The sequence below is a fragment of the Variovorax sp. M-6 genome, assembly GCF_052114385.1.
Lineage (GTDB): Bacteria > Pseudomonadota > Gammaproteobacteria > Burkholderiales > Burkholderiaceae_C > Variovorax.
Genome location: NZ_JBFREQ010000005.1, coordinates 167837 through 224897, shown reverse-complemented (window position 1 = coordinate 224897; position 57061 = coordinate 167837). Strand labels below are relative to the sequence as shown.

Sequence of the window (57061 nt, the reverse complement as noted above, 5' to 3'; positions counted from 1 at the left end):
GTTCGCCACGTTGTTCTTCGCACTCCTGGAGCCGGACAGCGGGCGCATGCACTACCTCAATGCCGGCCATGAAGCGCCGTTTGTGCAGCAGGCCGAAGGCGGCGCCCTGACGCGGCTCGACATCACCGGGCCGGCGGTGGGGCTGCTGGCCGGCAAACGCTGTGGGGTGCAGGCCCTGACGATGCAGCCCGGCTCCAGGCTGCTCCTGTACACCGACGGGGTGACCGAGGCGCGGGGCGTGTCGGGGCCTTTTGGCGAAGAGGCGCTAGGACACGCGCTTGCCCGTCAAGCCGAATCTGCGCAGGCCATGGTCGACAGCGTGCGCACCCAGCTGGCTGCACATGTGGGCGCGTACGAACCGCATGACGACGTGACGTTGTTCGGTCTGATGCGTGAATCCGAAGGGTCGTGAACAGGTGGTCACCTCCGATGCTTCGGTGGAGTCGATCACAGGCATAGCCACATCGGCTTGACCCACGACCACCGGGATCTCGGTGCAGGCGAGCACAACCACGTCAAGGCCACGCGCCACCAGGCATTGAACCGCCGTGAGAAAGAGGGTGCGGCGATCCGCCGGCCTTGACGGCTGCGACGGCAGGCATCACGCGTGTTTCAAGCTCCTCGTCCGTCGGACAGACCCACTCCATGCCAAGACGTCTGGAATAGACGCCGAGCAGTCCGATCCACCGCACTCGCGGGGGTCAAGGTGTCAAAGCGCTGTCATGTGGTCGACGCAAGATCTGAGGCATGTGTGGTGATTGTGGTTTTTTATGCAGATGTGATCCCACTGCCACCCCTGCCTTCGCCCTCTCCAAGACCCACCGACCAAAGAAAGAGCTCCCATGCATGCGCGCTTCGCTTCTTCCCTCACGACACCCCTGACGGGCTGGCGACCGGTTCTTTTCTCGATGCTGGCCGCGCTGGCGCTGAGCGCCTGCGGTGGCGGCGGCGGCAACCCGTCCTTCCCCGTCACCACCCCCGCCGCATCGGCCACGCCCACAACGCCGAGCACCCCGGAAACGCCGGCCGTCGCCGTCAAGCCCGAACTGCGCTGCGCGCCCTGATCTCCACGGAACAAACAAGCCATGACTTCACGACGCAACTTCCTGCGCGGTGCCGCCACCACCGGCATCGCCGCCGCCACGCTCGCCTCCTTCCCGCCGGCGATCCGCCGCGCGCTCGCGATTCCCGCCAACAACGCCACCGGCACGATCATGGACGTCGAGCACGTGGTGATCCTGACTCAGGAAAACCGCTCCTTCGACCACTACTTCGGCACCCTCCCGGGCGTGCGCGGCTTCGGTGACCGCTTCGGGATCCCGCTGCCCGGCGGCCGTACGGTGTGGGAACAGGAATACCTGGCCGGCCAGATCGTGACGCCCTACTACCTCGACAGCAGCAAGGGCAATGCGCTGCGCGTGAAGGGCACGCCGCACGATTGGAACGACGGCCAGAACGCCTGGGACGGCGGCCGCATGAACAAGTGGCCCACTTACAAGAAGACCTCGAAAGAGCCCTTCACGCAATCGATGGGCTACTACCAGGAGGCCGAGCTGAAGTTCCAGTTCGCGCTCGCCAACGCCTTCACGCTGTGCGATGCCTACCACTGCGCGATGCACACGGGCACCAACTCCAACCGCAGCTTCCTGTGGACCGGCACCAACGGCCCGACCGGCGCCAACGTGGCCATGGTCACGAACGAATGGGACGACATCGGCCCCTCGACCAGCGGCTACGACTGGACCACCTACCCCGAACGGCTCGAGAAGGCCGGCGTGAGCTGGATCGTCTACCAGAACATGCCGTCGAACTACACCGACAACCCGCTGGCCGGCTTCAAGCAGTACCGGCGCGCCAACGAGGCCTCGGGCAAGCCCGTGAGCCATGACGGCAACGTGGTGTCGCCGGCCTACGATCCAGCGACCGACAACGCCGGCAATCCGCTCTACAAGGGCATTGCCAACACGATGCCGGACGGCGGCTTCCTCGGCACCTTCAAGCAGGACATCCTGAACGGCAAGCTGCCGCAGGTCAGCTGGATCGCCGCGCCCTCGACCTACTCGGAGCATCCGAGCCCGTCGAGTCCGGTGCAGGGCGGCTGGTACATCCAGGAAGTGCTGGACGCCCTCACGGCCGTGCCCGAGGTCTGGAGCAAGACCGTGCTGATCGTCAACTTCGACGAGAACGACGGCTTCTTCGATCACATTCCCTCGCCGGCGGCGCCCTCGAAAGATGCCGGCGGCGTGGCTGCGGGCAAGACCACGCTGAGCGATGCCGACATGGGCTTCGAGTACTTCACCCATCCTGCGCCTCCCGGCACGGTCGACCAGGACACGCCGGACGGCCGCGTGTACGGCCCCGGCATCCGGGTGCCAATGTATGTCATCTCGCCCTGGAGCCGCGGCGGCTGGGTCAACTCGCAGGCCTTCGACCACAGCTCGGTCATCCGCTTCCTCGAGGCCCGCTTCGGGGTCAAGGAAAGCAACATCAGCCCGTTCCGGCGCGCGGTGTGCGGTGACCTGACGAGCGTCTTCAATTTCGCGACGCCGAACTCCGAGGTTCTGCCCACGCTGGCCGGCCGCACGACCAAGGGCGCCGCGGACACGCTGCGTGCGGCACAGGACGCCCTCACGCAGGTGGCGCTGCCCGGCACCGCGGTGCTGCCCAAGCAGGTCACCGGCACCAGGCCCTCGCGCGCACTGCCCTACGAACTGCACACCAGCGCACGCTGCGACGCCACGAGCGGCCAGGTGCAACTGCTGTTCTCCAACACCGGCAAGCAGGCGGCCGTGTTCCATGTCTACGACAAGCTGCACCTGGACCGGCTGCCGCGCCGCTACATGGTCGAAGCCGGCAAGAAGCTGGACGACAGCTGGGCCGCCATGACCGACAACGCCGGCCTCTACGACCTGTGGGTGCTCGGGCCCAACGGCTTCCATCGCCACTTCAAGGGCGACCTCAATGCGCTGCGGGCCAACGGTGCCGCCAGCCCCGAAGTGCGGGTGTGCTACGACATCGCGAACGGCAACGTCTACCTGAAGATGGCGAACCCGGGCAAGAACACCGCCAGGTTCACCGTCCGCGCCAAGGCCTACCGCACCGACGGCCCGTGGACCGCCAGCGTCGCAGACGGCGCCATCGTCGATGACCTGCACTGGGAGCTGGCCGGCAGCGGCCAGTGGTACGACTTCGCGGTCACTTGCGACAGCGACCCGCGCTACTACCGCCGCTTCGCGGGCCGTGTCGAGACCGGCAAGCACACGGTGAGCGACCCGGCGATGGGCCTGGCGGATCTCTGAGACAGCGCCACGGCGCCCGCCTGGGCGCCGTGTTCCAATCGCCTTCGTCCTCGAAGCCCTCCCTTTCATCCATGCTTCAAGAAGAACGATTCCTGCGCATCCGCAGCCTGCTGGCGACCTTCTCGCGCGTGAGCGTGGACCGCATCGTGCAGGACCTCGAGGTCTCGCGCGAAACCGTGCGCCGCGATCTGCTCGAACTCGAGGGCTCCGGCGAGCTGCGCCGTGTGCACGGCGGCGCCATCGCCTCCGGACCCGAGCCCGAGCCGCCGCTGTCGGTGCGGCTGGTCGCGCGGCAGCGCGAAAAGCGCGCCATCGCCAAGGCCACCGTGAGCCTGCTGAAGCCGGGCCAGACCCTGTTCCTCGACGCCGGCAGCACCACTGCGATCCTGGCTGAGGAGATCGCCACGCTCAGCGGCATGACGGTGATCACCAATTCACTCAACATCGCGCTCAAGCTGGCCGGCGCCGACGAGGGCCGCGATTCGCGCAACACGGTGCACCTGCTGGGCGGCCAGATCGACGTCAAGACCCAGGCCACGCACGGCGACGGCACGCTCGAGGACATCCGGCGCTTCTGCGCCGACGTCGCGCTGCTGTCGCCCGTGGGCCTGCACCCGAAGCATGGCGCAATGAGCTTCGAGCACCATGAAGCTGCGGTCGCGCGCGCCATGGCGGCGCAGGCGCAGCAGGTGGTGATACTGGCCGACCACAGCAAGATCGGACAGGCCAGCCGCGTCGCCTACCGGCGCAGCACGGAGATCGACGTCGTGGTCACTGACGCCAAGGCGCGCGAATCCGGCGCGCTGGCCGCCCTGCGCAAGGCAGGCCTCCACGTGATCGTCGCCTGAGGGCAGGCTCTTACGCCTTGACCGGATAGCGGCTGGCAATGGCAATACGGTTCCATGTGTTCATGACAATGGCAAGCCATTCGACGGCAGACAATTCTTCCTTGGAAAGGCTGGCCGCAGCCCGCTCATAGATGACGTCTGGCACTTGTCCGTCAGCAATCAACGTAATGGCTTCTACCAGCTCCAGCGCGGCACGCTCTTTCTCGCTGAAGTAGGCGGTCTCCCTCCAAGCGGGAAGAACACTGATGCGATCACTGGATTCCCCACTGGAAATGGCATCGCGTGTATGCAGCCTTACGCAATATGCACACTGATTGATCTGCGAAACATGCAGGCGCAAGAGCTGCGAGAAGCCGTCTGCAATGCCTGCGCTGGCCGTTGCGTCTGTAGCAATCCGGTCAAGTTCAATGACCGATTTATATAGGTTGGGAGAAGATTTTCCAAGATTGATTCGTTCGTTCAAAATATTCTCCAGGTGTTCGATGCATGGACAACAGGATCCGTCGCCACGAGGCCTGCTCAATTTCAACTTGAGCCCGATTCATATTTTCAGCGCTACTGCTACTACGCTGCTTCAGCGCAGTATCACCGTCGCGGCCCAAGCCGCTGCGTACAGGCCGACACCGAAGGACGCATGCGCCATGAGGCTGCGCAGTCGTGCCACGTTCGGTTTGGGTGTCTTCGCGGCAGCGACTCCAGCCCCCATTCCGGGTTGCAGCACCAGAAACGGTGCCGCAACCGTGAGGATGCCGAAGCTGATGGCCGGCAGAAACGATGGCTGGCGCGCCCAATCGAGGCCTGCCGTTGCGAGCAGCAGCCCCGCAAAGATGACGCCAACAGCGTAGTGGACTACCCAGCCTATTGTGCGTTCTGCATGGATGGGCGACGCTTGCGCAATGCTGGCGTGCACCCAGCGCCCGCGCGGCAGATGGCCGACCCATCGACCTACCATGGCAAGGTTGAGTGCAGGCTGGCCGAAGCCGCGCTTCATCAACAGCGCCCAAAGATCCATGAAGGCCGTTGCGCCTGCACCGATCAGGAGCGCGCGCGCGATGTACTCAGTTTCACTGGTCAAGTTTCGTACTCCGTAGGTAGCGGCTGATTGGGCAGCCTCTCTGGCCCGTGTTTGAATTGCGCCGAACGACCAGCACGCTTGCCGGCCGCGTTGCGGCGACGCAGATGGCAGAAGCCGTACCGCGCAGCAGCCGGCCTGAACCCTCTTCATTTTGTTTGTCATTCAATTGATTGATTGAATGATGAGGAAATGATAGTCTGTCCGCCATGGAATCGTCAAGTACGCCCCCGCCTCGCGAGCACTTCACGGCACTGGCGGACATTGCCCGGACGCTGGGCCATGCACATCGCCTCGCTCTTCTTGAGTACATCGCCAACGACGAGCGCTCTGTCGAACAGCTGGCCGAGCTTTCCGGCTTGTCCGTCGCCAACGCGTCCCAGCACCTGCAGCACCTGAAGCGTGCAGGTATCGTGCTGACACGGCGAGACGGCAAGCGTGTGCTGTATCGCGTGAGTTCCGGTCCGATCGCCAGCGTACTCGCGTCTCTGCGGGACTATCTCGCCTTCCAGCATGCGCAGATCCGCGAAGTGGTCTCGGACAGCTTCGCGCAACGTGAGCGGCTGGAAGGGATCTCCATCGAGGAGTTGCTGGCCCAGATACAGAACGAGAGTGTCGTACTGCTCGATGTGCGCCCGGAGGACGAATTCGCGTCGGGGCATTTGCCGGGCGCAATCAACATTCCGGCAGACGAACTGCAGCATCGCTTGGCCGAACTGCCTCCGGATCGGGCAATCGTTGCCTACTGCCGTGGGCCGTACTGTGTGTTGTCCACGGAAGCCGTTGCGGCGTTGCATGCGAAGGGCCTGCCGGCACGCAGACTCAACGCTGGATTTCCGGAATGGAAAGCGGCCGGATTGCGCGTGGAGTGAAGCATCGCCTCCTTGCGCATGTAGTGCAGGCAGCGCTCGAGGTCGCCGGATCGGATGGCTTCGAGCTGCAGCCGATGTAGCTTGATGCCCAGGCGGTCGATGGCCAGTTCGGGATAGAACAGGTTCATCGTTGGCCCCGAGAGCAGCCACATGCTCTCGATGATGCGCAGGGTGATCGGCAGGTCGGCCTGGCGAAAGATGATGAACGAGAACTCCATGTTCAGTTCCAGCGCGTGGCGAAACGGCTGCGCGTCCAAGGCCGTCGCGGGGCCGATCAACACCGTTCCAAAGAAGATGTACAACGATCTGATGCTGGAGATCACGCCGACCATCACAGCGGTGGCCACCGTGCTGATCGAAAGCACCTCGATAGCCGTCTTCTCGTCCACGTAGAACACGGCCGAATGCGCGGGAGGATTTTGGGACAGGCCGATCACATCCACCGCCGCGCATCCGCAATTGGCATTGGGACCGGACCCAGGCGCCTGAGCGAAAATCATGGAACTGTTCCCATGAGGGCCCGCCCAGCGTAGCGGTTCATGTCGCTCCGGTCGTCCAGCCCAAGGGTTCGCTCCAACGGCCGGTCCTATCGGCTGTCGCCTGCACCCGGTCCCCCCTCTCGGTGAATCTCACGCCGAGGATCTATTTCCCATGAAGTTTTCAAGAGTCAAAGATGGAAAGACATATTGYGCTTGATCAGCTCGATTTTCGATTGCTCAAGGTTTTCGTCACCATCCTTCGTGAGAAGCATGTCGGGCGCGCCGCAGATACTCTGGGAATGTCACAACCAACAGTCTCGACACTGTTGGCTCGCCTGCGGAAGATCGCAGGAGACCCACTGTTCGTTCGTGGTGCGCAGGGTATGCAACCCAGTGCGCTGGCGCGCAGATGGGCTGGGCCTGTCACATCGGCACTGGAAGCGCTGGAACTCGCCGTGAACACCCCTTCCGGATTCAATGCCGCCACCTCCAGGCGCACATTCGTCGTCTACATGACGGACGTCGGCCAAATGCTCATGCTCAATCGCTTGATGTCGAGAGTCGAGGTTGCGGCTCCCGGCGTGCGTATTCAGGTCGTTGGCTCATGGCAAGGGACCCTGGCGGATCGCTTGCAAGACGGAGCCATCGATATTGCCTTCGGTTGGATCCCTCAACTCAAGGCGCGCAAGACAAGCTCGATGCTGTTCAACGACAGATACGTGGGCATCCACGAGACTTCGGCCACGCTGCCTGAGGCACCTGCTTCACGTCGCTACGCGGTAGCGGATATTCCTGACTCGGCGCATCAGATCTTGATAGAGCGCTTTCGGATGCACGAGATAAAGCCGGTGGTCACCACACCGAATTTCCTGATGCTGCCGGAGGTTCTGGCAGGAACCTCCCTCGTCGCGGTGCTTCCAGAGCGGATAGCGCTGCCTCTTGTTCGTCAGCGCAAGACGTTGCAAGTGGTCGAACTGCCTTTCAAGCTTCCAACGATAGCGATCAGGATTCACTGGTGCGCAGGGACCTGGAAGGACGAAGGGATTGATTGGCTTCGCGACCAAATGATCGCGTCCGCCGCGGATGCCGCGCCACTTGAGGATCTCTGACTGAGAGCGCCCCGTGGTCCCGGAATTCATTGCGTTCACTCAAACCGAATCCCTTGGGATGCGTGCACTCGGCACGCATGTCGCCTGCAGCAGGGCTAGCGCGGCCAGAAGAGCGCCGACGGCACAAACGCCAAGCCAGCCGGCCTTGGAAAAAATCCACGAAGACCCAACTGAACCCGCGGCAGCACCGATGAAGTTGGCAGTCATCATCCCAGCGGTGAGTCGGCTGCGTGCCTCTGGGTTCAAGCGGTAGATCGCGCTCATGTTGGTGACATGAACGCCTTGTATGGCCAGGTCCAGAAGAACAACACCAAGCACCAGGGCCGGCAGGTGGAGTTGACCCATTGCGATGGGCAGCCATGATAGAAGTAGAAGCCCCAAACCAAGCCTCGTGGATTGATTGCCTAGGCCTCGATCCGCCAGATGTCCGAATCGGCTGGCAGCAAGGGCACCCACAGCGCCCGCCAGACCGAACAGCCCGATCATCGTGTTCGAATAGGAGTAAGGCGGAGCAGCCAGGAGAAAGGTCAGTGGGGTCCAGAACACTCCGAATGATGCAAACAAGAGGGCACCGAGAACGGAGCGGGCGCGAAAAAATGGCTCGTCGAAGTACAGCCTGAGCACGGAGGCGAGGACGCTTGGATAGCGAAGGCCGCCCGCGCTCTCATGGCGCGGAAGGACGAACCAGAGCGCGGCCGAGATCACCAGCATCAATGCGGCAGCGACCCAGTAAACGGTGCGCCAGTTCTCCAAGTCGGCCAAGGCACCCGCTACTGCTCTAGCCAGCAGGATGCCCAGGAGGAGTCCACTCATCAGTGTTCCCACGACTTTCCCTCGTTCATGCGGACTGGCCAGAGTGGAAGCAAAGGGGATCAGAATTTGAGCCACCACGGCGGCACATCCGGCAATGGATGTTCCGAGCACCACGACGGCGATACTGGTTGCCGATGCGGTCATTGCCAGGCCACTGGCAGAGATGATGGTCATCAGAACAATCAGGCGACGTCGCTCGAGCATGTCTCCGAGGGGAACGACGAATATGAGTCCACCGACATAGCTCAACTGGGCGACGGTAACGATGCTGCCCGCTGCCGTGATCGACAATCCGAATTGGGCTCCGATACTGTTCAATAGCGGTTGAGCATAGTAGTTGCTGGCCACGGCGAGGCCGATGGCAATGGACATGAGCAATACGACGGGCGAGGTCAATCGCGGCGATGCGGCGACAGGATGAAGCGCTGGGGTCGCGGGAGGGCGATGGAAAGGGGAACTCATGGACCTTCGTGATTTGTAGGCGGCTCCACAAATCTAGTCGGATGCGGTGAGGGCGACAATTTCGCCTCTCGAATCTCTGGTATCTGAGAACTCAAATGATCAGGTGCCCGGCGCTGCGGCGCGAGGACGTGACCGCACCGCGCCCGGCGCCACGCCGAATCGGCGCCGGAAACTGCGCGAGAAGTGACTCAGGTCGCTGAAGCCGCAGTCGAAGGCGATGTCGGTGATCGTCCGGTCGCGATGGTGCTGGCTCTGCAGTTGCCGGTAGCAATGGTCGAGGCGGCGGGCGAGGATATGGCCGGTGACGGTCAATTCCTGCTGCTGGAACAAGCGATGGAGCGTGCGCAGCGACATGCCCAGCAGGCCGGCGACCTTCGCCGAGGACAGGCCGGGATCGTGCAGATGCTCGTCGATCGCGCGCACGGCGCGGCGAAAGGCATGTTCGGCTCGCGGTCCGAGGGGGCCCGCGGCCGTGGGCCTGCCGCTGGCAGCAAGTCCGCCCGCCAACAGGTCGATCAGTGCCGAATGCAGACCCAGCACCTCGCTTGACAGACTGGATGCACCGTCTTCCTCCTCGGCGATCAGCCTGGACAGCGAGGCCATCGCCTTAGCGAAGCGGCTCTGCGAGGGGCAGTGCCACAGCACCGCCGCATCGGGCCCTTCGGGATGGAGCGCGAGCAGCGAGCGCGGGACGATCACCGACAGATGCGAGAAGTGGCCGGAGAAGCCGTAATCCGAGCAGCGATGGGGATCGGCGATGGTGACGTCGCCCGGCCGCAGCAACAGCGATGCGCCGTCCTGGCGCATGCGGGCCTCGCCTTCTTGCGCGATGACGACGAACACCGACTGCCCGTCGCCCCATTGCCCGATGCTTCCGTCGGTCCGTACCCGCGCCACATTGCCAGCGATCGTGCTGACCAGCGATCCGGCAGTCTGGCGGTACAGACCGGAAAAATCACCGGGTCGCGCCATCTCGACGATCGACGGTCCGTAGACGCTGCGGATGACGGCTTCCCATTGCGACAAACCCGCTTCGCCCGCAAGCGCGATGCCCGACATGCCTACCGGCCGATCCAAATCGTGCACTGTCTTCGACTCCATTGCGCTCGTGGCCGTGACGCTCCCGGACAAACGAATGGCGCTATTCGCCAAGCCGGCCGGGCACCGCTTGCGCATGATCATGCCACGCGAGTTTCGAAAAACAATCCGATCCCCACCCTAAGGAGCCAAAGGCAATGAGCAGTGTGACCGTTGTGGAACCCAAGCCACCCGTCGTTCGCCATCAGAAGGTCGACGTCTTCTTCAACCCAGCGACCCTTCCATGGACTCCGTGGGTCATGCCCAACACCTGGTTCAAGCTGCTGAACGTCGACCTGAAGACCGGCGGCTTCACCATGCTCCTGAAGGTGGGGCCGAACACCCAGGCGCCGATCCATCACCACATCGGCGCGATCGAGGGGATCATGCTGGAGGGTGAGTTCGGCTATGACGAGGATCGCGGCACGACCGGCTGCTATGTGTGGGAGGAAACGGGTGCGATCCACACGCCGACCACCACCACCGGCTTCGTCCTCTACGCGACCGTCCATGGCCCGCTCGCTGGCTATGAAGAGGACGGCCGGCTGGCCGGGTTGATCGACGCGGAATTGATGCTGGGCCTCGCCCGTGCGAGCAACGCGGCCGACCATATCCGCGTCCCGGCGCTGTATGAGTTCCGGCAAGCCTGATCACGGCACATTGCGCACCCTCGCGAGCGAGCGAGTCCCGCTCCATCACCGGACAGGCAATCGCTTGCGACGGGGGCTACACGCTGGTCGCCCGATGCGGCCGAACACCAAGGAGAACTGAACATGTTGTGGGAATGGGGTCCGCCGCTCGACGGCATCATCCAGATGGCATTCGTGGTGGAGGACATCCACGCGGCGATGCCTCGTTACGCCAATGCGTTGCGCGTGGGGCCATGGTTCTTGGCCGAGCATTTCGCTTTCGACAAACTCACCTACCGCGGTGCGCCGTCGGCGCCGGACATTCACCTGTGCCTGGGGTTTTCGGGTTCGATGATGATCGAGCTGATCCAGCAGAACTGCACCTCGCCCAGTCCGTATCTCGATGAGGCAGGCAAGCCCCGCTGCGGCTTCCATCACTGGGGCGTGGCGGCGACGCCGGGCGCCTATCAGGGCCGGCTCGACGAGCTCGTCGAACAGGGCTTTCCAATGGTCCTCGACGCTGTGGTCGGCGCCGGAAGTCGGGCCGCCTATGTCGAGTCGGGTTCGGGATTGGGTGGATTGATCGAACTGATGGAGATCACCCCGGCGGTCGAGGGTCTCTTTGCCCATATGCGCAACAGCGCGACGGCAGGCTATCCGGCGGGTACCGTCCTGCCCTTTCCAGGGGCACCCGGCGCCTGAATTGTCGGTCCGCGCACTTGCAACTGCCACCGTCGACAGTCGCACATGGATCATGCTGCCGGCACAGGGAGGCTGCGCAGGGATGTGACACGCGAACCGAGGATCACGCAAGCCTGAATCGCGAACCCTGCAAGTGCCACGAGGAGACAAGCGGATTCACCGTACGTAGCTCCCACCAACCCTCCGAGGGCAGCACCGATGGGCCGCGCACCGGCGTTGGCCGTCAGAAAGACGGCCGAGACGCGGCCGAGCATGGGGCCCGCGGTCACGCTCTGGCGCAGCGTGGTGGAGGTGATCGTCCAGACCATGGGCCCGGCGCCGAACAGAACGAAAGACAGCGCTGCGAGCGCTGCATGAGGGAACATCAACGTAGCGGCCATTGCCAATGCCGCGAGCACCGACACGACGGGCCCGACCTGGATGGCTCTGCCGAACGGCAGTGCTGCGGCCACACGTGAGGTCAGCATGGCTCCTGCCACCATGCCTGCACCGAACATCGCGAGCGTCAGGCCGATCGTCTGTGCGCTCATGCCAAGAACGCGAACTGCGTAGGGCACATAGGCCGCCTGAAGCACGAACCACGAGACGTTGAAGATCACGCCGGTGATCAGCATCGGACGCAACATGGGCTCATGCCACACAAAGCTCGCACCTTCCCGCACCTCTGCGAGAGGATGCCGTTTGGGCGGTGTTGGGCGCAGTGGTTCGGACAACCGCAGCAACAGAAAGATGGCGGAGGTCGACAACACCGCGGCCAGAGTGAACGCTGCGGCCGCCCCCGCCCAGGAAACGAGCGATCCCGCGACTGCGGGTCCTGCCGTGAATGCTGCGCTCCGGGCGAGTTCGAGCCTGGAGTTGGCCGTTGCAAACGCTTCGCGCGGCACGAGTGCAGGTACCAACGCCGGGGCCGTGACGCTGAAGCCGACCGTGCCGACCGCGCCGAGGAACCCCAGCAATGCAAGCCACTCGATGGTCAAGGCGGATGAGAGGAACGCGGCCAGCATGGCGAACAGGGAGAAGGCTCTCAACCCCTCGGCCCACAACATCAGCCGGCGCCGGGGCATGCGGTCCGCCAGGATCCCCAGGGGCATGGATGCCAGCAGGAACGGCAACGTCTGCGCGGCCGCCAGCAGGCCGACTTCGCCGGGTCCGGCACCCAGCGCGAGAACGGCCACCAGAGGCGCCGCGGCAAGGCTCAGTTGCTCGGCAGACTGCGCAGCCAGGTTCGACCATGCCAAGTTCAAGAATGATCGTGGAAGGAGGGCGCGCATGAATGACCGAGGTTGACGAACGCCGCGAAGTCTATGCAGTTGCCGCCGGATCCAAACTCCGTTTCTTCCGATTGAATCCGCAGGGCGCAGTCGATCGAGGTGCTTGGTGGCTCTCACTCCTGTTGAACTGCGGGGCTGCTCGACGGCGCTGGCCGATGCGCCGGCCGAGACCGCCTGAGCGTCCTCAGCGCGGCGCGGCTGGCTGCCCCCGCTTGTCGCACAGGTAGCTGATCACCATGTCGGCCGCATGGTGCAGGCGCGCCTGGACGCGCTCCGGGGCGCCCAGGTCGACGTCGAGCACATAGGACAGCGTGTAGCGGTTGGTGATGAAGTACGAGCCCAGCCCCGAAATCGACACGTAGAGATCGACCCAGTCCGCATCGCTTCGGAACACGCCTTGTTCCTTGCCTTTTTCGAGCACGTTGGCAAGGGCCGTGCGCAACGGATTGAACATCGCCGCGATCTGCTTGGACTTGCGGATGTGCGCGGCCTTGTGCAGGTTTTCGGTCGACAGCAGCTGCAGGAAATCGGGCTGATCGATGAAGTGCTGGATGGTCTTCATCACCAGCTCGCGCATGTCCTCGACAGGGTTGTCGCCGGTCAACGCGAGCTCGTTCTGCCGCTCGCGCATGGCGCCGTAGGCATGCTCCATCACTTCGATGAACAGGGCTTCCTTGCTCGCGAAGTAGTGATAGACGAGGTTCTTGCTGATCTTGCAGCGCGCGACGATGGCATCGACGCGCGCGCCGTCGTAGCCGTGCGCGGCGAACTCCTTGCTGGCGATCTTGACGATGCGTTCGCGCGTGGCCTGCGCATTGCGCGGCCGGCGCTTTGCCGTAGTGGCCTTGGTTTCTGTCATGGATTCACCGGGCTCCTTCGGGCTGGGCCCAACCCGGCCGCTCGAGTTTAGCGGCCGCATCCGGCACCTCTTGCCGAAACTGGTGAAAGTTCGCGTTGACAGGCGGCCATCACGTCTCCTATATTTCGCTTCATATTGGACTAGCTAGTTAGTTAGTTTATCGGTCAGTCGGATTATCAACCAGCCGCGAGGCATGCGAAACGGAGTAGCGGATGAACTTGACCAAGCACGCCTCGAAGGGCGTCCGCGTCGGGTGCGACATTGGAGGCACCTTCACGGACATCGTCCTGGCCCTGCCCGACGGCAGGCTGTTCGTGAACAAGACCTCGACCACGCCTGAAAACCTCGGCCTGGCGATCGTCAACGGCCTGGGCGCGCTGATCGCGCAGGCCGGCGTGGCGCCCGGCGACATCACCGAGATCGTGCACGGCACCACCACGGCCTCGAACACGATCCTGCAGAAGGTCGGCGCGCCGACCGGCGTGCTGACCACCGAGGGCTTCCGCGACGTGCTCGAGATCGGCCGCATCCGCACGCCGACGATGTTCGATCTCGGCTGGTCCAAGCCCGAGCCGCTCGCCACCCGGCGCTGGCGCCGCGGCATTCGTGAGCGCATCGATGCGCAGGGGCGCATCGTCACTACGCTGGACACGGCCCAGTTGCTCGGCGAGACGCAGCAGCTGGTCGAGGAGGGCGTCACGTCGCTCGCGATCTGCTTCCTCAACAGCTACATCAACCCGGCGCACGAGCTGGCGGCCAAGGCGCTGCTGCAGCAGCACTTTCCGCAGCTGCTGCTGAGCGTCTCGTGCGAAGTGCTGCCGGAGATCAAGGAGTACGAGCGCACCAGCACGACGGTGGTCAATGCCTACATCCTGCCGGCCATGCGGACCTATCTGGCCCGGCTGCGCGACGACCTCACGCGCATGGGCATCACCGCCTCGCTGCAGGTGATGGCGTCCAACGGCGGCATGATGGGCATCGCCTCGGCCAGCGACAAGCCGGTCTTCGCGGTCGCCTCGGGACCGGCGGGCGGCGTGGCCGGTGCGGTCGAGATCGGCGCGCTCGGCGGCGACGCCGACCTGATCGTGTTCGACATGGGCGGCACCACCGCCAAGGCATCGATCATCGCCAACGGCCAGCCCTCGCTGACCAACGAGTACGAGTTCCGCGACGGCATCAGCGCGCCGAGCCGCTTCGTCAAGGGCGGCGGCTATGTGCTCAAGGTGCCGGCGATCGACATCGCCGAAGTCGGCGCCGGCGGCGGCTCGATCGCCTGGATCGATGCCGGCGGCCTGCTGTGCGTCGGCCCGGAATCGGCCGGTGCGCACCCGGGCCCGGCCTGCTACGGCAACGGCAATCCGCATCCGACGGTGACCGACGCCAACATGGTGCTCGGCTACCTGAATCCCAAGGCGCTGGCGGGCGGCAGCCTGAAGGTGTCGCCCGAGCTGTCGAAGGCGGCGATCGAGCGCGACGTCGGCGGGCCGCTCGGCCTCGACCTGCTGGCCGCGGCGCACGGCGTGCGCCAGGTCGCCAACGTCAACATGGCGCGCGCGATTCGCGCCGTCACGGTGGAACGCGGCCGCGATCCGCGCGAGATGTCGATGATCGCCTTCGGTGGCGGCGGCCCGCTGCATGCGGTTGCCGTGGCCCGGCTGCTCGGCATCAAGCGGGTGATCGCGCCGATCATGGCCGGCGTGTTCTGCTCGGCCGGCATGCTGTCGGCCGATGCCGAGCACAACTTCGTCAAGGCCGTGCTGCGGCCGCTCGCGGACTGCGAGCCGGCCGCCATGGGCGCGATCGCGAATGCGCTGGCCGACAAGGGCTACACGGTGCTGGCATCGGAAGGCTATCCGCCGGAAGACGCGAGCGCCGTCCTGGCCGCCGACCTGCGCTACCTGGGCCAGAGCTCCGAACTCACGGTGCCGCTGGCGTCGGCGCGCTTCGACGCCGAGGTGATGGCGCAACTCACGCGCGACTTCCAGGCGATGTACCAGCAGACCTTCGGCTACAGCAGCGACGAGCCGCTGGAACTGGTCAACCTGCGGGTCTCGGCGCGTGGCCGCAGCAAGCACCGGCTCGACTTCGCCAGCTGCCAGGTCGATGCCACCGCGCTGCAGGGCGAGACCGGCACCCGGCTGGTGAGTTTCGCGGCCGGCGAAGCGCCGGTCATGACGCGCATCGTGCCGCGTGCGCGGATCGGCCAGGCGGCCGAGCAGGGGCCGCTCGTGATCGAGTCCTACGACACCACCATCGTGGTTCCACCGCACTGCAGCGTGCGTTCGGATGCGATCGGAAACATCATCATCGACCTCCAGGAGCAAGCGCAATGAGCATCCAGATCGACCCGATCACTTTCGCCGTGATCAAGAACGCGATGGATTCGATCGTCGACGAGGTCGCCTATACCGTGCTGCGCACCGCGCGCTCGGAGATCGTCAAGGACGTGATGGACTACTCGGCCGCGATCTGCGACCGCGAAGGGCGGATGATCGCGCAGGCCAAGACCATCGCGCTGCATCTGGGCGCGATCCCCGAGGCGATGGAGGCCGTCAAGGCGCGCTACGGCAACGATCTGGCGCCCGGCGACGCGATCATCGTCAACGACCCGTACCAGGGCGGCATGCACCTGCCCGACATCTTCATGTTCGTGCCGTTCTTCTACCGGGGCGAGCTCGAGGGCTTCTGCGTGGTGATCTGCCATCACACCGACGTCGGCGGCCGCGTGCCGGGCTCGAACGCCAGCGACTCGACCGAGATCTACCAGGAAGGGCTGCGCATCCCGGTGGTCAAGTTCTACGACGGCGGCAAGGTCAACGACATCATGGAGCGCGTGATCGCGCAGAACGTGCGGGTGCCGGACCGGGTGCTCGGCGACCTGCGCGCGCAGTACGCCGCCTGCCAGGTCGGCGTGCGCGAGCTCACCAGCCTGCTCGACCGCTACGGCCGCGAGGGCGCGCGCACCTACTTCGCCGAATTGCTCGACTACGCCGAACGCCTGACGCGCGCCGAGATCCGGACCTGGCCCAAGGGCACCTTCACCTTCGAGGACTTCATCGACGATGACGGCCTGTCGCCGGAGCCGATCCCGATCCGGGTCGCGCTGACGGTGCACGAGGACCACGTCAGCGTCGACTACACCGGCTCGTCGCGGCAGGTTCGCGCGGCCATCAACTCGACGCGCTCGTACACCAACTCGTGCACCTACCTGAGCGTGCGCTGCGCGCTCAAGGGCGACGTGCCGAACAACGCCGGCGTGTTCCGCTGCGTCGAGATCCACGTGCCCGAAGGGACGGTGCTGAACCCGGTCGAGCCGGCGGCCGTCGCGGCCCGCGCGCTGACCGGCTACCGCGTGTTCGACACCATGCTCGGCGCACTGGCCCAGGTGGTTCCCGACCGCATCCCGGCGGCGGGCGAGGGCGGCAACACGGTGGTCTGCCTGTCGGGCAAGCGCGACGACGGCCAGCCCTACATCATCGTCGACATGATCTGCGGCGCCTGGGGCGCGCGGCCGCACGCCGACGGCGTCGAGGCCATCACCAACGCCTCGCAGAACCTGTCCAACACGCCGATCGAAACGCTGGAAGCGCAGCATCCGGTGCGGGTCGAGTCGTACGAGCTGCAGCCCGACTCCTGCGGTGCCGGGCGCTACCGCGGCGGCCTCGGCATCCAGCGCAGCTACCGCGTGCTGGCCGACGACGTGCTGCTGCAATTGCGCGCCGACCGCATGAAGTTCCAGCCCTACGGCCTCGACGGCGGCGGCGCGGCTGCCGCGGCGTCGAACATCCTCACGCGCGGCGACGTCGACGAGGCGCTGCCGAGCAAGGTCGGCATGCAAATTGCACGAAACGACAAGGTGACGCACATCCAGCCGGGCGGCGGCGGCTTCGGCAATCCCTTGCTGCGTCCGCTGGCCGAGATCGAGAGGGACGTCTGGAATCACAAGCTGAGCGCGGCGTTCGTGCGGCAGCACTACCTGGCGATCGTCGACCCGCACACCGGCAAGGCCGACCCCGCCGCGACGCAGGCGCTGCGCGCCGAGCGCGCGCCCGGCACCCCTTCCTGAACGGTTCCCACCCCACAACCTGCAACCGGAGAATGCAATGAAGCGACGGACACTGAGCACCGGGCTGGCGGCAATGATCGCCCTGCCTGTCCTTTCCCTGGGCGGCGCGCCAGCGCGTGCGCAAGGCGCGGAGAAACTGCGCGTGAGGCTGGACTTCTCGCCCTGGGGCATGCATGGCGCGATGCACCTGGCGCTGCAGAAAGGCCTGTTCAAGGCGCAGGGCCTGGACGTCGAGGTGCAGGACGGCACCGGCACCATCTCGACCCTGCAGTTGCTGTCGGCAGGCCAGGCCGACATCGGCCAGGTCGCGCTCGGCACGATGGCGGTCGCGAAGGAGAACGGGCTCGACCTGATCTCGGTGGCGGGCTTTGCGCGCACCGGCGACCTCGCAGTGCTGATGGACCAGTCGCTGGGCATCAAGACGCCCAAGGACCTTGCGGGCAAGAAGATCGTCTGCTTCACGACCAGCCCGTGGGCGCCATTCATCGAGCCCTTCCTCAAGGCCAACGGCATGACGAAGAGCAGCATCGAGCTGGTGATGGTCGCGCCCAGCGCCATGATCTCGACCTACGCGTCGGGCAACAGCGATGGTTTCATGTCGCAGGCGCCGTTCGGCCAGCCAATGGTGCTGAAGACGCGCAAGGCATCGGCGCTGCTGCTCGGCGACAGCGGCATCAGCTTCCCGAGCTACGGACTGGCGCTGACGCCCAAGACCCTCGAGAGCAAGCGCGAGGCGATCGCAAAGTTCGTCCAGGTGCAGGTCAAGGCCTGGCAGTACATCCACGACGGCCACGTCGACGAGGCGGTGGCCGCGATCATCGCCCAGCGGCCGAATGCCAAGCTCGACGCCGACGTGCTGCGCGGGCAGATCGCCGCCTATCGTCCGTTCTTCGAGAGTCCGACCACCAAGAACCTGTCCTTCGGCTTGCAGACCGACGCCGATTGGGCCGCGGCGATCAAGTCGATGGAGCAGACCGGCCAGATCAAGCCCGGCCACAAACCCTCGGACTACTACACCAATGCGCTCCTGGCCGTCTGAACCCGCTCCCGCGAGGAACACCTCCGTGTCCAGCTTCCTTGAGATCGAGCGGCTGAACAAGATCTACCGCTCGGAGCGCAAGCCGATCCATGCGCTGCAGGACATCGACCTGCACATCGAGGAAGGGGAGTTCGTCAGCATCGTCGGGCCGAGCGGCTGCGGCAAGAGCACGCTGATGCGCTGCATGGCGGGGCTCGAGCCGATCACCAGCGGCAAGCTCGCGCTGCGGGGCAAGCACATCGACGCGCCGCCTGCCGACATGGGCGTGGTGTTCCAGCGCGACCTGCTGCTCGAGTGGCGCAACATCCTCGACAACGTGCTGGTGGCGGCCGAGTTCCACGATCTCGATCGGCGCCAGCACGAGCCGCGGGCGCGCGAGTTGCTCGGCCAGTTCGGGCTGTCGGCGTTTCTCGACCGCTTTCCGCGCGAGCTGTCGGGCGGCATGCGCCAGCGCGTGTCGATCTGCCGCGCCATGCTGCTCGATCCGCAGCTGCTGCTGATGGACGAGCCCTTCGGCGCGCTCGATCCGTTCACCCGCGACGAGCTCAATGCCGAACTGCAGCGGACCTGGCTGGCCACCCGCAAGACCGTGGTCTTCATCACCCATTCGATCACCGAGGCGGTCTACCTCGGCGGCCGGGTGGTGATGATGGCGCGTGGGCCCGGCCGCATCGCCGACGTGATACCGATCGAGATCGAGCGGCCGCGCGGGCTCGAGATCCGCGAGACGGCGGAGTTCGCCGCCTACGTGGCCCGCATCCGCGACACCTTCCGTGACATCGGCATCTTCAAGGGCTGACACCATGAAATACCTCTGGGCCCGTACCGAGCGAAGCCGGCAGGCGATGCTCACGCTGCTGGTGCTGCTCGTGATCTGGGAGGCCTGCGTGCGAACGCTGGGCATTCGCGACTTCCTGCTGCCGGCGCCGTCCAAGATCATCGCGCAGTTCTTCTCGCAGCCGGGCTATCTGCTGCTCCAAAGCCTCGACACGCTTCGCACCACGCTCTATGGCTTCGCGCTCGCGCTGCTGCTCGGCGTGGCCGCGGCGATCGGCATCGTGTATTCGAAGTTTCTCGACCGCACGCTCTACTCGCTGCTGGTCGCGCTGAACGCGGTGCCCAAGGTCGCGCTGGCACCGCTTTTCGTGATCTGGATGGGCACCGGCGCCATGCCGAAGGTCGCGATCGCGATGCTGATCGCGATCTTCCCGATCCTGATCGACACCGTGCTCGGCCTGCGCTCGACCGATCCCGACATGCTCGACATGGCGCGCGTCAACCATGCCTCGCGCGCCAAGATGCTGTGGAAGATCCGGTTCCCGAATGCACTGCCGAGCATCTTCGCGGGCATGAAGGTCGGCGTGTCCTTCGCGCTGGTCGGCACCATCGTCGGCGAGTTCGTCGCGGGCGAAGCGGGGCTCGGCCACGTGATCCTGGTGGCGCAGGGCAGCTTCGACACGTCGACGGTGTTCGTCGCGCTGATCCTGCTGTGCATCCTGGGGGTGCTGCTGTTCAAGGCCATCGAAGTCGCGGAGGCGCGCTACCTGGTCTGGCATGCCTCGCAGCGCGAGCGTCCGGGGCTGAACGGCGCGTCGGCTTGAAGGGGTTTCCGAGCGGGCGCTTGTGAAGTTCGCCGGCCTGACCAAGGTCCTGCACTTCGGCGCCGACGAATGGTGCGCGGCGGAGTTCGTCGAGGCGGCGATCGCCTAGCGCCGTGCGGAAGCCAGCACCGGCCGTTCCTGCGCCGTCACCGTGCGTGTGACGAGGCGGCCATCGCGCAGCAGCGACACCTCCACGGGCCGCCCGATGCGGTCCGCGCCGAGCAGTCGCAGCAGGTCGTCCGCGCCCGCCACCACCACGTCGTCCAGCGCGATGAGGATGTCGCCCACGCGCAGGCCCGCCCGATCCGCTGGGCCGTCGGCGTGCACTTCGCCGACGCGCACGGCGTTGGCGCCCGAATGAACGGCCAGCGCCACGCGCCGGGGCAGCGGCACCGTCTGCGCCGCGATGCCGAGGTGCGCGCGCCGCACGCGGCCGTGCGCGATGAACTCGCCGATCACGAAGCGTGCCGTATTGCTCGACACCGCGAACGCGAGTCCCTGCGCACCCGCGATCATGGCCGTGTTGATGCCCACCACCTGCCCGGACGCAGCCACGAGCGCGCCGCCCGAGTTGCCCGGATTGAGCGCCGCGTCGGTCTGGATCACGTCGTCGATGAGGTGCCCGCTCTGCGATCGCAGCGAGCGGCCCAGCGCCGACACGATGCCGGCGGTGATGGTCGATTCGAAGCCCAGCGGATTGCCGATGCCCACGACCAGATGGCCGCGCCTGAGCATTTTCGAATCCCCGAGCGTTGCGGTGGCGGAGTTGCGCGGAAGCTCCACGCGCAGCAGCGCGAGATCGGTGGCGGGATCGTCGCCGAGCACTTCGGCTTCCCTGTCGCCGGCTGCCGTGAGCCCGATGCGCACGCGCCGCACGCCGCCCACGACGTGGCTGTTGGTCAGCACCAGCCCGTCGCCGGCGATGACCACGCCCGAGCCCAGGCCGCCGCGGCGGCCGGCCGTGCCGCTTTGCACGCGCACCACGGCCGGGCCGACGTTGTCGGCCACCGTCGCGACCGCGTGCGAGTAGGCGTCGACGAGCGCGTCCTGGTTCAGCTCGGGCGCGCTGCCGTCGATGGAGGGAGAGGGGGTGTGGTCGTCGAACATGGTCTTCTCACAGATGGATGACACCCTGCCGCACCGCCTGCGCCACTGCGTCCGTGCGGCCGGTGGCATCCAGCTTGTCGAGCAGCGAGCCGACATGGAACTTGGCCGTGTGCACCGAAATGCCCAGCCGCCGGGCGATGGCCTTGTTGGATGCGCCTTCGGCCATGAGGGCGAGGACTTCGAATTCGCGCCGGGTCAGCGTCGCGTCGGCGTCTGCCGCGGTCGTTGCGTCGGCCGCCACCACTGTGACGTCGGCCGCTTCGCCGCGCCGCGCAAGACGCAGCCCCGGCACGTCCGCCAGCGACGCGAGCAGGCGCTCCGACAGCGCGGCATCGGCCACATCGATCGCGATCACGATCGGCTCCGTGACGCTCGTCCTGTTCAATCGGCCGGCCTTTCGCCAATGGTGATCTGCGCCTCGACGGGCTCGTCCGCGCGCCGCAGCGACAGCGCCATGACAGTGCCCACGCTGGCGGGCCCCAGCGCGCGCAGCAGCATCTGCACGCTGCGCACCGGCTCGCCGTTCCAGGCCACGATCACGTCGCCCTGGCGCAGGCCCGCCGCCGCGGCCGGTCCGCTGCGGTCGATGCTCATCACCATGGCACCGATGCCCTCGGGCTCGACCTTCACCGGCTGGAGGCCCAGGCCCAGGTAGCCTCGCGGCACCCGGCCGTGGGCGGCCAGCTGCGCGGCCACGCGGTCGATCGTCGCGCCCGGAATGACGAGCACGCGGCGGCGCGGCCCGAAGACGCTCATGCCGATGGCCCGGCCTTGCGCATCCAGCGCCAGTCCGCCCTCGGCGATGCGGCGCATGGTCAGTCCGAGCTCGATCCGTGCGTCGATGTCGCCACCGCGCAGGCTTCGCCATGCGGGCGCCGCCAGCGAAACCACGCCAGCCGCAGCGACCGGCGTGCCGGCGAGCGAACCCACCGCGAGTGCCATGGATGCGACGCGCACCGGCGCCGCGTCGAACGCGATCGGGGAGGGCGCGGCGCCATCGATGCGCAGAAGGGCGATGTCGGTGCCGGCGTCGCGCCCGACGAGCGTTGCCCGTGCGCTCGCGCCGCCGGGCAGGCAGACCGTCACGTCCGCGTCGTCGGGCAGCGCCTCTTCGCAGGTGACGACCAGCCCTTCGCGCCAAGCGAAGCCGCTCGCGCGCGAACGCCCGGTGTGCACCGCCACCACGCTGGCGGACGCGGCAGCCACCGCATCGGCCATTGCCGCGGACAGTTGTTCGAGAGATGAGGACATCGTGTCGGCCATGGGAACTCCTTAGATGGCTTCATTGTGTGAAGGCACAAGGGCTGGCGCTACTGCCCGGATGGGCAGGGCGCTCGACCATGACTCGGTGATCTACCGCTTCCAGGATTGCGGCGGGCTGGAAGAGATCACCCTGCGGGCGCCGGGGGGCCGGAGAGCGCCACGTCGCGGAACCGCATGTTCTCTACTGCGCTCAATCCTTCAACGCCGTCGGGAGCCGTTTCCGGGCACCATGCGTCACCGAGACGGGCTTCAGCATCACGCCGGCCTTGCGGCACCACGCGTTGCGTTGGGTTGTAAATTGCGCGCCCTCGCGCACCAGCCAACGCTCGATGAGCCCGACCCACGGTCTGGCTTGCTGGGCCGACACGAAGTGGTAAGACGCCTTGGACGGGATGGCTTGCTTGAATACCGGCACCAGCCGGCCCGAGACGAGATCGTCCAGTACCAGGGCCAGGCGCCCCAATGCCACGCCCTGTCCGCTCAATGCGGCGCTCAGCGCCAGCTGTGACATGTTGAATCTCTGGCCCGAATAGTCCTCGGGAATGGGCAAACCCATCGCCGAGTGCCAGTTGTTCCATTCCTCGCACTCGGCAGCGCGCGCCCAGGGCGAGGCATCGTGCAGCATGTACGCTGCGCCGAGGTCGGCCGGACTCTTCCATTCCGGATGCTCGGCCAGCACGGCGGCGCTGGTGACGGGGATCAGCCATTCGTCCAGGAATTCCACGACACGCACGTCACCATACTCGCCTGGATCGAAACGAATGGCGGCTTCGATGCCGTCTTGCTCCATGCGCAGGCGGTCGAGCATGTGGAACTCGCCGTAGACCCGCATGGCCAGGTCCGGGTACTCGCGCAGCAAGTGCCCCATGCGCGGACTCAGCCACCGCATGGCGAACGATGGCGAGCAGTTCAGGCTCAGCGCGGTCTCCTTGTCGTGCGTGCGGATCTGGTCCAGCGTGGACTCCAGGATCTGGAACGACTCCTTCACGGCGAGCTTGAGGCGCAGCCCTTCGTCGGACAGCTCCAGCTTGCGGTGACCACGCTTGAACAACAACACCCCCAGCCATTCCTCCAGGTTGCGCACTTGCTGGCTCACTGCCCCCTGCGTCACGTGCAGATCGCTGGCGGCCAAGGTGAAGCTGCTGTGCCGGGCCGCGGCATCGAAGCAGCGCAGCCATGTCAGGAGGGATGACGAGAGCTTTATTCGCATTAGTTCAACTTATATATCGAATTAATATTAATGAGTTGTCAGATTTTGCATGCCGTCGACAAAATCAGCGCATTCGAATCTCGAAATCTTATCCACTATGTCAAAATCCATAGGAATTTCCGGGGCTTCGGACGGGTGCCAGAACGCGCAGTGGGCCGTTCCTCATCTTTGGATCAATCCTGATCTGGCTCCCCCGGATTTCGCCAAATCACAATTTGACATTAGCATTGAAGATGTCAAAGGCGCCGCGGATCGGCTCGCCAGGTTCGCGCCAGCCTTGGTGCGGCTGTTCCCGGAGACGGCCAGCATCGGCGGCATCATCGAGTCGCCGCTGACCCCGCTCGTGACGTCGTTCTACGCGGACGAGGCCGCGCTGGCCGCACGGTGCTGGATCAAGTGCGACCATGCCCTGGCCATCGCCGGCTCCATCAAGGCGCGCGGCGGCATCCACGAGGTGCTGGAATTCGCCGAGACCCTTGCTCTGCGCCATCGGTTGATCGCGCCCGGCGCCGATTACAGCGTGCTCGCCGACACGGCCGCCCGCGCGCTCTATTCGCAGTACGAGATTTCGGTCGGCTCGACCGGCAACCTGGGCATGAGCATCGGTCTGATGGCGTCGAAGCTGGGCTTTCGCGTCACGGTTCACATGTCAGCTGATGCCAAGCAGTGGAAGAAGGACAAGCTGCGTGAGAACGGTGTTCAGGTCGTCGAGCATGCAGGCGACTACGCACGGGCCGTGGAAGTCGGCCGTGAGCAGGCGAACGCAAACCCCCACGGCTACTTCGTCGATGACGAGCAATCGCGCTCGCTGTTCCTGGGTTACAGCGTTGCCGCCCTGCGGCTGGCGACGCAGATGCGCGACGCGGGCGTGATGGTGGACGCCACGCATCCGCTGTTCGTGTACTTGCCCTGCGGCGTCGGCGGCGCGCCCGCGGGCATTACCTTCGGCCTGAAGTGCCTGTTCGGCCACAACGTGCATTGCTTCTTCGTCGAGCCGATGGCCTCGCCCTGCTTCATGGTCCGTATGCAACACACGGACCGCCCGGGCATCTCGGTGTACGACGTGGGCTTGGACAACTGCACCGAGGCCGACGGCCTCGCGGTGCCCGTCGCCTCCGAGTTGGCAATCAAGCAGATGCGAAGCTTGCTGTCGGGCGTTCTGACCACCCGCGACGACACGATGTTCCTGGACCTGCTCCGACTGCACGAGCAGCAGGGCATCAAGGTCGAGCCATCGGCCGCGGCCGCCTTCAGCGGCCCGCGCATGTTGTTCGGCACCGAGGCGGGCCGAGCTTACCTGCACGCGCAGGGCCTGCAGCCCCACCTGGCGCAAGCCAACCACATTGTCTGGAGCACTGGTGGCCTGTTCGTGCCCGCTGCCGAATTCGACAAGTTCCTGGCGCGGGGGCGCAGCCTGACCGCCGTGTCCCCCTAGACCTTCCTCCTGTGCCCTTTCCCTTCAACCGTCGCTCCATGAGACCTTCCATGATCAAGATCCCATCCTCGATGCGCACCTTCGCATTGGCTGCCGCCATCGGCTTTGCCTTCATTGCCGCGACGCCTGTCGCGCAGGCCCAGACGATCAACGCCGTGATGCACTCCGGCCTGCGAGTGCTGGACCCGGTCATGACCACGGCGCACATCACGCGCAACCATGGCTACATGATCTATGACACGCTGCTGGCCACCGATGTCAGCAACCAGATCAAGCCGCAGATGCTCGAGAAGTGGGATGTCTCGGCCGATGGCAAGTCCTACACGTTCACCCTGCGCGCCGGCCTGAAGTGGCACGACGGACAACCCGTGAAGGCTGACGATTGCGTCGCATCGATCAAGCGCTGGGCCGAGCAGGACAAGATGGGGCAGATGATGACCGGCATGATGAGCGAGATGAAGGTCATCAATGACAACAGCTTCGTCATGACTTTCAAGCGGCCGACCGACATGGCCCTGCGTGCAGTGGCCAAGCCCAGCGGGATCGCGCCGTTCATGATGCCCAAGCGCATCGCGCAAACGCCGTCCAACCAGCCGATCAAGGAGTTCATCGGCTCCGGCCCCTTCAAGATGGTGGTGGCGGAATTCAAGCCTGGCCTGCAGGTCGTCTACGAAAAGAACAAGGACTACGTGCCGCGCAGCGAACCGGCCAGCGGCATGGCCGGCGGCAAGGTGGTCAGCGTCGACCGCGTCAAGTGGGTCTCGATGCCGGACTCGATGACCGCCGTGAACGCCCTGATCAACGGCGAGATCGACTATCTCGAGCAGATGCCCTATGACCTGCTGCCCGTGGTCGAGAAAAATCCGAACGTCGCGATCGATGTGTTCGACCCGGCTGGCTATCAGACGGTCATGCGCATGAACTTCCTGAACCCGCCGTTCGACAACAAGCTCGTGCGCCAGGCCGCGATGTACGCCGTCGGCCAGCAGGACGTGCTGCAGGCGCTGGTGGGCGATCCCAAGTACTTCAAGACCTGCGCGGCCCTGTTCGGCTGTGGCCTGACCTTCGACAGCCAGGCCGGCGCCGAAGTCTCGGTCAAGGCGGACATCCAGAAGGCCAAGGCACTCCTGAAGCAGGCCGGCTACACGAATGCGCCCGTCGTCATCCTGCAGCCCACCGACAACGCATCGGTGAAGGCCCAGCCGGTCGTCATCGGCCAGGCGCTGCGCGCTGCCGGATTCAACGTGCAGATGCAGGCCATGGACTGGCAGAGCGTCGTCACCCGCCGTGCCTCCCAGGCGCCCTTGGCCGAAGGCGGCTGGAGCATCTTCGCGACCAACAACGTGATAGCCGAAGCCTCCGATCCGCTGCGCGCCTTCGGTGTCGCCGCCAACGGCAAGCAAGCCTGGTTCGGATGGCCCGATGTGCCGAAGATCGAGGAGCTGCGCGCGCAATTCGCCCTGACCACCAATGTGACGGAGCAGAAGAAGCTGGCCAACGAGATCCAGGCGCTGGTGATCGACGAAGGCGTGCTGCTGCCGATGGGGCAGTACTACATACCTGCGGCCTACCGCAAGGTGCTCAGCAAGCCCACGGAGGCGCCGGTCCCCGTCTTCTGGAACATGAAGAAATCGGGCAAGTGAGCCACTGATGGTCAACTTCATCTTCAGGCGACTGCTGGCCACCATTCCCGTGATGCTGATGGTGGCGGCGATCGTGTTCGCCATCCTTCGGCTGACACCGGGAGACCCCGCGGCCATCATCGCCGGGGATGCGGCCACGCCCGAGCAGTTGTCCGAGATCCGAAGCCTGATGGGTTTGGACCGACCCGTCTACATGCAGTTTTTCCTCTGGGTGACGCAACTGCTCCAAGGCGACCTGGGAGTCTCCCTGCTGTCGGGCACGAAGGTGTCGGCCATGATCTCGGACCGCATGGGCCCGTCGCTGGCACTGTGCCTGAGCACCATCACGTTGTCGGTGCTGGTGGCAGTGCCCCTGGGCATCCTGGCGGCCTGGCGCCAAGGCAGGCTGCTGGACCGCCTGGTCATGGCGGCATCGGTCCTGGGCTTTTCGGTACCGGTGTTCGTGACGGGCTACATCCTGGTCCTGATCTTCTCGATCACGCTCGGGTGGTTCCCGGTGCAGGGCTACCAGCCGCTGGAAGCCGGACTGCTGCCCTTCGCCAGTTCCCTGGCACTGCCGACGATCGGGCTGAGCACGGTCTACATCGCACTGATCGCGCGCATCACCCGCACCAGCATCATCGAAGTGATGGGAGAGGACTACATCCGCACGGCGCGCGCCAAGGGCCTGCGTGAACGCGGCGTGCTGCTGGGCCATGCGCTGCGCAACGCCGCAGTGCCCATCGTGACCATCATCGGCGTGGGCGTCGCGCTGCTGATCAGCGGCGTGGTGGTCACCGAGTCCGTCTTCAACCTGCCGGGCCTGGGCCGCCTGGTGGTCGAGTCCGTGCTGGGACGGGACTACCCGGTGATTCAGGCCCTGATCCTTCTCTTCGCGTTCATCTACGTACTCATCAACCTGGTCGTCGACTCCCTGTACACGGTGTTCGATCCTCGCATTCGCCACTGACAGATCAACGATGTCGACACTCTGCTCCACGACGCCGGCCGAACCGGCAGCACCCCGGTCCGCCCCCTCATCCCCGCTGCGGCGCACGCTCCGAAGTACCCCGGTGCTGATCGCGCTGGCGGTGCTGGCGGTGGTCGTCCTCATGGCGCTGTTCGCGCCTTGGCTCCACACGAGCGATCCTGTCCAGATCGATCCGAGCCAGCGCCTGCGATCGCCGTCCGCGGCGCACTGGCTGGGCACAGACGCCTATGGCCGGGATGTGTACTCGCGCGTGATCTACGGCGCGCGCGTGTCGCTCACCGTGGGCCTCGGCGTGGCGGCGTTCAGCGTGCTCGTTGGCCTGGCCATCGGCGTGCTGGCCGGCTACTTCCGCTGGGTCGACGCCATCGTGATGCGCGTCATGGATGGCTTGATGGCAATCCCCGGCGTGCTGTTGGCCATCGCGCTGGTGGCACTGTCCGGGTCGAGCCTGCTCACGGTGCTGATCGCGATCACGATCCCCGAAGTTCCGCGCGTCGTGCGGCTGGTGCGCAGCGTGATCCTGGGCGTGCGCAACGAGCCCTACGTGGAGGCGGCCATCTCGCTGGGAACGCCGACGCTCACTCTGTTGATACGGCACTTGGTGCCCAATACCGTGGCACCCCTGATCGTGCAAGGCACCTACATCTTTGCCTCGGCCATCATCACCGAAGCGATCCTGAGCTTCCTCGGCGCGGGCGTGCCGCCCGAGGTGTCGTCCTGGGGCAACATCATGGCCGAAGGCCGTTCGTACTTCCAGCTGATCCCCGGCCTCGTGCTGTATCCCGGCATCCTGCTGTCGCTCACGGTACTGAGCGTGAACGTGCTGGGCGATGCCATGCGCGACGCGCTGGATCCGCGCATGGCGCGTCGCCTTTGAATGCGGGCCGTCCCTTACCGAATGAATGAACCCGTCATGACTTCAACCGCATACGCCGATGCAGCCCGTCCTTCCGAACAAGCCGTACTGACAATCTCCGGCCTCACGGTGCGGGTCGACCACGACGGCCCGGGCCGGGCGGTGGTGAAAGACCTGAGCTTCGACGTCTATCGCGGCCAGACCGTCTGTATCGTGGGCGAGTCCGGCTCCGGCAAATCCGTGACTTCGTTCGCCACCATGGGCCTCTTGCCCAAGGGGGTCCTCGTGGCGTCGGCCGGCAGCATCCGGGTCGATGGCGAGGACGTGCTGCAGGTGAGCGAATCGCGCCTGCGCGCGCTTCGCGCCTCCAAGATGGCGATGGTGTTCCAAGAACCCATGACCGCGCTGAACCCGGTGCAACGGGTGGGCGACCAGGTAGAAGAAGTGCTCAAGCTGCACACCAGGCTGGGCCGCGCGGAACGACGGCGTCAGGTGCTGGCGATGCTGGAGTCCGTTCACCTGCCGGACATCGCTCGCATCTATGCGTCCTACCCGCACGAGCTCTCCGGCGGCCAGCGTCAACGCATCGTCATTGCCATGGCGTTGATCCTCAAGCCCAAGCTGTTGATCGCCGACGAGCCGACCACGGCGCTCGACGTGACGACGCAAAAACAGATCCTGAGCCTGATTCGCGAACTGCAGGCCCAACACGGCACTGCCGTGGTCTTCATCACGCACGACTTCGGCGTCGTCGCAGAAATCGCCGACCGCATTGTCGTCATGAACCAGGGCTCGGTCGTGGAGACCGGACTGCGCGACGACATCCTCGCGCGGCCCACGCAAGCGTACACGCGCATGCTGGTCTCGTCGGTGCCCAGCCTGGTGCCCCTGGTGCGTCCGCCCGCGGGCGGCGAGACCGTGCTGCAGGTGCGCAACTTGAACAAGGTCTACGGCAAGAAAGGTTGGCGCGGCAATGGCAAGCTGGTGCCGGCAGCCAGCGACATCGGCTTCAGCATCCGGCGCGGCGAGGTCGTCGGCATCGTGGGGGAATCTGGGTCGGGCAAGTCGACCGTGGCTCGGTGCGTGATGCGCCTGATCGACCCCTCCTCGGGCGTCATCAACCTGCAGGGCGACGACATCGCGACGCTGAACCGCAGCACGCTCATGCCTTTGCGCAAGCGCATCCAGATCGTCTTTCAAGACCCCTACCGAAGCCTCAACCCACGCCGCAAGGTGGGGGATTCCATCATCGAGGGCCTGTTGAACTACGGCACGGCGCGCGACGAGGCCGTAGGCAAAGCGGCCCGCGCGCTGGAACTGGTGGGCCTGCCGGCCGACACACTGGAGCGCTTCCCGCACCAGTTCTCCGGTGGCCAGCGCCAGCGCATCTGCATTGCGCGCGCGCTGGTGATGGAGCCCGACGTGCTGGTCGCCGACGAGGCCGTGTCCGCGCTCGACGTGTCGGTGCAGGCTCAGGTTCTGGCGTTGCTGGATGAAGTGCGCCAGCGCGTGGGGATCGGCGTTCTGTTCATCACGCACGATCTGCGCGTGGCCGCACAGATCTGCGACACCATCGTCGTCATGCAGCATGGCCGAATCGTCGAGTCCGGCAATGCCCTGCAGGTGTTGACTCGGCCGCAGCGGGACTACACGCGCGCCCTGATCGAGGCTGCGCCCGGCCGCGCCTGGGACTTCAAGAATTTTCGCCCGGCGGAGCAGCAACTCGCTGCAGCGTGAATCGACGCCGGGTTTTCTCCAGACCTTTACTGCTCATCTTCAAGAGGACGTTTTTCATGTCGCGCATCGTTTACGGCGGATTCCAGCACGAGACCAATACATTCGCCCCTGACAAGGCGGATTGGCGAGACTTCATGCTGGGCGGCGGCTGGCCCGGACTGGTCAGCGGCGAGGCGGTCTGGCCGACACTGATCGGGGCCAACATCCCGGCGGCCGGCTTCGTGCAGGCCGCGCTGGATGCCGGCGACACCTTGGTGCCCACCACCTGGTGCGCGGCCAGCCCGTCGGCCCATGTCACGGAGGCCGCCTACGAAAAGATCGCCGGGATGATCCTGGGCGGAATTGAAAGTGCGCTGCCGGTCGACGCGGTCTACCTGGACTTGCACGGGGCCATGGTGGCCGAGCACTTCGACGACGGCGAAGGCGAGTTGCTGCGCCGCGTGCGCGCCCTCGTTGGCCCGGACGTGCCCGTCATCGCCAGCCTGGACCTGCATGGCAACGTCACCCGCCAGATGCTGGCGCAGGCCGACGCGCTGGTGGCCTATCGGACCTACCCGCACGTAGACATGGCCGAGACCGGCCAGCGCGCCTATCAGGTCTTGCAGCAGCGACTGCGCCACGGCACCCGCATGCCCATGGCCAGCCGCGCGATGGAATTCCTGGTGCCGATCTGCTGGCAGTGCACCGACATCGAGCCCGCGCGCAGCTTGTACACGCAGCTGCATGCCATCGAAGCCGATGCCGCGCACGTCTCGTTCGCAACGGGCTTCCCGGCCTCGGACTTCGAAGAGTGCGCGCCCGTGGTCTGGGCCTACGCGAGCGACCAGACCGCGGCTGATGCGGCCGTTGATCGCCTCGCCGGCGCCGTGCAGGATGCCGAGCCGGCATTCGCCGGCAAGCTGTACGCCCCGGACGAGGCCGTCCTCTACGCGATGCGCGCCGCCGAAACGACAGATCGCCCCATCATCATCGCGGACGCGCAGGACAACCCGGGCGCCGGCAGCAACTCCGACACCACAGGCCTGCTGCGGGCTCTTGTCCGCAACGGCGCGCAGCGCGCAGCCATCGGACTCATCGTCGACCCGGCCGCCGTAGAGAAGATCGTCGCCGTCGGCGCCGGCCACACGATCCGCCTGGGCATCGGCGGCAACTCGGGCATTCCCGACGATGCGCCGTTCGAGGCGGAGTTCCATATCGAGCGCGTGCATGACGGCAAGTTCGACGCCACCGGCCCGTATTACCACGGCTTTCGTCTCGATGTCGGCCCGGCCGCCTGCCTGCGCGTGGACGGGGTGCGCATCGTGCTGTCGTCTTACAAGGTGCAGATGGCGGACCAGTCGATGTTCCGCTTCATCGGCATCGAGCCCACCGAGCAGAACATCCTCGTGGTGAAAAGCGCGGTGCATTTCCGCGCCGACTTCGCCCCCATCGCTCACGAGATCATCGTCGGCGCGGCGCCGGGCTCCATGCCCATGATCATCGAACAATTGCCGTGGAAACACCTGGCCCCCGGCATGCGTCTGGGTCCCTGCGGCAAGCGGTTCGAGCTGGCCTGACAGGCTGCCGAAGCACCGAACGGGCCTTTTCGGGCTTTCCCTTCTTCCGCCGCGCCATGAGGTTGTCGACGTGCTGCCGCGAGATCACTCGCCCGCGGCCCGGCGTTGGCTGCGCAGCAGCCGGAACGCCACCATCGACCAACCCATCGCCCAGGCCGTGCCGAGCGCCCAGCCGCCGAGCACGTCGCTGGCCCAGTGGACGCCGAGCGCCACCCGGCTGAGGCCGACCAGCAGGGCGGCGACCGCGGCGACGGCCAGGATGTAGAGGCGCTCCGAAAGCCGGGTCCGCGTGCTGGCCGAGATCACGCCGAGCGTCAGGAAGACCGCGGCCGACATGCTCGCGTGGCCGCTGGGAAAACTCAGGCCGTAGGCGGCGAAGTCGGCCAGCGCGGCGTCGGGTCGCAGGCGGCCGAAGGCCGGCTTCAGCAGGCTGACCAGCACGGCGCCGCTGAGCGAGGAAGCCACCACCACGAGCGCGTGGGTGCGCGCCGACACCAGCAGCAGGTAGCCGGCCGTGGCCAGTGTGAAGAAGGTCAGGACGGTGGTGCTGCCGAGCCCGCTCAGGTCGCGCATCACGTGCGCGAACAGGGGGTGGGCGTCCCTGAAGGCCTTGGCCTCGCGCAGCAGGCTCATGTCGACGCCGTGGGTATCGCCCTCGATGACCTCGCTGGCCACCAGCACGAACGCGAGCAGCAGCAGCAGGACCGCGAGCCCGCTGGCCAGGGGCTTCCAGAGCGCCCAGAGGCCGTCGAATCGGCCGGCCGAAAGGCGCTGCAGCCGGGTGCGGAGAGAGGAACTGGACATCGACGTTATCTTGACATGGCGCGACCCGGCATTCGGCCTACGTCGAATGTCGTCGGTGGCGCCCCCTCTTCGGCGTATTGACGCCCCGCGAGGGCGCGCAATACTCCTTGCCAGGCGACCCACGAAGGGAGTTTCCATTGATTGGAGCCCGGTTCCCGACCGTCCTGGCGCTGCTGCTCCTGTGCGGCGGACTGCCCGGCCACGGCCTGGCCGGCGAGCTCAGGGGCAAGGTGGTGTTCGTGGGCGTGGCGCCGGCGCCGGCCAAGGTGCCGGTCACGATCGACCAGTACCTCTGCGGCCACGAGAAACCGGCCGACGACCTGCAGGTGTCCGCCAACAAGGAGATCCGCAACGCGGTGGTCTGGATCGAGACGCCGCCGCCCGGCGCGCCGCTGCCGCCCCGAACCGAGAAGGTGGAACTCGACCAGAAAGGCTGCGCCTTCGTGCCGCGGGTCGTGGTCGTTCCGGCGGGTGGCACGGTGGATTTCCTCAACAGCGACCGGCTGCTGCACAACATCCACGCCACGCCGCAGCGCAACGTCTCGTTCAATCGCACGCAACCGATGGGGCGGACCATTCCCGTCACCTTCGCCGAGCCCGAGATCGTGCGCATCAACTGCGACCTGCATGCCTGGATGACGGCCTGGGTGGTGGTGGCGGCGCATTCCTTCTACGCGGTCACGGGCGCCGACGGCCGCTTTGCCTTCGACAAGCTGCCGCCGGGCCAGTACAAGCTGCAGATCTGGCACGAACGCCTCGGGACGGTGTCGGCAAGCGCGACGGTGAGCGACCAGCAGGTGGCGCAGGTCACGGTCGAGATGAAGGGCCGGTGAGGGAGCGTGGGGGCCAGGCCGGCCCCGGGCCGCCCCAAGGCGGCCTGCGGCCCCCTCGGGGGGCAGCGACCACACGAAGTGAGGGAGCGTGGGGGCCTCAAGGCGCCACGCTGATCTTCTTCGAGGCCTCCCAGGCGGCGGAATGGGTCGGCTCGGCCACCGCGCGCAGCGACCCGCCCTCGTCGAGCGCCACCTTGAAGGTCACGGTCGGCGACGAATACACCGGGTGCAGGTAGGCGCGCGCGATCTCCACCGAGTCCTTGTAGAGCGCGATGTAGCGCACGAAGTGCTCCTGCAGCGACGGGTGCAGCGATCCGGCGCCGACGCTGACCGTCACGTCGAACCAGGCGCCGCGCTTGACGCTGTCGGGCGCGGTGATCTTCGGCGTGTGCTTGGGGTCGAAGCTGGTGTGGGGCTGGCGGAATTCGGGCGTGAACTGCTGCGCCTGCTCTTCCTCGGCCTGCACCGGCGTCGCCCCGCCCAGGAGGCCCAGGAGGGCGAGGCCGGTGCACGCCGCGTTGCGGATGGTCGTCGTCATGCGCGCCTCCTTGGCCTTGAAGTCAGAGGTCCGGCAGGAACTGCTTGACCATCGTCAGCAGCTCGCTCGGACTGTAGGGCTTGGCGAGATAGCTCGAGGCACCGGCCTGCATCGCCTTCTCGCGGTCGCCGCTCAATGCGTACGAGGTGATCACGATGATCGGGATGTGGCGGGTCGGCGCCTCCGTGGTCAGGAGCCTGGTGGCGTCGAGCCCGGACATCTTCGGCAATTGCACGTCCATCAGGATCAGGTCGGGCAGCTCCTGCTGCGCCAGCGCGACCCCGGTCTCGCCATCGGCCGCCTCGATGAGGCGGCAGGCCGATCGGCTCAGCAGCTGCCGCACGATCTTGCGGTTGTACTCGTTGTCTTCGACGTAGAGGATCTTGCGTTCGCTCATTTGAGAACCTCCGTGCTGCGCACCGCGGCGCGCGCTCGCCTGGGAACGGCCCGGCAATCGCTCATGGGCGTCCTTCCCCCGCGCGCAAGGGCACGGAGAACATGAACCTGGAGCCTTTGCCCAGCTCGCTCTCGACCCAGATGCGGCCGCCCAGCCGCTCGATGAACTTCTTCGAGATGCTGAGCCCGAGCCCGGTGCCGCCGAACTCGCGCGTGATCGTGGTGTCGACCTGGCGGAACTCGGTGAAGATGTGGTCGAGCTCCTGCGCCGCGATGCCGATGCCGGTGTCGGCGACGCAGTAGATGAGCTGGTCGCCCGCCAGTTCGACCGCGATGTCGACGCTGCCCTGGCGCGTGAACTTCAGCGCGTTGCCCGCGAGGTTGGTCAGGCATTGCGCGAGCCGGCCGCTGTCGCCGCGGGCCACCGGCAGATCGTCCGGGACATGCGCGGTGAACTGCAGCCCCTTCTCGGCCGCGATCGAGCGCAGGGAGGTCCGCACCGTGTTGACCACGTCGCTGACCGAGTAGTCGTCGAGCGCCAGCTCCATGCGGCCGGCCTCGATCTTCGAGAGGTCGAGCACGTCGTTGATCAGCCGCAGCAGGTTGCGCCCGTTGACCTGGATGTCGGTCAGCGGCTCTTTCAGCTCCGACGGCACCTCGCCGTAGATGCCGTCGATCATCATCTCGCTGAAGCCGAGGATCGCGTTCATCGGGGTGCGCAGCTCGTGGCTCATGTTGGCCAGGAACTCCGACTTGGCCTGGCTTGCGCGCGACAGCTGCTCGTTGAGGTCCACGAGCTTGGCCGCAGCCTGGCGCTGGGAATCGGCGAGACGATGCAGTTGCTGGCTCATGTGGTTCATCCGGTCGGCGAGCGTTCCGAATTCGTCACGGTTCGGGACCGAGATTTTGCGCCCGAAGTTGCCCGCTGCGACATCGCCGAGGAAAACATGGGCTTCGCGCACCGGCAGGATGAACGACCAGGAAATCACGAAGCCGCACAGCCAGGCCAGCACCACGGCGCTGACCGCGAAGACGCAGGTCAGGATCAGCGAGCGGCGGTTCGCGGCGTCGACGCTGTCGCGCAGCTCCGCCATGCGCGCCTGCTCGGCGTCGACCAGCTGGCCCATGCGCAGGGCGATCTGCTCGTCGAGTCGCTCCTCGCGCTGGAGCAGCTCGCCCGTGGTGTCGGCGAGCTTGCCGTCGCGGATCGCGTTGGCGATGTCGGCCACCACGCCCATCGCGTCGTCCTGCGAGGCCCGGATCTGGTCGATCAGGCCCTTCTGGCTGGCGGTGGTGGCGGTGTCCAGCTTGGCCAGCGTCTCGTTGAAGCGGTTGTTCTCGCGCAGGATGCGCTCGATCGCGGCCTCGTCCCTGGACAGCAGCGCCAGCGCCGTGAAATGCATCTGCCGGGCCAGCGCATACTGGCTTTGCTGCGACCAGCTGACCCGCTCGTGCGCCTGGTCGAGCAGGCGGCTCTGCGCGGTGGTGTTCAGGAGCAGCAGCAGGCTGGCGACCGCCATCGCGATGAACAGCAGCGTGATGATCAGGAAGGCGACCAGCAGCTTGGTGTGGACCGAGGCCCGGACGTGCGCGACCCGAAGCACCAGCCAGGCCAGGGGTGACCGCTTGAGCACCTGCGTAACAAGCTGTTCGAGTTTGATGGCCAGGCCTCCATCCAGGACCTGAGGAAGCGCCTTCAGGACCGCCCATCGCGCGCCGCGTTGCCTTGTGGATCGGGCGCGAAGCCGCTACAGTTTTTGGCCTAGGGAGAACCGACGGTGAGAAACCCCCCACGCATCCTCATCGTCGACGACAACGCGACCAACGTCAAGATTCTGCAGGCCCGCCTGGGCAGCGAGGGCTACGACGTGGTCTCGGCCGCCGACGGCGAAGAAGGGCTGGCAGCCGCCCGGGCGTTGACGCCCGACCTGATCCTGCTCGACCTGATGATGCCCAAGGTCGATGGCATCGAAGTCTGCAAGCGCCTGCGCGCCGATCCCGACTTTCCGTTCACGCCGATCATCATCGTCACCGCCATGGCCGACCTGAAGGACGTGGTGGCCGGCCTCGAGGCCGGTGGCGACGAGTACCTCACCAAGCCCGTGGACCACGCCGCACTCGCGGCACGCGTGCGCTCGATGCTGCGCATCAAGGGCCTGCACGACCAGGTCGAGGGCTTGGTGGCCGAGATGAAGGGCTGGAACGCCACGCTCGAGCGCCGGGTCGCGACCCAGGTCGCCGAGCTCGAGCGGGTCGGCCGGCTGCGGCGCTTCTTCTCGCCGCAGCTCGCGGAAGCGATCGTCACCGGCGGCGCCGAGGATCCGCTCCTGAGCCACCGGCGAGAGATCACCGTGGTGTTCCTCGACCTGCGCGGCTTCACCTCCTTCGCCGAGAGTGCCGAGCCCGAGGAAGTGATGGGCGTGCTGCGCCAGTACCACGCGGCCACCGGCGAGCTGATCCTCGCGCACGAGGGCACGCTGGAGCACTTCACGGGCGACGGCATGATGATCTTCTTCAACGACCCGGTGCCGGTCGCGGATGCTGCCGAGCGCGCCGTGCGGATGTCGCTGGCGATTCGCGAGCGCATCGGCTCGCTGGCGCAGACATGGCTGCGGCACGGCTATTCGCTCGGCCTGGGCATCGGCATCGCCCAGGGCTTCGCGACCATCGGCGCCATCGGCTTCGAGGGGCGCTGGGACTATGGCGCCATCGGAACCGTGACCAACCTCGCGGCGCGGCTGTGCGGCGAGGCCGCGAGCAACCAGATCCTGATCTCCCGGCCGGTGTTCGCGCAGCTGGAGCCGATGCTCGAAGTCGAGCCCCTGGAGGCGTTGAACCTCAAGGGCTTCCAGCGCCCGGTCGACTGCTTCAGCGTCCGCGGGATCAGGTCGGGGGCCTGAGCGAAGCCTCGCGTCAGCCCAGCACCTGGCGGCGCGGCCGCGCCTGGCTCGGCGCGGCGCCGATCGGTTGGCCCGAGGCCGGCACGGCCCGCTCGCGCCCCCAGGCGCGAATGTTCTCGAGATGACCTGCGAGCAGGGCAAGCCGCTGGCCGAAGCCAAGGGCGAAGTGGCGTACGGCGCGTCGTTCATCGAATGGTTCGCCGAAGAGGCCAAGCGCATCTCGGGCGATGTGCCGTTCTCGACCTGGGCGGACAAGCGGATGGTGGTGCTCAAGCAGCCGGTGGGCGTGTGCGCCGCCATCACGCCGTGGAACTTTCCGATCGCGATGATCACCCGCAAGGTCGGGCCGTGGCGGCGGTCTTCAGGTTCCGTGACGAGGCGGAGGTCGTGGGCCTGGCGAACGACACCGACTCCGGCCTGGCCTCGTACTTCTACAGCCGCGACGCAGCGCGCGTGTGGCGGGTGGCGGAAGCGCTCGAGTACGGCATGGTGGGCATCAACACCGGACTCATCTCCAACGAGGTCGGCCCGTTCGGCGGCGTCAAGCAGTCCGGCCTCGGCCGCGAAGGCTCGCGCTACGGGATCGACGAATACCTTGAGCTCAAGTACCTCTGCATGGGCGGAATCTAGGGTGAACACGCCCTAGCTTCGCGCGCCAGGCGGCTGCGGCACTCCGGTGCCAGGGCCCTTGCGTTCAGGTGGCCGCGGACGCCTTCGATTCCGTGCCGCCGCCGGCTGCGGCGGCTGGCCGTTCCTGCGTCACCCGCCAGATCCCGTAGCAGACCAGCACCAGCGCCAGGCCGTTGCGCCACTCGAGGATGCTCTCGCCGAGAAAGGCGGCCGACAGCAGCGCGCCGAACACCGGGACCATGAAGTTGAAGGCCGTGACCAGGCTCACGCGGTTGTATTTCAGCAGCAGGCTCCAGATCGAGATCGCCAGCGACGACAGCAGCACCAGGTAGGCCAGCAGCGCCGACGATGCCAGCGTGAAGCCGGTCAGGCGGCCGCCCAGCGCGTAGCCCGCGGCCAGCAGCGCCGCGCCGCCGATCGCCAGTTGCCAGCCGGTCATGACGATCGGATCGATGCCCTGCGAGATGCGCTTGCCGTAGATGCTGGCCGCCGCCAGCACGAAGGCCGCGATCACCACGAATCCTTCGCCGAGCAGCGTGAAGTCGAGCGCCGGCAAGCCCCCGAGGCCGCCGCCGAGGTTGACGATCATCACGCCCGCGAAGCCGACCGCGCAGCCCAGCGCCTTGCCATGGCTCAGGCGGTCGTTGCGGTAGAGGAAGTGCGCGAGCAGTACGCTGAAGAAGGTGCCGGTGGCGTTCATGATCGAACTCTTCACGCCGCTGGTGTGGGCCAGGCCGACGTAGAAGAACACGTACTGGAGCGTGGTCTGGGTCAGGCCCAGCACCGCGATCTGCCCCCAGGCCCTGGGTGCCAGGCCGCGCACGGCCTTGCCGCCGAGCGCCGCCCAGGCCAGCAGCGCGAGCCCGGCGAACGCGAAGCGCCAACCCGCGAACACCAGCTTGGAGGCGATGTCGCCGGCCGCAATGCCGAACAGGGCGTAGCCGTTCTTGATGGCCGGATAGGAACTGCCCCACAGCAGGCAGCAAAACAGGGCGAGCAGGAAGACGACCTTGCGGTCGGCGAGGCGGGGAGGGCTGGGGGGTGGCAAGCAAGGCTCCGTGGGCGCAGGGGCGCGGAAGATTGCCCCGGAGCGATGCATTCTAGCGAAGTTGTACGACAACTATGGTGGTTGCGTAGGCGGCTTTTCGCCTGATGTGTCCATTCATCACGGGAACGGGTGCTCCTTTTTGCTGGTTGGAGTCGCCGAGTTGTACGATGACATGCGATGCAAACAGTCAGGGTCGAATGCACAAATCGGCCAAGAAGAGGTCCGCCGATGTGGATTTGGTCAAAAGATGGCGCGAATTTCGGCAAAACTTGTCGCGGGTTTGCATGTCTATCGCGCGAAGTCAGCCGAAATTCCGGCATCGCTTGTCGCCAGTTTTCGCCTTTCCGGCATTTCTTGTCACTTCTTGCATGAACCAGCAGGCCGAGACCACCCGCGTGTCGTCGAAGGATCTTTGACCGCAGCGGCCGGCCTCTGACCTTCGCCAAGGTAGCTGAACGGTCAGCTTTGCATCGGTCTTCGCAACGATGAAACGGGCCGACGCCGTATGTCCAATCATCAAGTCTGAACCGGGGCTGCCTCCGGTCGGCACACGCTGGCTGGCCTCGGCTCTTGAGTTTTTGCGCAGCATCCAGAGGCGAGGACCTTGTCGTTCATCGCACGGAGTTCCGCACCAAATGGGTCAACTCGGTCGTTGTTGCGCCTTTCGACGGGCCGGGTGATATCGGCGAGGGCTGGATCACCATCAACGACGTATTGCACTCGTGCTTGCTCCGCCGAGTCAGGTTTCGGGGCTCGCTGAGCGTCGAAAAGGCGCCGCAGATGCTTCAGGAGGGAACCAGCGGTAGCGGAACCTGAGTGAGCGAGCCCCGGCAGCGTTTGCGAACCGGCTGGCCTCGCCCTGTCAATGCCTGGCGGCGAAGCCTTGGCCGGACACCTCCTTACGGAATCATCCCGCACTCGAACATCTTGTTCGCAATCGGCGCGGCCACCTTGTTGAGGAACGCGGCGCGCGCCGTCGGATCGTTGCGCAGGAATTGAACGGCCCTCTGTTCCTCCTGCGTTGGGGGCTGGCTTTTCTTCACCCACAACTCTTCGCAGCTCGAGCTTTGATACCTTCCGATGACCTTGCTCGCGACCATGTCCAGGATCCTTTCCTGACCGACTGCCAGGCCTGCGACGCACAGCGCGGGCGCCACTACAGAGAGAACGATTCGATTGTTCATGGCTTGCTCCTCACTCAAATTGACGTTGAAAAAAGAGCCCGCAGGGCCCCGGCTGACCAAGCGATACAAGGCGCACGCCAGCTAGAGGCTGCTTCGCCGGGCGCCAACCAGCAACAGCGACATGACCACATGCAGCCCGACGGCCGGCCAGAGCAGCACACCACCCATGCGCTCTGCGATGCCCAGGTAGGCCAGATACAGCGCAATCAAGGCGTTGTAGATCAGCATGGCCCAGTACGCGGCCGAATCGCCCCGCGCATGCGGCCGCATCGGCCAGCATGCGATACCCAGCGTGAGCAATGCGATGCCGACAAATCGCACGAGCGCCGCGGCCACCGCACCTTCGACGCCGAGCAGGGCAGATGCTCCCAGGGCAGGAACGATCAGCAATGCGATGCCGGTTGCGAGCTCAATGACCGATGCGACGGCAAGGACCTTGCCCAGGGAGTTGAAATTCAGGTCGCTCACGGGAAGGGCCCAGGCAGTCGGAGTGCGCTATGGCGCCATGCCGCACTCGATCATCTTGTTGAGCACGGGCGCGGCGATCCTGTCGATGAAGGCCACGCGGGCCTTTTCATGCTTGCGAAGCAGCGCGATGGCGGCCTTCCTGGCCATGGTGGGCGGCTCCTCCTGGCGCGCCTTCAACTGCTCGCAGCTTGCTCCCTCGAACTTCTTGATCACCTCGGCCGCGGCAAGGTCCAGGACCTTGCCCTCGGCCGCGGCCAGTTCCGAAGCGTTGCCGCGCCCCGGCCAGCCGCCCGCGATGACCACCATCGCCGTGACGATGACGATCGTGATCGACCTGCTTGACTTGTTCATGACCTGCTCCTCGCCTGCGTTCACGGAATCATTCCGCACACGAACATCTTGTTGAGCACCGGAGCGGCCACCTTGTTGACGAAGGCGGCACGGGCCTGGGCATCGTTCTGCAGGAACTCCTTGGCCTCTTTCTCCTTGTCGGTCTGCGGCGCGCCCTTCTGTGCCTTCAACTGGTCGCAGCTTGCGGCCTGGAACTTCTGGATCATCTGGCTGGCCGCGTAGTCCAGCAGCATGTTCTGCTGCGCGCTTGCGATGCCGGCGCCGACCAGGCCGAAAACGGAGATCAATACAGCGATTCGGTTCATGTTGCGCGCTCCCTTCAGTCCTTGGCCTTGGCGACGGCTTCCTGGACCTTCTTCTCTTCCGCCGCCGCGAGCTGCGACGGTCCGAGGTTGAAGGTCAGCCGGTTGATCTTCCCGTTGAAGCGGAACGGCACCTTGTAGTCGAGCTCGTTCACACTCGTGCGGGTGTCGACCCCGACGTCGAAGGTCTCGTCGGCCGGCATCAGGAATGGCACCGTCTTCGGCACCGACAGCGTGCGAGTCGCCTTGCCGTCCACGGACAACACGCCCGTCCCCCCCTTCGCCACGCCGGGACCGTCGTACTTGAAGTCGAACACGATCGTGTGCTTGCCGGCCGTGAGCGGCGGCTGGTCGCCCGCCCACCTGGCCGTCAACAGCGTCAGCATGTTGTAGGTGAAGACCGGCTGGCCCTTGAGCAGGTACAAGCCATAGCCGCCAAAACGCCCACCCAGGGTCACGAGCATGCCGTCGCCACCGCCTTGCGGAACATCGACCTCGGCCGTGATCGTGAACGACTTGTTCAGGACGTTTGGCGCATTGCCGAGCGGAATGCCCCAGTTCTCGCCGGTGTAGGTGAACACGGTCTTGCCCGCGACCGCACTCGGCCGCGGCGCAATGGCCCTGGCGAACTGCGAGTTGTCGAGCGGCAGGACCTGGTACTTGGCCGCCTCCTGGTCGAAGATCGCCTGCATCTGCTTGACCTTGTCGGGCATCTTCGCGGCCAGGTCGTTCGACTGCGTGAAGTCCTCGGCGAGGTTGTACAGCTCCCACTTGTACTCGCTCACGGGTGGCATCGGCGCGTTCAGGACCCACGGCGCCACCGGCGGCGTTGTATTGGCATACCAGCCTTCGTGATAGATGCCACGGTTGGAGATCAACTCGAAGTACTGGGTCGTGCGCTTCGAGGGCACCGTGGCATTCGCCTTGTCGAAGGTGTAGGCCATGCTGATCCCCTCGATCGGGCTCTGCTTGATGCCGTTCACCGTGTCCGGCGCCTTGATGCCGGCGGCTTCGAGAATCGTGGGCACGATGTCGATGATGTGGTGGAACTGGTTGCGCACGCCGCCCACGTCCTTGATGCGGGCGGGCCATGAGATGGCCATGCCCTGGCGTGTGCCACCGAAGTGCGAGGCCACCTGCTTGGTCCATTTGAAAGGCGTGTCGAAAGCCCATGACCAGGCGACTGCCATGTGCGGGTAGGTGGCCGACGAACCCCAGGCGTCGTAGAACCTGAGTTGCTCCTGGACCGGTACGTCGAGGATGCCGTTGTAGGCGGTGTACTGGTTGGGCGTGCCGAGCGTGGTGCCTTCGGGGCTGGTGCCGTTGTCGCCGCTGATGTAGATGACCAGCGTGTTGTCGAGCTTTCCCATGTCCTGCACCTGCTGGATCACGCGGCCGATTTCGAAGTCGGTGTATGCCGTGTAGGCCGCAAACACTTCGGCCTGACGGGCGAACAGCTTCTTCTCGTCGGCTGAAAGGGTCTCCCACTTCGGTAGGCTGTCCGGCCAATCGGTGAGCTTGGCATCCGCGGGAACGACACCGAGGCGCTTCTGATTGGCGAAGATCTGCTCCCGCATGACGTTCCAGCCCATGTCGAACTTGCCCTTGAACTTCTCGATCCACTCCTTGGTCGGCTGGTGCGGCGAGTGACTTCCTCCGGGTACGTAATAGACGAAGAAGGGTTGCTCGGGCGATGCGGCGTTGAGGTTCTTGATATGGGTGATTGCCTCGTCCGCCATGTCGGTGGTCAGGTTGTAGCTGCCTTCCTTGCCGACCCAGGGAAAGATCTGCGAGTGATCGCGGAACAGGTACGGCTCCCACTGGTCGGTCTCGCCGCCCATGAAGCCGTAGAAGTAGTCGAAGCCCATGCCCGAGGGCCATTGATCGAAGGGCCCGGCCGCGCTGTACTGGAACCCGGGTGTGTTGTGGTTCTTGCCGAACCAGGACGTGGCGTAGCCGTTGCCCTTGAGGATCGTGCCGACGGTCGCCTTGTCCGGCGTGATGATCGAGTCGTAGCCCGGGAAACCGGTCGACAGTTCGGTGATGACGCCGAAGCCGGCCGAATGGTGGTTGCGTCCGGTGATCAGGGCCGCCCGCGTCGGCGAGCACAGTGCGGTGGAGCAGAACTGCGTGTAGCGCAGGCCGGCCTTCGCGACGCGGTCCAGGGTCGGCGTCGGGACGACGCCGCCAAAGGTGCCGCTCACGCCGTAGCCTTGGTCGTCGGTCATGATCAGAAGCACATTGGGCGCGCCCTTGGGGGGCACGACGCGCGGCGGCCACCAGGTCTTCGAGTCCTTGGCGCTTTCCTTGATCACGCCGCCGAACTTCGGCGGCTGGGGCGGGATCTGTCCGCCCTCGATCGTGGTCGTGGCGCTCGGCGAACCCGGCACGCCGGTAATCTGCTGGGAGAGCGCCGCGCCGGTGGTCACCATTGCCGCGACCAGAATCGCCACGGCATTCGTCGCGACGCTTGGCTTTCGTGTTTGCTTCTTCATTTGATCTCCTCTTTCGCTAGTGACTGGCCTCTCGAGGGTCGGCGGATTCATGCCTCTTTGCCGGGCGCCATCAGACGGTCGCCTCATGGCGGACGTGCCGGACCGGCCACGCGCCCTATCGCAGCCAGCAGCGCATTTCCCTGAAACGGCTTGACCAGATAGCCCGCAGCGCCACGGCGCCTCGCCTCTTCGCGTACCTCGACCGAGTCATGCGCCGTCATCAGGATCACCGATGGCCATCCACCGCGTACACCCAGTTCGGTCAGCAGTTCGAGCCCCGACATGGCTGGGAGCTTGATGTCGCTGATCACGCACAAGGCGCCTTCGATGCCGCCCGTGGCCAGCAAGGCTTCTGCCGATTCGTAGGCCACCGCCCGAAATCCGGCCGCATCGAGCAAGCGCCGGACCGCCTCCCGCACGCTGTCGTCGTCTTCCACCACAACCACCACCCGGCCTGCGATCAACGCCATCACGGATCTCCGTGCGACTTCTGATGGCGTCTGTGGATCTTGACCGGACCACCCCGTGTGTCCGACGGACGTCAAGCTGTCATCGAGTGATCGCAAATTGGGTCATGAGCCATGATCCGGCAGCCGGATCGGCGCGTAAATCCGGCCAAGGGGCAAATTCGTTGCCCGAAAGACCGACCGGATGCGGCAGTGGCCTAGGTAGCGCTGTGATTCAGCTTTTCGGCCAGGGCTCCGAGTTCCGCCGCCGAATCGACACTCAGTTTGATCATCAGGTGTGCGCGCTGCGTCTTGATCGTGCGTTCGCTACTGCCGAGTTCGTCGGCGATCTGCTTGTTCAGCTTGCCTGCGACGATACGATCGAAGACCTCTCGTTCGCGCGCCGACAGCGTGGCGAACAGCGCGCGAAGACGCGAGGCCTCAGTGCTGGCCGCCCGCTGAACCGCGTCGCGAGCGAGCGCGCGTTCGAGGGCTGCGAGCAGGGCGTCGCGCTGAATCGGCTTCTCCAGGAAATCCACCGCCCCGCCCTTCATGGCCTGCACGGTGGAAGGCACGTCCGCATGGCCCGTCAGGAAGACAATCGGCAGCGCGACGCCGTTCTCCTCCAGCGCGCCCTGCAGGTCCAGGCCCGATGGGCCGGGCATGCGGACATCGAGCAGCAGGCAACTCGGACGATCGGGTGGCGGATGCAGCAGGAACTCGCCAGCCGACGCGTATCCCCGAGTCTCGAAGCCCGCCATGTCGAGCAATCTCAGCAGCGCGGTGCGCAGCGACTCGTCGTCATCGACAACGTGGATGAGTGGGGAGGTGTTCATGCGAGGGCGGCGTCAGTCGGAACGTTGTTTTCGCCGTGCGCGGGCAGCGAGACGTGGAACACGGTGCCACTGTCGGGATTGCTTTCCACCCGAATTCGCCCTCCATGTGCCTCGACGATGGTCCGTGCGATAGACAACCCAAGCCCCATGCCCCGGCGCTTGGTGCTGAAGAACGAATCAAAGAGCTTGGGGAGGTGTTCGGGCGCAATGCCTCTGCCTCGATCACGCACGAGCAAGGCAAACCCTCGGACCTCTGGCTCGACCGAAACGACGATCGTGCGTCGGTCCCCGGGCATTCCCGCGACAGCGTCCATCGCATTGAGCACAAGATTGATGAGCACCTGCTGGATCTGTACCGGATCACCGAAAACACGGCCGGGCGTCGCTGCGTCTCGCGCGACCAGAGTCACCTCTCTGCGCCTCGCTTCGGCCTGGAGAATGGCACACGCATCGCCGACGATCTCGGCGATCTCGAAGGCCTGGCGCTCGATCGCCTTGTTGGACAGGAGCGTGCGCAGGCGGCGGATGACATCGCTGGCTCGCAGGTCGTCCCGCCGGATGTCGGTCAGGATCATGTGCAGGTCCTCGCGCCGATCGACGTCGGACTGGAGGATCATTTCGGCGGCATCGGCGTTGCTCAGGATGGCCGCCAGGGGTTGATTGATCTCGTGAGCGATCGAAGCCGTCAGTTCGCCGGCGATTGCCAGGCGCGACGCGTGGGCGAGTTCGCCCCCGCGCCGCACCAGTGCCAGTTCGGCCTTGCGGCGACGGTGGTGCTCGAGCGTGAGCGAAGCGATGAGTGCGGCCTGGAGGAGGATCACGGTGCCGCCGATGATGGCCACTGTCCGGTACGCCTCCCAGAAGGTGGGCTGCCGGAACTGCACCACGGCGTCGGACGGAATGTCCTTGTCGTCGATGCCCCACCGGCGCGCCTGGCGTGCGTCGATGTTGAGTTCGTTGGGCATGACTTTGGGCAGGTTCAGCGACGCCGGCGATACGCCGTCGAGCAGGCTGCTGACGATCTGCCCCGCCTGTCGACCTGTGGCCTCAAAACTCGGGACGCGGCCGCCCACGACACCGGTGCCTACGAAGCTGCTGAACGTGCCGTAGACCGGGGCGTTGGCCACCATGGCCATCATCTGGACCGATTCGCGCGCCGTGTACTTGAGGGCATCGCCGCCCTGGTAGAAGCCGGGTGTGAAGACAATCCAGTCACTATCCAGACCACGCAGGCGCTCAAGAACCTTGTCGGTTGGCTGGCCGGTCAGGAATTCGATCGCCACCCGGTCTTCGAACCGCATGAGGGTGTCTCGCAACAGCGCCTCCCATTCCCGGTCGCGCGGGGTCGCCCCGGTCACGACGAGCAGATGGTGCGCCTTTGGATGCCAGCGAAGCGCCTGCTCGACCGTGCCGGCGGGGTCATATTCAACCGGGACGCCGACCACGTCGGCGGGGAGCGTCGGGAACGGCTGGGGATACGCCCTGAAGGCGGCCGTATGGACAAGCGGAACCCCGGGGAACAGTTGCGCGCGGTGGCGCAGCAGGAAGTCGAGCGATTGCCTCGCAACGGCGACGACGGCGTCCGGCGGACGTTCGGTGTACTTGTTCCGCAAATAGGTCGCGACGGTGCTTTCGTAGTCTTCGCCGACGAACTCCGGATAGTCCAGAAACTCGCTGAATATCTCCACCGGACGATCGACGGAATCTACGATCGCACTTTTCAGTCCGCGCTCGACGTCGACGTTGGCAGGCACGAGGCGGCCGTTGGAATAGAGCACCAGCACATTCCGGGCGTTGGCCGCCATGGCGCCCGGGGCGATCAGCGCGCAGCAGATCGCAACTAGCCACCCACACCAGTGTCCGCCTCGAATGGCTGCAGTCGGCGCGGCGGATTCCTGGTCACGGGTTCCCCGCCGGATGATGGTTGGGAATCCTGCGCGAGGATCGTCCCCTGAAGGTTTTTTTGTCTGAATGCGCATCGTTTCGATCACATTGCAAGCGTTTGGATCGGATGATCCGCGCAACTCGGTTACAAGTCCACCATGTTTGTGCGCTTCCCTTTCGGGCAAGCGCTTTGCCCCAAGGCTGAATCCAGCACGGCGCGAATGCGGGAAGATCGCATTCTGCCGTTCGAGGAGTCAATGAGCAGATGACGGCTCAAGGTTCTCCCATGCTTTTTGAGGAGGAGACGACGATGCGGTCTCGATGTTTTACAGGGACGCTCATGCGGCGGCACGACCACTGAGATGATCGTCGTCGTCTGCGACACGCACTACTCCTAGGAGGCGGTCGAACTGCTGAAGGACATCTCGGCGCGCTGGCAATCCGCGGAACGCATGCGAGAGATTGCCGGTTGTTCCGTCCACGTGGACTCGCCCGTGTGCAAGGCTGTGTCCGTCCCGGACACCAAGATCTTTGCCATCGATGTTTCGTTCGCTGCGCTCCCTGACGGCGCGGAACGCAACTACCTCAACGCCCAACCGACATCCTTCGTCCTGCCGCCCGAAGCCGTCGATCGCCTGCGCGCGGCCGCAGGGGCGGTCATCGCCAAGTCGCCAGAATTTCGGCGGCTGCTGGATGACGTGGGTGCCAAATTCGTCGTCGATCCGTCCGGCGCCAAGAGCCCCGCTGGTCGCGCTCCATAACTTCACGGCAGCTTCACCTTCGGGCAATCGCTTTGCCCTTTGACCCACTTCTCAAGTGCCTCCGATGGCGCGAAGATGGTGACAACGATACCGAGCGATTCGAACAAATGGAACGAGCCGTCCGCATTCCCACGGCCGCTACACCATCGGCACAACCCAAGGAGATCGTCATGAAGCGCTACATACTTGCCGCAACAGCCGCGTTGGGCCTCATCGGACTTGTTCCGTCCACGTCCTGGGCGGTCACCTGCGCGGCCGGCGTCTATCGCGCTGGCTGCGCCGGCCCCAACGGCGCTGCAGTGGTCAAGAAGCCGCCGCCGGCGCAGGTCACGTGCGCCAAGGGCGAATACCGCGAGGGTTGCGTCGGACCCAATGGCGCAGCGGTTCGCAGACGTTACTAGCGACACCCGACCGCGAGAGGCTTGTCCGCGTCGCCGTTCCAACGCCAACGCGCCGCAGTTCGCCACGGCGACCGCGTGGGTTGGGGGCGTGCGCGATGCGTTCGAAGGCCGCGACTTGAAAGGGCCACGTCGTGATTGTTCAACCACAGTGGAGAGAAAACATGAATTCAATCAAGCTCAGTCTGGTGTTTTGCGCCGCCGTGCTGGCTGCAGGTTGCGTCACCGACAAGACCTACAACACCGAAGTGCAGAAGGCAGACACGTACGCGGCGCTCGACCAGAAGCTATCGAGCCAGTTGAGCAGCGACCAGGCGCAGATCACGCAGTTGCAGAATCAGCTCAAGGTAACCATGGTCAACGAGGTGCTCTTCCCCGAAGGCGGCTGGGCGCTCAGCCCCAAGGGTGAACAGGCGCTGGGCAAGATCGCGCCGACGCTTTCAAACATGCCCGGCCAGCAGATCATTGTCCAGGGCTTCACGGACAACGAACCCATCGGTCCGGCGCTGAAGGCTCGCTTCCCGTCCAACCTCGAACTCTCGTCGGCGCGGGCGGACAACGTCGCGCGCTTCCTCACCTCGAAGGGTGTGCCGCAGAACTCGATCTCGGCGCAAGGCTTTGGCGACGCACGACCGGTGGCCAGCAACGACACGCCCCAGGGCAAGGCGAAGAACCGCCGCGTCGAGATCGTCATCATGGCTGCCAACCGGCCGTAGCAGGTCGCTCGTGCCGCATCCGTAGCCATCGGCTGCGGAAGACTTCGTGTTTTCCGCTAGCCTCATGGAATGGACTGACACACGACAGCGCGAATCCGATCAGGTTGCTGCGTCCTGCCGGCGCAGGTCCGCTGTTGGCCGCATTCTGCCCTTGCAGGGAGGCAGAAAAATCCTGGTCTGTATTCGCTTCAAATCGTTGGGAGCGCGTGCTTGGTCAGCCTCCTCGCTTTCCTGACGAAAGAGGGAGTGCGGAGTCCTCGCGAGGGGTTCGTCTATTTCGACGACGACGGCGATCTGGTGGTGCACTGCGCGTCCGCAACTGGAAGCTGGTATTCATGGAGCAGCGCGCGGCCAGCACGATGAGGATATGGGGAGAGCCTTTCGTTGTCCTGCGGATACCGAAGCTGTTCAAACTCCGCACCGACCCGTACGAGCGCGCCGACACCACACCCAGTACCTACTGCGACTGGTTCATCAATCATGTCCCGCAGATCAACCTGGGCATGGCGTTGGTGCAGCCCTTCCTCGATTCGTTCGTGGCGTTCCCACCGCGGCAGAAGGCGGCGAGTTTTTCGCTCGATCAGGCGATTGCAAAAATGCAGCAGGCCATCAGCGGCGGGCACTAGGGACGGGGGGATTGCTGCCCGACATCCCGGCAGTCGAGCGACTGCTTCGGGCCTGCGCCGATCACCCTCAGCGCCACCAGGTGCTCAGCCGCGACGAGTCCGCGCGCCTGATCGCGGCGGCCTCCAACCTCAAGTACCACACGGCACTGTCCATCGCCTACGGCGCCGGATTTCGCATGAGTGAGATCGTTGCCGGCCCCAGTCCCCAGTTCTTCTTGCCCAGCTCCGAGTTGCTGTTGGCTGCGTCGTGGCGCGCGCCGGCACTTGCGCGGTCTTCATGTCGCTCGCAAGACCACCGAATTGACCTCAAAGACCGGCGGCCGCGCCGCGTGTTCCACAGAATCGTCCATCGACTTCGGGCATTGCTCGACCGCCGATCGAAAGAGAAAGCCGGGCAGCGTCCGGCGTCACAAATTTCACGAGACAAACCTGTGGTCCATTCCGCTTCGCTTCGCTTTGCCACCTGCCATCGCCGCACCGCGGTCGCCAGCGCCACCTTGGCCCTTCTCACGCTCGCAGCACCCGTCCATTCGATGGAGATCGACACCGGCAATCCCGATGTCGTGCTGCGCTGGGACAACACGCTGCGCTACAACCTGGGCCAGCGCACGCAAGGCCAGGACAAGGCGATCCTCGGCAACCCGAACTTCGACGATGGCGACCGCAACTTCAGCAACCACTCGCTGATCGCCAACCGGCTCGACCTGCTGAGCGAGATGGACCTGGTAGTCGACAAGAAATACGGCTTCCGCCTGAGCGGTGCCGCCTGGGGCGACTCGGCCTACAACAACCTCGACAACCGCAACAACGCGACCGCCAACACGCTGGTCAACGGCCTGCCGACCGCAGGTGCGCTGTCGCCCTACACCAGCCGCTATGCCAAGGGGGTTTCCGGTGAAGTGCTCGATGCCTTCGTCTTCGGCAGCACCGACATCGGCGACACCAGCGTGAGCCTGCGCCTGGGCAAGCACACGGTGTACTGGGGCGAGAGCCTGCTGGGCGGGGGCGCGGTCAACGGCATCTCCTACGGCCAGTACTCGCTGGACCTGTGGAAGGCGCTCGCCACGCCCGGCATCGAGGCCAAGGAGCTGTACCGGCCGCGCAACTCGATGACGCTGCAGGTGCAGCCGTCCGCCGACCTGTCACTCTCTGCGCAGACCTTCTTCGACTGGGAGAGCGCGCGCTATCCGGAGTCGGGCAGCTACCTGACGGTGAACGACGCCTTGCTGCACGGCGGTGATTCCCTGATCGTCGGGCCCGGCCAGCGCCTGCTGCAAAGCGCCGGCACCGAGCCGAACAAGACCGGCGACTTCGGTCTGTCGGCACGCTGGAGCCCCGAATGGCTCGACGGCACGGCCGGCCTGTTTGGCCGCCGCACGGCCGACATCCAGCCGCAGCTCGCGCTGCTGCCGGCGGTCGCCGCGGGCGTGCCGGCCGCCGCCTGCACGCCCGCCGGCCTTCGCGCCATCGGACCGAGCACCTGCTACATCAATCCCGGCGCGGCCACGCTGCCGCAGATCCAGGCCGGCTATGTCGGCCAGTACCAGGCCTTCTACGGCCGAGACATCGACATCTACGGCCTGAGCTTGGCGAAGAACGTCGCGGGCCTGAGCCTCGGCGCCGAACTGAGCTACCGCCGCAACATGCCATTGCAGAGCGTGCCGGTCCAGGTGCTTCCGGCGCCATTGGCCAATCCGGCCACGGGCGCGATCTCGCTGACACAGTTCGCACAACTGGGCAACGATGCGCCCGGCGCGCGCGGCGACACGATGCACGGCGTGTTCAACCTGCTGGGGACGATCTCCAAGACCGCGCTCTTCGACAGCGCCACCTGGAACGCCGAATTGATCTGGAGCCGCTGGCTCAGCGTCAGCCAGAACCCCGGCGCCTTCAAGGGCAGCGATGCCTACCGCGCCATCCCGGCCAACGTGGACGCGGTCAGCAAGGACTATTTCGGCCTCGGGCTGAACTTCACGCCGACCTGGTTCCAGGTGTTCCCGGGCGTGGACCTGTCGATGCCGCTGAGCTGGTCGGGCGGCCTCTCGGGCAACTCGGCGGTGCTGACCGGCGGCAACAAGAACGCTGGCACCTACGGCATCGGCATCGCCGCAGACGTGCGCTCCAAATACAACTTCGCGCTGCGCTACGTCGGCTTCTACGGCGACTACAGCACGCTCGCCAATGGCGCCATGAATGTTCCGAACGGCACCTACGCCAGCCTGTCTGACCGCGGCCATGTGCTGCTCACCTTCAAGACGACCTTCTGAGTCGTCCAACCCCCACCTTAACGGAGACATCCTATGAACACCCGTCCCCTCTGGACCGGCGCGCTGCTCGCGCTGGCCGCACAAGCCTCGCTGGCCGCTGTCGGCGCCGACGAAGCGAAGAAGCTCGGCACCACCCTCACGCAGACTGGCGCCGAGCGCGCGGGCAGCGCCGACAAGTCGATCCCCGACTACACCGGCGGTCTGACCACGCCGCCGGCCGGCTACGAGAAGGGCTCCGGCATCCGCCCCGACCCCTATGCCGCCGACAAGCCGTTGTTCTCGATCACTGCCCAGAACCTGGCGCCGTACGAAGCCAAGCTGACCGAAGGCACGCGGGAGTTGCTGAAGAAGTACCCGACGATGCGCGTCGATGTCTATCCCTCGCATCGCTCGATGGCATTTCCCAAGTACGTGATCGACAACACGATCAAGAACGCCACCGTCGTGAAGACCACCGACGATGGCCTCGGCCTCGAAGGCACCTACGCGGGCATTCCGTTCCCGATCCCCAAGACCGGCAACGAGGTGATGTGGAACCACCTGCTGCGCTACACGGGCCAGAGCTACTACACGCAGTACGACTCCATCAACGTCGACGCGTCTGGCAAGGCGGTGCTCGCTACCACGGGGCAGATCCACATGGACTACCCGTACTACGACCCCAAGCGCAGCGCCGCTTCGGGCGAGAACGACATCTACTTCCGCACCAAGATCGCCTACACCGCCCCGGCGCGCCGCGCAGGCGAAGCACTGCTCGCGCAGGACTACATCAACCCGATGAAGAACGGCCGCCGCGCCTGGCAGTACCTGCCCGGTCAGCGCCGCGTGAAGCTCGCACCCGACATCGCCTACGACACGCCCAACCCCGGCGCGGCGGGCGCATCGACCTACGACGACGCCTGGGTCTTCAACGGCGCGATGGACCGCTACGACTTCAAGCTCGTGGGCAAGAAGGAGATGCTGATCCCCTACAACACCTTCAAGCTGGTCTATGCCAAGGACCCGTATGCGACCACCACGCCGAACCACCTGAACCCGGACTTCGTGCGCTGGGAGGCGCATCGCGTGTGGGTGGTCGAAGCGACGCTGAAGGCCGACAAGCGCCATATCTACGCCAAGCGCACTTTCTACATCGACGAGGACAGCTGGATCGCGGTCGCCTCGGACGAGTACGACGCACGCGGACAGCTCTACCGCGCGGGCTTCGTCTACACAAATCCCTCGTACGAAGTGCCGGCGCCTGCGAGCATGGGTCAGTCGTTCCACGACTTCACGACCAACGGCTACAACATCACCGGCCTGATGGGCGCCTACCCGGTCGGCCTGAAGTACACCGATCCGCTGTCGGCCACTGCCTGGAGCCCCGACGCGCTGGCCGGCGCCGGCGTGCGCTGAGCGTGGGGAAAATGCCTTGCAGCGCAGACAGCTTCTCCTGGCGGGGTTCGGCGCGATGGCGGCCGGCGGCCCCGCGTCGGCGGACGACCTGCTCGATCGGCCGGCACGCCCCAGCGCACTGGCCGACAAGCGCTTGATCACCGGCATCGCGCGCGCCGGCCAACGGCTGGTCGCGGTCGGGCAGCGCGGCCATGTCGTCGTGTCCGACGATGGCGGCCGGCGCTGGATCCAGGCCGGGGTGCCGGTCAGCGTCGACCTCACGGCGGTGTACTTCGCCGACGAGCGCAATGGCTACGCGACCGGCCACGACGGCGTGGTGCTCGGGAGCCGCAATGGTGGCGACAGCTGGACGCGCCTGCTCGATGGCCGCCAGGCGAATGCGCTGGTGCTGGCGCAGATGGAGCGCCGTGCCGCCGCGCCGGGCGCGACCGAGCAGGACGGCAAGCTGCTCGACGAAGCGCGACGCAACAGCGAATCGGGGCCCGACAAGCCCTTCCTCGACGTCTTCTTCGTCGATGCCGACCACGGTTTCGTGGTCGGCGCCTACGGCCTCGTCCTGCGAACCATGGACGGCGGGCGCAACTGGGAGTCGTGGTTCGACCGCGTCGACAACCCGGGGCTGCTCAACCTCTACGCCGTGCGCGCCGCGGGCGGCGCGCACTACATCGCGGGCGAGGCCGGATTGCTGCTCAAGCTGGAGCGCGGCGGCGAGCGCTTCCGCGCGCTGCCTGCGCCCGGCAAGGGCAGCTTTTTCGGCCTGCTGGCGACGTTGGCCGGCGTGCTCGGCGTCGGCATGCGCGGCAGCGCCTTCCTGAGCACCGATGACGGCGCAAGCTGGGCGGCAATTGCCACCGGCCTGTCGGCCAGCGTCGTCGGCGGCGCAGTGGCCGCCGATGGCACCGTGGTGCTGATCGACCAAGGGGGCGGCATCGTCCTGAGTCGCGATGGCGGGCGCAGCTTCGCGGCTTCCGGCCTGCGATCGCAGATGCCGCTGGCCACGGTCGCCTTCAGCGGAAACGCCGCATTGGCGCTCGGCGGGCCGCGCGGCCTGCGCACCCTCGAACTGACTGCCAAGGACAAGCCATGAGTGTTTCTTCGGGCCTCGACCGCATGCCGATCGTGCGCGACCTGGCCGAGTTTCCGCACGATTCGGGCAGCTGGCTCGAGCGCGCGGTCTTCAACCACCGCCTGTGGGTCATGCTGGCCTGCCTCGCGGCGACACTGGCGCTCGGCTTCCTGGCCACCCGCGTGTCGCTGAACGCGAGCTTCGACAAGATGATTCCCGTGGGTCATCCCTACATCCAGAATTACCTGAACCACCGCAGCGAACTGCGCGGCATGGGCAACACGCTGCGGGTGGTCGTCGAGAACCCGAACGGCGACATCTATGACCCGCGCTATCTCGACGCGCTCAAGCACATCAACGACGACCTGTTCCTGACGGAGGGCATCGACCGCGCCTGGGTCAGGTCGCTGTGGATGCCGGCGGTGCGCTGGACCGAGGTGACCGAAGAGGGGTTCCAGGGCGGACCCGTGATGCCCGACAGCTTCGATGGCGACAAGGCCAGCGTCGACCGGCTGCGGCTCAATGTCGCGCGTGCCGGGCTGGCGGGCAGCCTGGTCGCCAATGACTTCAAGTCCAGCGCCATCGTGGCGCCGCTGCTCGATGGCGGCAAGGGCGGCCGGCTCGACTATTGGAAGCTGTCGAACGAGATCGAGAGCCGCATCCGCGACAAGTACGAGCGCGGTCTGGCGCCCGACGGCAAGCCCTGGGGTGTCAAGGTGCACGTGATCGGCTTCGCCAAGATCATCGGCGACCTGCTCGACGGGCTGGTGCAGGTGATGATGTACTTCGGCGTCGCCACGCTGATCGCCGGGCTGCTGCTGTACGGCTATACGCGCTGCCTGCGCAGCACCGCGCTGGTGCTGGCCTGCTCGCTGGTGGCGGTGGTCTGGCAGGTCGGGCTGGTGCGGCTCGTCGGGCTCGAGCTCGACCCGTACTCGATGCTGGTTCCCTTCCTGGTGTTCGCGATCGGCGTCAGCCACGGCGCCCAGAAGATGAACGGCATCATGCAGGACATCGGCCGCGGCACGCAACGGCTGGTGGCCGCGCGCTACACCTTCCGCCGCCTGTTCCTGGCCGGCGTGACCGCGTTATTGGCCGATGCGGTGGGCTTCGGCGTGCTGATGCTGATCCCGATCCCCGTGATCCGCGAGCTGGCCCTGACCGCCAGCATCGGCGTGGCGGTGCTGATCTTCACCAACCTGCTGCTGCTGCCGGTGCTGCTGTCGTACGTCGGCGTCAGCGCGCGGGCTGCCGCGCGCAGCATGCGTATCGAGCAGCAGCAGGCGGACGGCGAGGGCGGGCGGGTCTGGGCGCTGCTGGCCAATTTCGCCGACCGGCGCAGCTGGGCACTCGCCGCGGTGCTCGGCTCGGCGGTACTGGCGGTCGGTGGCTTCGCGCTGAGCCTGAAGCTGCAGGTCGGCGACCTCGACCCCGGCGCGCCGGAGCTGCGGCCGGACTCGCGCTACAACCGCGACAACGCCTTCATCAGCCGCAACTACGCGCTCTCCAGCGACCTGTTCGCGGTGATCGTCAAGACGCCCAAGGAGGGTTGCCTGAAGTACGCCACGCTGGAGCATGTCGACCGCCTGGCCTGGGAGCTGCAGCAACTGCCGCAGGTGCGCACCACGGTGGCCCTGACCGACGTGGTGCGGCAGATCACGGCCGGCTCCTTCGAGGGCAACCCGAAGTGGCAGACGATCTCGCGCAACCAGGACGTGCTGAACTATGGCGGCCAGCAGGCCTCGGTCAACAACCCCGAGATGTTCAACGTCGAATGCTCGGTGATGCCGCTGGTGGCCTATCTCTCGGACCACAAGGCCGAGACGCTGCGCCAGGTGCTGGCGGTGGTCGAGCGCTTCATCGACGAGCACCCGACCGACCCGGCCGTCGTGCAGGTGCTGCCGGCCGCCGGCTCGGCCGGCATCGAGGCGGCGACCAACATCGTGGTGCACGAGGCCAACCGCACGATGCTGCTGTACGTGTATGCGGCGGTGATCGCGCTGTGCTTCCTGACCTTCCGCTCGTGGCGCGCGGTGCTGGTGGCGGTGATCCCGCTGGTCATCACCTCGATCCTGTGCGAGGCCTTGATGGTGTTGCTGGGCATCGGCGTCAAGGTGGCGACACTGCCGGTGATCGCGCTCGGCGTGGGCATCGGGGTCGACTACGCGCTGTACCTGCTGAGCGTGCAGCTGGCCGGGCAGCGCCGCGGCCTGACGCTGGCCCAGGCCTACGCCGAGGCGCTGATGTTCACCGGACGCGTGGTCGCGCTGGTGGGCGTGACCCTGGCGGCAGGCGTCGTCACCTGGGTGTTCTCGCCGATCAAGTTCCAGGCCGACATGGGCATTCTGCTGACCTTCATGTTCCTCTGGAACATGGTCGGTGCCCTGGTTCTCATCCCCGCGCTGTCGTACTTCCTGCTCGGCGACCGGCACTTCAAGCGCTTGCCGGCTTCGCGCCCTCTCGGAAGGCCGTGGGCGAAACGCCCTGCCAGCGCTTGAAGGCGCGCGTGAAGTTGCTGGTGTCGCTGAAGCCCAGCAGGAAGGTGATCTCGGTGATTGACAGCGCCGACTGCCGCACATAGCCGGTGGACAGCTCCTTGCGGGTGGCGTCCAGCAGGTCGTGGAAGCTGGTCTCGCGTTCGGCCAGCTTGAACTGCAGCGTGGTCGGGCTCATTGCCAGCGCGCTGGCCACCTTGTCGCGCGTGCAGCTGCCGTTCGGCAGGAACTCGATGATCTTCTGCCG

General features: G+C 65.8%; 53 protein-coding genes and 3 pseudogenes (2 of these 56 cut by a window edge). 31 read left to right on the top strand and 25 right to left on the bottom strand.

Going from position 1 to position 57061, the window contains the following annotated elements; all coding sequences use genetic code 11:
* The 4 genes from AB4Z46_RS08435 to AB4Z46_RS08420 form a co-directional block, all read left to right on the top strand.
* Window positions 1–412 carry the 3' end of a PP2C family protein-serine/threonine phosphatase gene (locus AB4Z46_RS08435; RefSeq protein ID WP_442283027.1) on the top strand. Its footprint begins 743 nt before the window's first position, so the window shows 412 of its 1155 coding nt (coding positions 744–1155); the start codon falls outside the window, past its left edge; its stop codon occupies window positions 410–412.
* 430 nt (window positions 413–842) lie between these two features.
* Window positions 843–1064, top strand: a complete 222-nt coding sequence (locus tag AB4Z46_RS08430; RefSeq protein ID WP_442283026.1) for a hypothetical protein — start codon at window positions 843–845, stop codon at window positions 1062–1064.
* Between the two features lie 21 nt (window positions 1065–1085).
* Complete coding sequence (locus tag AB4Z46_RS08425) at window positions 1086–3299, top strand: phosphocholine-specific phospholipase C (protein ID WP_442283025.1); 2214 nt, start codon at window positions 1086–1088, stop codon at window positions 3297–3299.
* Window positions 3300–3370: 71 nt separating this feature from the next.
* The gene (locus AB4Z46_RS08420; protein ID WP_442283024.1) at window positions 3371–4147 is read left to right on the top strand and encodes a DeoR/GlpR family DNA-binding transcription regulator; all 777 of its coding nucleotides are present in this window, start codon (window positions 3371–3373) and stop codon (window positions 4145–4147) included.
* Window positions 4148–4157: 10 nt separating this feature from the next.
* On the opposite strand, the gene AB4Z46_RS08415 is transcribed toward AB4Z46_RS08420, so the two are convergent.
* Together AB4Z46_RS08415 and AB4Z46_RS08410 are read right to left on the bottom strand one after the other, a co-directional pair.
* On the bottom strand, window positions 4158–4610 hold the full coding sequence (locus tag AB4Z46_RS08415) for a carboxymuconolactone decarboxylase family protein (protein WP_442283023.1): 453 nt from the start codon (window positions 4608–4610) through the stop codon (window positions 4158–4160).
* Between the two features lie 111 nt (window positions 4611–4721).
* A complete protein-coding gene (locus tag AB4Z46_RS08410) occupies window positions 4722–5222 on the bottom strand; it encodes a DUF2938 domain-containing protein (protein WP_442283022.1) in 501 nt (166 codons plus the stop codon).
* 206 nt (window positions 5223–5428) lie between these two features.
* Here AB4Z46_RS08410 and AB4Z46_RS08405 point away from each other — a divergent pair, with 206 nt between their 5' ends.
* On the top strand, window positions 5429–6091 hold the full coding sequence (locus AB4Z46_RS08405) for an ArsR/SmtB family transcription factor (protein WP_442283021.1): 663 nt from the start codon (window positions 5429–5431) through the stop codon (window positions 6089–6091).
* A 26-nt stretch (window positions 6092–6117) separates the two neighbouring features.
* On the opposite strand, the pseudogene AB4Z46_RS08400 reads toward AB4Z46_RS08405, so the two are convergent.
* Window positions 6118–6423 (bottom strand): annotated as a pseudogene (locus AB4Z46_RS08400) (FCD domain-containing protein); the annotation flags it as partial.
* Window positions 6424–6764: 341 nt separating this feature from the next.
* Between AB4Z46_RS08400 and AB4Z46_RS08395 the strand changes: the two are divergent.
* Complete coding sequence (locus AB4Z46_RS08395; protein ID WP_442283020.1) at window positions 6765–7679, top strand: LysR family transcriptional regulator; 915 nt, start codon at window positions 6765–6767, stop codon at window positions 7677–7679.
* A gap of 39 nt (window positions 7680–7718) precedes the next feature.
* Here AB4Z46_RS08395 and AB4Z46_RS08390 read toward each other — a convergent pair whose 3' ends face one another.
* Window positions 7719–8864, bottom strand: coding sequence for an MFS transporter (locus tag AB4Z46_RS08390; protein WP_442283019.1), 1146 nt, complete (start codon window positions 8862–8864; stop codon window positions 7719–7721).
* 189 nt (window positions 8865–9053) lie between these two features.
* On the bottom strand, window positions 9054–10136 hold the full coding sequence (locus AB4Z46_RS08385) for a helix-turn-helix domain-containing protein (protein ID WP_442283018.1): 1083 nt from the start codon (window positions 10134–10136) through the stop codon (window positions 9054–9056).
* A 53-nt stretch (window positions 10137–10189) separates the two neighbouring features.
* Between AB4Z46_RS08385 and AB4Z46_RS08380 the strand changes: the two genes are divergently transcribed.
* On the top strand, window positions 10190–10681 hold the full coding sequence (locus AB4Z46_RS08380) for a 2,4'-dihydroxyacetophenone dioxygenase family protein (RefSeq protein WP_442283017.1): 492 nt from the start codon (window positions 10190–10192) through the stop codon (window positions 10679–10681).
* A gap of 123 nt (window positions 10682–10804) precedes the next feature.
* Window positions 10805–11362: a VOC family protein gene (locus tag AB4Z46_RS08375; RefSeq protein WP_442283016.1), complete on the top strand. Its 558-nt coding sequence runs from the start codon at window positions 10805–10807 to the stop codon at window positions 11360–11362.
* A 50-nt stretch (window positions 11363–11412) separates the two neighbouring features.
* Here AB4Z46_RS08375 and AB4Z46_RS08370 read toward each other — a convergent pair whose 3' ends face one another.
* Together AB4Z46_RS08370 and AB4Z46_RS08365 are read right to left on the bottom strand one after the other, a co-directional pair.
* Window positions 11413–12633 carry an MFS transporter gene (locus tag AB4Z46_RS08370; protein ID WP_442283015.1) on the bottom strand — a complete coding sequence of 407 codons (1221 nt, stop codon included), beginning with the start codon at window positions 12631–12633 and terminating at the stop codon, window positions 11413–11415.
* A gap of 184 nt (window positions 12634–12817) precedes the next feature.
* Window positions 12818–13492 (bottom strand): TetR family transcriptional regulator, encoded by a 675-nt coding sequence (locus AB4Z46_RS08365; RefSeq protein WP_442283014.1) that lies wholly within the window; start codon window positions 13490–13492, stop codon window positions 12818–12820.
* 212 nt (window positions 13493–13704) lie between these two features.
* On the opposite strand from AB4Z46_RS08365, the gene AB4Z46_RS08360 reads away from it, so the two are divergent.
* Genes AB4Z46_RS08360 through AB4Z46_RS08340 form a run of 5 tightly spaced genes read left to right on the top strand, consistent with a single transcriptional unit; the run spans window position 13705 to window position 20198 of the window.
* Window positions 13705–15825 carry a hydantoinase/oxoprolinase family protein gene (locus tag AB4Z46_RS08360; RefSeq protein WP_442283013.1) on the top strand — a complete coding sequence of 707 codons (2121 nt, stop codon included), beginning with the start codon at window positions 13705–13707 and terminating at the stop codon, window positions 15823–15825.
* Window positions 15822–17558, top strand: coding sequence for a hydantoinase B/oxoprolinase family protein (locus AB4Z46_RS08355; protein WP_442283012.1), 1737 nt, complete (start codon window positions 15822–15824; stop codon window positions 17556–17558). Before AB4Z46_RS08360 ends, AB4Z46_RS08355 begins: the two co-directional genes overlap by 4 nt.
* A 37-nt stretch (window positions 17559–17595) precedes the next feature.
* A complete protein-coding gene (locus AB4Z46_RS08350; protein ID WP_442283011.1) occupies window positions 17596–18597 on the top strand; it encodes an ABC transporter substrate-binding protein in 1002 nt (333 codons plus the stop codon).
* Between the two features lie 25 nt (window positions 18598–18622).
* On the top strand, window positions 18623–19396 hold the full coding sequence (locus AB4Z46_RS08345) for an ABC transporter ATP-binding protein (protein WP_442283010.1): 774 nt from the start codon (window positions 18623–18625) through the stop codon (window positions 19394–19396).
* 4 nt (window positions 19397–19400) lie between these two features.
* Complete coding sequence (locus tag AB4Z46_RS08340; RefSeq protein WP_442283009.1) at window positions 19401–20198, top strand: ABC transporter permease; 798 nt, start codon at window positions 19401–19403, stop codon at window positions 20196–20198.
* A gap of 105 nt (window positions 20199–20303) precedes the next feature.
* Here AB4Z46_RS08340 and AB4Z46_RS08335 read toward each other — a convergent pair whose 3' ends face one another.
* From AB4Z46_RS08335 to AB4Z46_RS08320, 4 genes are all read right to left on the bottom strand, one after another.
* Complete coding sequence (locus AB4Z46_RS08335; RefSeq protein WP_442283008.1) at window positions 20304–21305, bottom strand: S1C family serine protease; 1002 nt, start codon at window positions 21303–21305, stop codon at window positions 20304–20306.
* Between the two features lie 7 nt (window positions 21306–21312).
* Window positions 21313–21660, bottom strand: a complete 348-nt coding sequence (locus AB4Z46_RS08330) for a response regulator transcription factor (RefSeq protein ID WP_442283007.1) — start codon at window positions 21658–21660, stop codon at window positions 21313–21315.
* Between the two features lie 26 nt (window positions 21661–21686).
* The gene (locus AB4Z46_RS08325) at window positions 21687–22568 is read right to left on the bottom strand and encodes a S1C family serine protease (protein ID WP_442283006.1); all 882 of its coding nucleotides are present in this window, start codon (window positions 22566–22568) and stop codon (window positions 21687–21689) included.
* A gap of 190 nt (window positions 22569–22758) precedes the next feature.
* Window positions 22759–23778, bottom strand: a complete 1020-nt coding sequence (locus AB4Z46_RS08320; RefSeq protein ID WP_442283005.1) for a LysR family transcriptional regulator — start codon at window positions 23776–23778, stop codon at window positions 22759–22761.
* A 97-nt stretch (window positions 23779–23875) separates the two neighbouring features.
* On the opposite strand from AB4Z46_RS08320, the gene AB4Z46_RS08315 reads away from it, so the two are divergent.
* The 6 genes from AB4Z46_RS08315 to AB4Z46_RS08290 all read left to right on the top strand — a co-directional run bounded on the left by AB4Z46_RS08315 (window position 23876) and on the right by AB4Z46_RS08290 (window position 31975).
* Window positions 23876–25213, top strand: a complete 1338-nt coding sequence (locus tag AB4Z46_RS08315; protein ID WP_442283071.1) for a D-serine ammonia-lyase — start codon at window positions 23876–23878, stop codon at window positions 25211–25213.
* Between the two features lie 71 nt (window positions 25214–25284).
* Complete coding sequence (locus tag AB4Z46_RS08310; RefSeq protein ID WP_442283070.1) at window positions 25285–26856, top strand: ABC transporter substrate-binding protein; 1572 nt, start codon at window positions 25285–25287, stop codon at window positions 26854–26856.
* A 7-nt stretch (window positions 26857–26863) separates the two neighbouring features.
* Entirely contained in the window at window positions 26864–27805 is a 942-nt protein-coding gene (locus AB4Z46_RS08305; protein WP_442283004.1) for an ABC transporter permease, read from the top strand.
* Between the two features lie 10 nt (window positions 27806–27815).
* On the top strand, window positions 27816–28703 hold the full coding sequence (locus tag AB4Z46_RS08300) for an ABC transporter permease (RefSeq protein WP_442283003.1): 888 nt from the start codon (window positions 27816–27818) through the stop codon (window positions 28701–28703).
* A gap of 36 nt (window positions 28704–28739) precedes the next feature.
* The gene (locus AB4Z46_RS08295) at window positions 28740–30419 is read left to right on the top strand and encodes an ABC transporter ATP-binding protein (protein WP_442283002.1); all 1680 of its coding nucleotides are present in this window, start codon (window positions 28740–28742) and stop codon (window positions 30417–30419) included.
* Window positions 30420–30475: 56 nt separating this feature from the next.
* Entirely contained in the window at window positions 30476–31975 is a 1500-nt protein-coding gene (locus tag AB4Z46_RS08290; protein ID WP_442283069.1) for a M81 family metallopeptidase, read from the top strand.
* A gap of 84 nt (window positions 31976–32059) precedes the next feature.
* Here AB4Z46_RS08290 and AB4Z46_RS08285 read toward each other — a convergent pair whose 3' ends face one another.
* Window positions 32060–32779 carry a phosphatase PAP2 family protein gene (locus tag AB4Z46_RS08285; RefSeq protein WP_442283001.1) on the bottom strand — a complete coding sequence of 240 codons (720 nt, stop codon included), beginning with the start codon at window positions 32777–32779 and terminating at the stop codon, window positions 32060–32062.
* A 137-nt stretch (window positions 32780–32916) separates the two neighbouring features.
* Between AB4Z46_RS08285 and AB4Z46_RS08280 the strand changes: the two genes are divergently transcribed.
* Window positions 32917–33612 carry a carboxypeptidase regulatory-like domain-containing protein gene (locus tag AB4Z46_RS08280; protein ID WP_442283000.1) on the top strand — a complete coding sequence of 232 codons (696 nt, stop codon included), beginning with the start codon at window positions 32917–32919 and terminating at the stop codon, window positions 33610–33612.
* Window positions 33613–33709: 97 nt separating this feature from the next.
* Here the strand turns inward: AB4Z46_RS08280 and AB4Z46_RS08275 are convergent, their stop codons facing one another.
* The 3 genes from AB4Z46_RS08275 to AB4Z46_RS08265 form a co-directional block, all read right to left on the bottom strand.
* On the bottom strand, window positions 33710–34150 hold the full coding sequence (locus AB4Z46_RS08275) for a desulfoferrodoxin family protein (RefSeq protein ID WP_442282999.1): 441 nt from the start codon (window positions 34148–34150) through the stop codon (window positions 33710–33712).
* 22 nt (window positions 34151–34172) lie between these two features.
* Window positions 34173–34547, bottom strand: coding sequence for a response regulator (locus tag AB4Z46_RS08270; RefSeq protein ID WP_442282998.1), 375 nt, complete (start codon window positions 34545–34547; stop codon window positions 34173–34175).
* Between the two features lie 61 nt (window positions 34548–34608).
* A complete protein-coding gene (locus tag AB4Z46_RS08265; RefSeq protein ID WP_442282997.1) occupies window positions 34609–36180 on the bottom strand; it encodes an ATP-binding protein in 1572 nt (523 codons plus the stop codon).
* A gap of 144 nt (window positions 36181–36324) precedes the next feature.
* Here AB4Z46_RS08265 and AB4Z46_RS08260 point away from each other — a divergent pair, with 144 nt between their 5' ends.
* Entirely contained in the window at window positions 36325–37446 is a 1122-nt protein-coding gene (locus AB4Z46_RS08260) for an adenylate/guanylate cyclase domain-containing protein (RefSeq protein ID WP_442282996.1), read from the top strand.
* A 121-nt stretch (window positions 37447–37567) separates the two neighbouring features.
* Window positions 37568–38076 (top strand): annotated as a pseudogene (locus tag AB4Z46_RS08255) (aldehyde dehydrogenase family protein); the annotation flags it as partial.
* A gap of 64 nt (window positions 38077–38140) precedes the next feature.
* On the opposite strand, the gene AB4Z46_RS08250 reads toward AB4Z46_RS08255, so the two are convergent.
* The 9 genes from AB4Z46_RS08250 to AB4Z46_RS08210 all read right to left on the bottom strand — a co-directional run bounded on the left by AB4Z46_RS08250 (window position 38141) and on the right by AB4Z46_RS08210 (window position 47011).
* Window positions 38141–39124: a DMT family transporter gene (locus AB4Z46_RS08250; protein WP_442282995.1), complete on the bottom strand. Its 984-nt coding sequence runs from the start codon at window positions 39122–39124 to the stop codon at window positions 38141–38143.
* An 899-nt stretch (window positions 39125–40023) separates the two neighbouring features.
* Window positions 40024–40308: a hypothetical protein gene (locus AB4Z46_RS08245; RefSeq protein ID WP_442282994.1), complete on the bottom strand. Its 285-nt coding sequence runs from the start codon at window positions 40306–40308 to the stop codon at window positions 40024–40026.
* 81 nt (window positions 40309–40389) lie between these two features.
* Window positions 40390–40776: a hypothetical protein gene (locus AB4Z46_RS08240; protein ID WP_442282993.1), complete on the bottom strand. Its 387-nt coding sequence runs from the start codon at window positions 40774–40776 to the stop codon at window positions 40390–40392.
* A gap of 27 nt (window positions 40777–40803) precedes the next feature.
* The gene (locus AB4Z46_RS08235; protein ID WP_442282992.1) at window positions 40804–41127 is read right to left on the bottom strand and encodes a hypothetical protein; all 324 of its coding nucleotides are present in this window, start codon (window positions 41125–41127) and stop codon (window positions 40804–40806) included.
* Between the two features lie 20 nt (window positions 41128–41147).
* Window positions 41148–41432, bottom strand: a complete 285-nt coding sequence (locus AB4Z46_RS08230) for a hypothetical protein (protein WP_442282991.1) — start codon at window positions 41430–41432, stop codon at window positions 41148–41150.
* Window positions 41433–41446: 14 nt separating this feature from the next.
* Window positions 41447–43924 (bottom strand): arylsulfatase, encoded by a 2478-nt coding sequence (locus AB4Z46_RS08225; protein ID WP_442282990.1) that lies wholly within the window; start codon window positions 43922–43924, stop codon window positions 41447–41449.
* Window positions 43925–44007: 83 nt separating this feature from the next.
* A complete protein-coding gene (locus AB4Z46_RS08220; protein ID WP_442282989.1) occupies window positions 44008–44394 on the bottom strand; it encodes a response regulator transcription factor in 387 nt (128 codons plus the stop codon).
* Window positions 44395–44588: 194 nt separating this feature from the next.
* Window positions 44589–45206 (bottom strand): response regulator transcription factor, encoded by a 618-nt coding sequence (locus AB4Z46_RS08215; protein WP_442282988.1) that lies wholly within the window; start codon window positions 45204–45206, stop codon window positions 44589–44591.
* Window positions 45203–47011, bottom strand: a complete 1809-nt coding sequence (locus tag AB4Z46_RS08210; protein ID WP_442282987.1) for a sensor histidine kinase — start codon at window positions 47009–47011, stop codon at window positions 45203–45205. Before AB4Z46_RS08210 ends, AB4Z46_RS08215 begins: the two co-directional genes overlap by 4 nt.
* 531 nt (window positions 47012–47542) lie before the next feature.
* On the opposite strand from AB4Z46_RS08210, the gene AB4Z46_RS08205 reads away from it, so the two are divergent.
* The 9 genes and pseudogenes from AB4Z46_RS08205 to AB4Z46_RS08165 all read left to right on the top strand — a co-directional run bounded on the left by AB4Z46_RS08205 (window position 47543) and on the right by AB4Z46_RS08165 (window position 56817).
* Window positions 47543–47851 (top strand): hypothetical protein, encoded by a 309-nt coding sequence (locus AB4Z46_RS08205; RefSeq protein WP_442282986.1) that lies wholly within the window; start codon window positions 47543–47545, stop codon window positions 47849–47851.
* A gap of 170 nt (window positions 47852–48021) precedes the next feature.
* Complete coding sequence (locus AB4Z46_RS08200; RefSeq protein WP_442282985.1) at window positions 48022–48252, top strand: hypothetical protein; 231 nt, start codon at window positions 48022–48024, stop codon at window positions 48250–48252.
* Between the two features lie 161 nt (window positions 48253–48413).
* Window positions 48414–48965, top strand: coding sequence for an OmpA/MotB family protein (locus AB4Z46_RS08195; RefSeq protein WP_442282984.1), 552 nt, complete (start codon window positions 48414–48416; stop codon window positions 48963–48965).
* Between the two features lie 335 nt (window positions 48966–49300).
* Window positions 49301–49591, top strand: a complete 291-nt coding sequence (locus AB4Z46_RS08190; protein ID WP_442282983.1) for a hypothetical protein — start codon at window positions 49301–49303, stop codon at window positions 49589–49591.
* Between the two features lie 80 nt (window positions 49592–49671).
* Window positions 49672–49785 (top strand): annotated as a pseudogene (locus tag AB4Z46_RS08185) (integrase); the annotation flags it as partial.
* Window positions 49786–50022: 237 nt separating this feature from the next.
* Entirely contained in the window at window positions 50023–51858 is a 1836-nt protein-coding gene (locus AB4Z46_RS08180) for a DUF1302 domain-containing protein (RefSeq protein WP_442283068.1), read from the top strand.
* A gap of 33 nt (window positions 51859–51891) precedes the next feature.
* Window positions 51892–53253 carry a DUF1329 domain-containing protein gene (locus AB4Z46_RS08175; RefSeq protein ID WP_442282982.1) on the top strand — a complete coding sequence of 454 codons (1362 nt, stop codon included), beginning with the start codon at window positions 51892–51894 and terminating at the stop codon, window positions 53251–53253.
* A 16-nt stretch (window positions 53254–53269) separates the two neighbouring features.
* Window positions 53270–54340 carry a WD40/YVTN/BNR-like repeat-containing protein gene (locus AB4Z46_RS08170; protein WP_442282981.1) on the top strand — a complete coding sequence of 357 codons (1071 nt, stop codon included), beginning with the start codon at window positions 53270–53272 and terminating at the stop codon, window positions 54338–54340.
* Complete coding sequence (locus AB4Z46_RS08165) at window positions 54337–56817, top strand: efflux RND transporter permease subunit (protein WP_442282980.1); 2481 nt, start codon at window positions 54337–54339, stop codon at window positions 56815–56817. The genes AB4Z46_RS08170 and AB4Z46_RS08165 overlap by 4 nt, the downstream gene beginning before the upstream one ends.
* Here the strand turns inward: AB4Z46_RS08165 and AB4Z46_RS08160 are convergent.
* Window positions 56753–57061, bottom strand: partial view of an AraC family transcriptional regulator gene (locus AB4Z46_RS08160; protein WP_442282979.1) — the 3' portion only. 735 nt of this gene lie beyond the right edge of the window; the window shows 309 of its 1044 coding nt (coding positions 736–1044); its start codon lies beyond the right edge, outside the window; the stop codon is at window positions 56753–56755. The two genes, AB4Z46_RS08165 and AB4Z46_RS08160, sit on opposite strands and share 65 nt — an antisense overlap.

Coding starts and splice junctions, on each gene's coding strand:
- AB4Z46_RS08365 (WP_442283014.1), bottom strand. CDS start 13,492: ATGACAGAAACCAAGGCCACTACGGCAAAGCGCCGGCCGCGCAATGCG.
- AB4Z46_RS08175 (WP_442282982.1), top strand. CDS start 51,892: ATGAACACCCGTCCCCTCTGGACCGGCGCGCTGCTCGCGCTGGCCGCA.
- AB4Z46_RS08370 (WP_442283015.1), bottom strand. CDS start 12,633: ATGCGCGCCCTCCTTCCACGATCATTCTTGAACTTGGCATGGTCGAAC.
- AB4Z46_RS08290 (WP_442283069.1), top strand. CDS start 30,476: ATGTCGCGCATCGTTTACGGCGGATTCCAGCACGAGACCAATACATTC.
- AB4Z46_RS08270 (WP_442282998.1), bottom strand. CDS start 34,547: ATGAGCGAACGCAAGATCCTCTACGTCGAAGACAACGAGTACAACCGC.
- AB4Z46_RS08235 (WP_442282992.1), bottom strand. CDS start 41,127: ATGAACAAGTCAAGCAGGTCGATCACGATCGTCATCGTCACGGCGATG.
- AB4Z46_RS08165 (WP_442282980.1), top strand. CDS start 54,337: ATGAGTGTTTCTTCGGGCCTCGACCGCATGCCGATCGTGCGCGACCTG.
- AB4Z46_RS08300 (WP_442283003.1), top strand. CDS start 27,816: ATGTCGACACTCTGCTCCACGACGCCGGCCGAACCGGCAGCACCCCGG.
- AB4Z46_RS08405 (WP_442283021.1), top strand. CDS start 5,429: ATGGAATCGTCAAGTACGCCCCCGCCTCGCGAGCACTTCACGGCACTG.
- AB4Z46_RS08245 (WP_442282994.1), bottom strand. CDS start 40,308: ATGAACAATCGAATCGTTCTCTCTGTAGTGGCGCCCGCGCTGTGCGTC.
- AB4Z46_RS08385 (WP_442283018.1), bottom strand. CDS start 10,136: ATGATCATGCGCAAGCGGTGCCCGGCCGGCTTGGCGAATAGCGCCATT.
- AB4Z46_RS08430 (WP_442283026.1), top strand. CDS start 843: ATGCATGCGCGCTTCGCTTCTTCCCTCACGACACCCCTGACGGGCTGG.
- AB4Z46_RS08315 (WP_442283071.1), top strand. CDS start 23,876: ATGTCAAAATCCATAGGAATTTCCGGGGCTTCGGACGGGTGCCAGAAC.
- AB4Z46_RS08210 (WP_442282987.1), bottom strand. CDS start 47,011: ATGGCGGCCAACGCCCGGAATGTGCTGGTGCTCTATTCCAACGGCCGC.
- AB4Z46_RS08360 (WP_442283013.1), top strand. CDS start 13,705: ATGAACTTGACCAAGCACGCCTCGAAGGGCGTCCGCGTCGGGTGCGAC.
- AB4Z46_RS08215 (WP_442282988.1), bottom strand. CDS start 45,206: ATGAACACCTCCCCACTCATCCACGTTGTCGATGACGACGAGTCGCTG.
- AB4Z46_RS08320 (WP_442283005.1), bottom strand. CDS start 23,778: ATGCGAATAAAGCTCTCGTCATCCCTCCTGACATGGCTGCGCTGCTTC.
- AB4Z46_RS08340 (WP_442283009.1), top strand. CDS start 19,401: ATGAAATACCTCTGGGCCCGTACCGAGCGAAGCCGGCAGGCGATGCTC.
- AB4Z46_RS08200 (WP_442282985.1), top strand. CDS start 48,022: ATGAAGCGCTACATACTTGCCGCAACAGCCGCGTTGGGCCTCATCGGA.
- AB4Z46_RS08390 (WP_442283019.1), bottom strand. CDS start 8,864: ATGTCCATTGCCATCGGCCTCGCCGTGGCCAGCAACTACTATGCTCAA.
- AB4Z46_RS08335 (WP_442283008.1), bottom strand. CDS start 21,305: ATGTTCGACGACCACACCCCCTCTCCCTCCATCGACGGCAGCGCGCCC.
- AB4Z46_RS08205 (WP_442282986.1), top strand. CDS start 47,543: ATGCGAGAGATTGCCGGTTGTTCCGTCCACGTGGACTCGCCCGTGTGC.
- AB4Z46_RS08230 (WP_442282991.1), bottom strand. CDS start 41,432: ATGAACCGAATCGCTGTATTGATCTCCGTTTTCGGCCTGGTCGGCGCC.
- AB4Z46_RS08220 (WP_442282989.1), bottom strand. CDS start 44,394: ATGGCGTTGATCGCAGGCCGGGTGGTGGTTGTGGTGGAAGACGACGAC.
- AB4Z46_RS08425 (WP_442283025.1), top strand. CDS start 1,086: ATGACTTCACGACGCAACTTCCTGCGCGGTGCCGCCACCACCGGCATC.
- AB4Z46_RS08305 (WP_442283004.1), top strand. CDS start 26,864: ATGGTCAACTTCATCTTCAGGCGACTGCTGGCCACCATTCCCGTGATG.
- AB4Z46_RS08420 (WP_442283024.1), top strand. CDS start 3,371: ATGCTTCAAGAAGAACGATTCCTGCGCATCCGCAGCCTGCTGGCGACC.
- AB4Z46_RS08285 (WP_442283001.1), bottom strand. CDS start 32,779: ATGTCCAGTTCCTCTCTCCGCACCCGGCTGCAGCGCCTTTCGGCCGGC.
- AB4Z46_RS08310 (WP_442283070.1), top strand. CDS start 25,285: ATGCGCACCTTCGCATTGGCTGCCGCCATCGGCTTTGCCTTCATTGCC.
- AB4Z46_RS08375 (WP_442283016.1), top strand. CDS start 10,805: ATGTTGTGGGAATGGGGTCCGCCGCTCGACGGCATCATCCAGATGGCA.
- AB4Z46_RS08225 (WP_442282990.1), bottom strand. CDS start 43,924: ATGAAGAAGCAAACACGAAAGCCAAGCGTCGCGACGAATGCCGTGGCG.
- AB4Z46_RS08195 (WP_442282984.1), top strand. CDS start 48,414: ATGAATTCAATCAAGCTCAGTCTGGTGTTTTGCGCCGCCGTGCTGGCT.
- AB4Z46_RS08275 (WP_442282999.1), bottom strand. CDS start 34,150: ATGACGACGACCATCCGCAACGCGGCGTGCACCGGCCTCGCCCTCCTG.
- AB4Z46_RS08350 (WP_442283011.1), top strand. CDS start 17,596: ATGAAGCGACGGACACTGAGCACCGGGCTGGCGGCAATGATCGCCCTG.
- AB4Z46_RS08295 (WP_442283002.1), top strand. CDS start 28,740: ATGACTTCAACCGCATACGCCGATGCAGCCCGTCCTTCCGAACAAGCC.
- AB4Z46_RS08325 (WP_442283006.1), bottom strand. CDS start 22,568: ATGGCCGACACGATGTCCTCATCTCTCGAACAACTGTCCGCGGCAATG.
- AB4Z46_RS08380 (WP_442283017.1), top strand. CDS start 10,190: ATGAGCAGTGTGACCGTTGTGGAACCCAAGCCACCCGTCGTTCGCCAT.
- AB4Z46_RS08190 (WP_442282983.1), top strand. CDS start 49,301: ATGGAGCAGCGCGCGGCCAGCACGATGAGGATATGGGGAGAGCCTTTC.
- AB4Z46_RS08355 (WP_442283012.1), top strand. CDS start 15,822: ATGAGCATCCAGATCGACCCGATCACTTTCGCCGTGATCAAGAACGCG.